Here is a 57,120-nt window from a genome sequence, read left to right on the forward strand (position 1 = left end):
TACGGCTACCAGGTCACCAACGTGGAAGCCTCCATGTCCTCCCCGTCCAGCCTCCTCCACTGGACACGCCGCATGATCGAGATCCGCAAGCAGAATCCTGCCTTCGGACTGGGGTCCTATACCGAGCTCCCGTCGTCGAACCCGGCGGTGCTCGCCTTCCTGCGGGAGTTCGAGGACGATCTCGTGCTCTGCGTCCACAACTTCTCCCGCTTCGCGCAACCCACGGAGCTGGACCTGAGCCGGTTCGAGGGACGGCACCCCGTCGAGCTGTTCGGCGGCGTGCGCTTCCCGGCGATCGGTGAACTGCCGTACCTGCTCACCCTCGCGGGGCACGGCTTCTACTGGTTCCGGCTGCGCCGGGACGCGGCGTAGTCCGGCCGGGTGGGGCGGTGGTCGGTTTCCACCGCCCCACCCGGGGCACGCAGAAGTAAACCCCCGACCATCCGGGGAAAGGACGCGACGCCCATGGCGGAAACGGTCACTCCCTCCGGCACCACCGGCACGCTGCTCGCCTCGCTCGACCCCTTGCTGCGCACATGGCTGCCCAGGCAGCGCTGGTTCGCCGGCAAGGGGCGCCCCGTCACCGGCTTCACCCCGGTGGCCGTCACCGAACTGCTGCGCCCCGACGGCCGACTGGGCCTGTACCACCTGCTGCTCCGCGTCCACCAGCCGCCCGCACTGGGCGCCCCGGCGCACCCCGGCGACTGCTACCAGCTCCTCATAGGCGTGCGCGAGGCGCTGCCGCCCCGGCTGGCGCCCGCGCTGATCGGTCACGTGGAGGACGGGCCGCTCGCCGGCCGCACGGTGTACGAAGCCCTCTACGACCCCCGGCCCGCCGAGGTCCTCATGGAGGCCCTGCGCACGCGGGCCCGCATCGGCGGGCTGCGTTTCGAGCGGGACCCGCACCTGGAGATACGCGAGGGCCTCGTGGCCCGCCTGATGACGGCCGAGCAGTCCAACTCGTCGGTCGTCTACGGAGATACGTTCATCCTCAAGCTGTTGCGCCGGGTCGTCCCCGGCATGAACCCCGATCTGGAGCTGCCCCTCGCCCTGGCCCGTGAGGGCTGCCCGCGCGTGCCCGCGCCGGCGGCCTGGCTCCATGCCGAGGCGGACGGCGAACCCGACGGGCCGTACGTCCTGGCGGTGCTCCAGCCCTACGTCAGCGGCGCCACCGACGGCTGGGAACTCGCGCTGCGCGAACTGGCCAAGGGCGAGGACTTCCTCGCCGAGGCACGGTCGCTGGGCCGGGCCACGGCGGAGGTGCACACCGCGCTGGCGCGCGCCCTGCCGACGGTCACTCTCGGCCACGCCCAGCTCCAGCCGCTGGCCGACGGCATGACCGAGCGGCTGGAGGCGGCCGTGCAGGCGGTGCCGGCGCTGCGGCCGTTCGAGCGGGGGCTGCGGTCGGCGTACACCGCGCTGGCCGATCTGGCCGCCGAGGGACGTACCTGGACGGCCCAGCGGGTCCACGGCGATCTGCACCTCGGGCAGTGCCTGCGCTCGCCGTCCGGTGAGTGGTCGCTGATCGACTTCGAGGGCGAGCCGGCCCGGCCGCTGGCGGAACGGCGCATGGCACAGCCCCCGGTGCGGGACATCGCGGGGATGCTCCGCTCCTTCGACTACGCCGCCCACTCGGCGACCCCGGCCGCCCCGGACTGGGCGCACGCCTGCCGGGCCGCGTACTGCTCCGGCTACGCGGAGGTGGCCGGCCGCGATCCGCGCACCGATCCGGTGATGCTGCGGGCCCACGAGACCGACAAGGCGGTCTACGAGGTCGTCTACGAGGCCCGGCACCGTCCCGACTGGCTGCCCGTGCCGCTGTCGGCGGTCCGCCGCCTCGCCACGTCCGAACCGATCTGATCCTCGCCCGGGAGACTCGCTCGTGACGTCCAAGAAACCAGTCCCCTCGAAGAACAAGTCCGCCAAGAGCAAGTCGGACAAGAAGGTCCCGCCGCAGAAGGCCGCGCAGGCGAAGGCACCGCGGGCGGAGGTACCGCGGACGGAGGTTCCGGAGGCTCCCGGGACGCGGGCCCCGCGGGTGCCCCCGCAGCCGGCGGCGCCCGCTCCGGAGGTCGCCGTGTCCCCCGCGGTGGACGCCGGTGACCGCGAGCGGCTCCTGCACGGCACCCACCACGACCCGCACTCGGTCCTCGGTGCCCATCCGGTGCCCGGCGGGATCGCCTTCCGGGTCTTCCGCCCGTACGCGCAGGCCGTCACGGTGGTCTCCGGCGAGCTGCGCGCGCGACTGCACGACGACGGCGACGGGTTCTTCTCCGGGCTCGTCCCGCTGAGCGAGGTCCCGGCGTACCGGTTGCTCGTGACGTACGACGGCACGGTCAACGAGACCGAGGACGCCTACCGCTTCCTGCCCACGCTGGGCGAGCTGGACCTGCACCTGCTCGGCGAGGGCCGGCACGAGCAGCTGTGGCAGGCGCTCGGCGCGCACGTCACCACCCATCAGGGAGTGACGGGGACCCGGTTCGCGGTGTGGGCGCCGAACGCGCGGGGCGTACGGGTCACGGGCACCTTCAGCTTCTGGGACGGCACCGGCCACCCGATGCGCTCGCTCGGCTCCACCGGGATCTGGGAGCTGTTCGTCCCGGGCGTCGGTGAGGGCGAGCTGTACAAGTTCGAGATCACCCGCCCGGACGGCTCGCGCACCCTGCGGGCCGACCCGCTGGCCCGCCGCACCGAGGTGCCGCCCGCCACGTCCTCGATCGTGCACGCCTCGCACCACGAGTGGGGCGACGCGGAGTGGATGGACCGGCGCGCGGGCACCCCGGTCAACGAGGCCCCGTTCTCGGTGTACGAGGTGCACCTGCCGTCCTGGCGGCCGGGCCTCACCTATCGCCAGCTCGCCGACCAACTCCCCGCGTACGTGACGGAGATGGGCTTCACCCATGTGGAGCTGATGCCGGTCGCCGAGCATCCCTTCGGCGGGTCCTGGGGCTACCAGGTCACCGGCTTCTACGCGCCGACGGCCCGCCTCGGCACCCCGGACGACTTCAAGTACCTGGTGGACCGGCTGCACCAGGCGGGCATCGGCGTGCTGATGGACTGGGTGCCGGCCCACTTCCCGCGGGACGCCTGGGCGCTGGCGGAGTTCGACGGGCGTCCGCTGTACGAGCACCACGACCCGCTGCGGGCCGCCCATCCCGACTGGGGCACGCTGGAGTTCGACTTCGGCCGCCGTGAGGTGCGCAACTTCCTGGTCGCCAACGCCGTGTACTGGTGCGAGGAGTTCCACATCGACGGGCTGCGCGTGGACGCGGTCGCCTCGATGCTCTACCTCGACTACTCGCGCGAGCCCGGCCAGTGGACCCCGAACGAGCACGGGGGCCGGGAGAACCTGGACGCGGTGGCCTTCCTCCAGGAGATGAACGCCACGGTGTACCGGCGCTGCCCGGGCGTGGTGACCGTCGCCGAGGAGTCCACCGCCTGGGACGGGGTCACCCGCCCCACCCACCACAAGGGCCCGAGCGGCTTCGGCGGGCTCGGTTTCGGCCTGAAGTGGAACATGGGCTGGATGCACGACTCGCTGGAGTACATGAGCCACGATCCCGTGCACCGCAAGTACCACCATCACGAGATGACGTTCTCGATGGTGTACGCGTACAGCGAGAACTACGTCCTGCCCATCTCCCACGACGAGGTCGTGCACGGCAAGCGGTCCCTGGTGTCGAAGATGCCGGGCGACTGGTGGCGGCAACGGGCGGGCCACCGTGCCTACCTCGGCTACATGTGGGCCCACCCCGGCAAACAACTCCTCTTCATGGGGCAGGAGTTCGCCCAGGGCGCCGAGTGGTCCGAGGCGCACGGCCCCGACTGGTGGCTGCTCGACCCGTCCTACGGCGCCGAGGCGGACCACCGGGGGGTGCGGGATCTCGTACGGGACCTGAACGCGGTGTACCGGACGACTCCGGCACTGTGGCAGCGGGACACCGACCCGGCGGGCTTCGAGTGGATCACGGGGGACGCGGCGGACGACAACGTGTTCGCGTTCCTGCGCCTGGACGCCGACGGCGCCCCGCTCCTCGCCGTCTCCCATCTGGCCCCGGTGATCCGGCACGACTACCGCCTCGGTGTGCCCGAGGACGTGCCGGCCTGGCAGGAGGTGCTGAACACCGACTCGGGCGCGTACGGCGGGAGCGACGTCACCAACCCGGACGCCGTCAAACCCGAGCCGCAGCCCTGGCACGGCCGCCCGGCGAGCATCCGCCTGACCCTGCCACCGCTGTCGACGGTGTGGCTGCGACCGGCGTGGTGACCGGCGGACGTGCCGTTCCCGCCGGGACGTCCCCGCGGGACGGGTGAGACCGGGGGCCTGGAGCGGCTGCTCCAGGCCCTCCGCCGTGCCTCCGCCGTGCCTCCGCCGTGCCTCCGCCGTCAGGCGGCCGCGGCCAGGCCCGGCGGCAGCGTGCCGGTGTGCAGGATCCCGAGCCGCTGGGTCGCGCGGGTCAGTGCCACGTACAGGTCGCTCGTGCCGTAGGCGCCCGGCTCCACCACCAGGACCGAGTCGAACTCCAGGCCCTTGGCCTGGCGCGGGTCGAGGAGGACGACCGTGTGCGTCAGGTCGGGCTCGGCGCCGGCCGTGACGCCGTCGAGGCGGGCGGCCAGCGAGCGGTGCAGTTCGCGCGGGGCGATCACCGCCAGGCGGCCCTCGGCGGGCGTGAGTTCGGCCACCGCCTCGGCGACCGCGCCGGGCAGGTCCCCGGCCGCGTGGCGCACCCAGGGCCGTGACCCGGTGGAGCGGACCGAGCTCGGCGGTTCGAAGTCCGGCTGCTCGGCGCGGACGACGGACGCGGCCAGGTCCATGATCTCGGCCGGGGTGCGGTAGTTGACGGCGAGACGGGTGTGCTCCCACCGGTCCTCGACGTAGGGGTCGAGGATGCCGGCCCAGGAGCCGACGCCGGCCGCCTCCGCGGTCTGAGCGGGATCGCCGACCAGGGTCATCGAACGGGTCGGGCTGCGCCGCATGAGCAGCCGCCAGGCCATCGGGGACAGCTCCTGCGCCTCGTCCACGATGATGTGCCCGAACGCCCAGGTGCGATCGGCGGCGGCCCGCTCGGCGGCGCTGCGGTGGTCCGCCTCCTCGTGCCGCTCGGCGAACCGCTCGGCGTCGATGATGTCGTGCGCGGACAGCACCTCGGAGGACTCCGGGTCGCTGTCCTCCTTGTCGTCGAACTCGAAGGTCCGGGAGGCGTAGGAGACGTCCAGCACGCCCTGCGCGTAGGCCACCTGGGTCTCCCGCTCGCGTTCCGCGCGGGCCCGGACCGTCCGGTCGTCCTCGCCGAGGAGTTCCGCCGCCTCGTCCAGCAGCGGCACGTCGGCGACGGTCCAGGCGCGGGTCACCGGGCGGCGTACCGCGTCGGCGTCCGCCGGGGACAGATGGCCGTCCGGCTCGGCGAGGAAGTCGGCGAGCAGCCGCTGCGGGGTGATCCGGGGCCACAACCGGTCGATGGCGGACCAGACGTCCCGGTTCTCGGCGAGTTCGTCGCGGATCTGGGTGATGTCGGAGGCGTCGAGCAGGCTGCTGCCGTCGTACGGGTCGGTGCCCACGCGCTCGGCGTACAACTCGGTGAGCGCGTTGAGGACATGGCCCTCGAAGTGCTCGCGGGCCGCGTTGTGCGGCAGCCCGGCCGCGCGGGTGCGTTCCCTCGCGACGCCCACCAGGCCGTCGTCGAGCATCAGCACCTCACGGTCGTGCTCGATCGCGACCACCGGGTCGGGCAGGGCCTGCCGGTCGCGTACGACGGCGGCCAGCACGTCGGCCATGTCGGCGCGGCCCTTCACCGCGGCCGCCTCGGGGGTGTCGGCGGCGGTGGCTCGCACGCCGGGGAACAGTTCGCCGACCGTGGCCAGCAGCACCCCGGTCTCGCCGAGGGAGGGCAGCACCTCCCCGATGTACCCGAGGAAGGCCGGGTTCGGGCCGACGATGAGCACGGCCCGGCGCGCGAGCAGTTCCCGGTGCTCGTACAGCAGGTAGGCGGCCCGGTGCAGGGCCACCGCGGTCTTGCCGGTGCCGGGGCCGCCCTCCACGACGAGCACGCCGCGGTGCGGTGCCCGGATGATCCGGTCCTGCTCGGCCTGGATGGTCTGCACGATGTCGCCCATCCGGCCGGTGCGCGCCGAGTTCAGCGCGGACAGCAGGACGGCGTCCCCGGTGGGGTCCTCGTAGCCGGTGCGCGTGGCGTCGCCGAGGTCGAGGATCTCGTCGTGCAGGGAGGTGACGGTCCGGCCCTCGGTGGCGATGTGCCGGCGCCGGCGCAGGCCCATCGGCGTGTGTCCGGTGGCCAGGTAGAAGGGGCGGGCGACGTCGGCCCGCCAGTCGATGAGGACCGGGGTGCGCTCGGCGTCGTCCCGGCGCAGTCCGATCCGGCCGATGTGGTGCTCGGTGCCGTCGGTCAGGTCGATCCGGCCGAAGCAGAGCGAGCCGTCCACGGCGTTCAGCGCGGCGAGCAGCCCGGAGCGCTCGGCGACCAGGATGTCCCGCTCCAGCCGGGCCTGCATGGGCTTGTCGCCCTGGGCGAGGGCGTCCGCGACCGACGTCTCGGTCTCACCGCGCAGGCCGTCCACGCGCGCGTACAGTCCGTCGATGAATTCCTGTTCGTGCCGCAATTCATCGTCCGGAAATTCGGTGTTTGACAATTCCGCTCCCGCCCGGATATACTCTGCTCAGTGAACTTCTCCGCGACCATTCTTAAATGAAGTCGCGAACCACTGAATATACGCACAGAAATCCCCCGAGCGCAATTGCCGGGGGATTTTTTGATGGGCCGCACCGGGGTCAGGGCGAGTCCGGCGGCAGCAGCGGCTTGCGGCGCACCGGTGACGACAGGACGATCGAGGTCGTCGTCCGGCCCAGGGCCGACGTCCGCTCCAGTATCTCCTCCAGGTGCACGGTGTCGGTGACGGCGACCTTGAGGATCCAGCAGTCCTCGCCGACCACGTGGTGCACCTCGGTGATCTCCGGACGCTCGATCAGCTCCAGGGTCCTCGGGTGCCCGAGGGTGTACCCGCCGTGCGGGTCGACGCGTACGAAGGCCTGGATGCCGTAGCCGAGCCGGGCGGGCACGACCTGGGCGCCGTACCCCTCGACCACGCCGGCCTCCTCCAGCCGGCGCACCCGCTCGGCCACGGCCGCGGGGCTGAGGCTGACCCGCCGGCCCAGTTCGCTGAGCTTGATCCGTCCGTCGGTCTGCAGCAGCCGCAGGATGTCCCGGTCCACGCCGTCGAAGGCCACCGGCGTTTCGCGGGCGACGACCCGAAGTCGCCGCGGTTCTTTCGGCGCGGCGGCCGTTTCTCCCATGTCTCCCCCTTCAGAGCGCCGTGTCCGGCCCGGAGAATTATGACCATGACAAAGGCACGAGAGGTACTGGTCATCGGCGGCAACCGCTATTTCGGCAAGCGGCTGATCGCCCGCCTGCTGGCGGCCGGTGACCGGGTCACCGTCCTCAACCGGGGCTCGTCGCCGGCGCCCGCGGGCGCGGTCGGGCTGACCGCCGACCGAGGCGACGAGCGGGCGCTCACCCGGGCGCTGGGCGACCGGACCTTCGACGTCGTCCTCGACCAGGTCTGCTACACCCCGCGCCAGGCGGAGCTCGCCCGGCGCGTCTTCACCGGCCGCACCCGGCGCTATGTGCTGACCTCCACGGTGGAGGTGTACGAGCACCAGCACTCCGGGGCGCCGGTGCCGGAGAGCGCGGTGGACCCGCTGACGGTCGCCGTGGACACCGGGCTGCCGTGGGACGACCCGGAGTTCCTGGACCGGAACTACGGCGAGGGCAAGCGGCAGGCGGAGGCGGTGTTCGCGGCCGGCCCGGACCTGCCGTACGCCTCGGTGCGGGTGGCCCATGTGCTGGGCGGTGACGACGACTTCACCGGACGTCTCGCCCATTACGCCGACCGTGTCCGCACCGGCGCCCCCATCGCCGTACCACCCGTGGCCCACCCGGCCACGTACATCCACGTCGAGGAGATCGCCGACTTCCTGTTCTGGACGGCGGGCGAGGACTTCACGGGCCCGGTCAACGCGGCCTCGCACGGCGAGCTCACGGTCGCGGAGCTGGCCGCCGAGGTGGCAGCCCAGGTCGGCGGGGGTGAGCCGCGCTTCGAGACGACCGACGCGGCCGAGGTGTCCCCGTTCGCCTTCCGCCGCCACTACGGCATGGACAACACGCGGGCCGTGCGGCTCGGTTTCGCCTTCGGGGACGTACGGCGGTGGCTGCCGCGCGCGGTCGCCGAGACGCTGGGCGGTACCGGCTGACGGGGCGGGATCGGCCGGCGGGCGGAGGGCACCGCGGTCACGCGGGTACCACGCCCGCCGACTCCTCCACCTCGAGCAGCGAGGCGCTGTGCCGCTCCTCGTCGAACTTCCGGCGTCCGCCGCGCAGTCCGAACAGGCGCTTGGCCAGGGCGATGTAGAGGACGGCGAGGATGTTGAGGACCAGCGTGGCGATCTTCAGCCAGCTGATGTGCTCGGTGAGCTCGTAGATCTCCAGCGGGAGGAAGGCGGCCGTCGCGACCACCGTCAGGTACTCGGCCCAGCGCTTGGCGTACCAGAGGCCGACCGCCTCGACCAGTTCGACCAGCGCGTAGGCCAGCAGCAGGGCGGCCACCAGCAGCAGCGTGGAGTGCCGGTAGCCGAAGGCCTTCTGGATGGAGCCGACGACCGGCGAGTGGTCGAGGTCGTAGTGGAAATGCCGGAACACCGGGCGCAGCACGCCCAGGTACTCGTTGAACAGCCGCCGCACCGCGTCCTGGCTGTTGCTGAACTTCCAGACCGCGACCGCGACGAGCACGATGAACACCCCGCGCACGGCCCGCTCGACGGCCAGGAAGCGCAGGATGAACAGGTCGCGCAGCACCTTGCCGCGCGGCACCAGCGGGGCGTCGGCGGCCGGTCCCGAACCGTGCGGCTCGCCGAGCACGAAGTCACCGCAGCGCAGGCAGCGCCAGACGTCACCGAGCGCGGTCGTCGCGTGCAGCCGCATCCGCAGCCGGGGGTCGTCCGGCGCGTAGGTCACATGCCCCTTGCGCGAGCAGGTCCGCCGGTCCCAGTCGATCTTCATCCCCCGTGCCTCCATACGTGTACAGACGCCACGCGCGAACGTGCCGTTCCGGTCGATCCGGAGCGGCACGCTAGCGGACGCGGACGCGCGGCGGTCAGCCGGCCGCGCTGTCCACGAGTTCCCTCTCCTCCTCCTTCACCTGAGGGGCGGGGCTCTCTCGACGCGGGAGCAGGACGGCCACCAGGACCGTGCCGATGCCCAGGATCACCGCGCCGACCAGGCTGGTGTGGGCGACCGCGTCGGAGAAGGCGGAGCCCACCGCGTCGGCCATCTGCCGTGCACCGCCCGCGAGTTCGCTGGCCTGCTGCTTGAGCTGTGCCGCCTGCTGCGGGTCCTTCGCGGCCGCGGCACGGGCCGCCACCCGGTGCGCCTTGTCACCGATGCCCTGCGCGACGGCGTACCCGGCGCCGACCGAGTCCCGCGCGGTGTCCAGGGCGCTCGCCGGGAGCTTCGAGCCGGCGGTGGCGTCGGTGAGGTGGTCGCCGTAGGAGGTCGCGAGCAGCGAGCCGAGGACGGCGATGCCCAGTGAGCCGCCCAGTTCGAGCGAGGTGTCGTTGACGGCGCCGCCGACGCCCAGCTCGGACTCCGGGAAGGCGCCCATGATGGCGTCGGTGCAGGGCGAGAGCGCGAGGCCGATGGCGAGGCCGAGGATGACCAGGGGCGCCACGAGGTCGCCGTAGGCGGAGGCCGCGTCCACGCGGGTGAGGAGGGCGAGGGCGGTGGTGCCGCCGACCATGCCCGCGCCGACGGTCCACTTCATGCCGACGCGGGGGGTGAGCCAGCCGGTCAGGGCCGAGCCGACGAAGACCGCACCGGCCAGCGGCAGCATGCGCACGCCGGTCTCCAGGGCGTCGTAGCCGAGGACGAACTGCAGGTGCTGGGTGAGGTAGTAGAAGGCGCCGAACACGGCGAGGAAGAACAGGGCGACGGCGAGGTTGGAGCCCGCGAACCGGCGGCCGGTGAAGCGGCGCACGTCCAGGATGGGGCGCGGGTGCCGCAGCTCCCACAGGACGAAGGCGGTCAGGGCGACGCCCGCGACCACCGCGGCCGTGACGGCCTTGGGGCCCCAGCCGAAGTGCGGACCCTCGATGATCGTGTAGATCAGCGCGCCGGCCCAGATCACCGACAGCAGGCCGCCGACGTAGTCGATGCGGTCGTGGTGACCCGCCCGGGACGGCGGGACCAGGACGAAGGTGCCGACGAGGGCGACGGCCGCGACGGGCACGTTGATCAGGAAGGTCGAGGCCCAGCCGTGGTCGCGCAGCAGGGCGCCGGCGACCACCGGTCCGGCGGCGATGGCGAGTCCGGCGGTGGCCGTCCACAGGGTGATGGCCCTGGCCCGCTCCGCGCGCGGGAAGGTCGCGGCGAGCAGCGAGAGCGTGGCCGGCATGATCAGGGCCGCGCCGACGCCCATCACGGCACGGGCCGCGATGACGGCGGTGGCACTGCCGGCGAGGTAGCCGAAGACCGCTCCCCCGCCGAAGACGACGAGGCCGAGCCCGAGGGCGCCGCGCCGGCTGTACTTGTCGCCGATCGCGCCGAGCAGCAGCATCAGTGCCGCGTAGGGGACGGTGTAGCCGTCGATCACCCACTGGAGGTCGGCGCCGGAGAGACCGAGGTCCTTCGTCATGTCGGGCGCCGCGACCGTGAGGGCGGTGTTCGCCATCACGATGATCAGCAGGCTCAGGCACAGCACCAGCAGTGCCCACCAGCGCCGGGCGTAGGGCCGGTTCATCCTCTCGACCGGTTCGGTCATGACGAGTCGCATGGCAGGGGTCGCCTTCCTCGGATGCGCGACGAGAACTTCAGGAGGTTGCGCGTCGTCGACTTGCACAGTGACGTGCAATTGCACAACCATGTGCAATGTACGTCGTTGCACAATGCTGTGCAAGTCGGCTCGGGGAGGCACAATGACCGCCATGACCACGGGTAGCACCAGCCGCGCCGACGCCAACCGGCGCCGCATCCTCGATGTCGCCCTCGCCGAGCTGCTGCGCGACCCCGACGCCTCCATGGACCAGATCGCCCGTGCCGCGGGCGTCGTACGACGAACGGTGTACGGCCATTTCCCGAGCCGGGAGGCGCTGATCAGCACGCTGGTCGACGGGGCCGTTCAGGCGCTGGCGGACGCCGACGACCACGCCCGGGAGACGGTGACCGACCCGGCCGAGGCGGTGGCCCGCTCGGTGCTGGCGATCTGGGCGGTCGCCGACCGCTACCGGCTGCTGGTCGCCCTGGCCCAGCGCACCGTCACCGTACAGGGCATCCGCGAGCGCCTCGCCCCGCTGCGCGAGACCAAGATCCGCGTGCTCCAGGAGGGGCTGGACACGGGCGTGTTCAGCTCCCCGCTGCCCGCTCCGGCGCTGGCGTACGTGCACGAGCAGATGCTCTTCGCGGTGATGGAGGCGGTGAACGACGGGCTGCTCACAGCAGAGGAGGCGGGCCGCTCCGCCACGGTCGCCGTGCTGACCGCGGCGGGCGTACCCGCCTCGCCGGCCACCTCGTTGGTGGCCAGGGTGAGTGAGGAACCCTGAGCCAGAAGTCCCTGGAGGAGTCCTGAGCGAGAAGTCCCCGGAGGAGTGCTGGCGGGCTCCCCGGGGCGCGAACGACCGGACGCCCGGCCCGGGTTCAGGCGGGGCCGGGCGTCCGGAACCTGGGGGGCGCCGAGATCTACGGGCGCCGGGACCGGTGGAGGCTAGGCCTTGGCCAGCTTCTCTTCCCTCGGCTCGGGGACCGGGGTGACCGTCGACCCGCCCTCGTCGAGCAGCGTCGTCTCGTCGAACGGCAGCTCGCCCGCGAGCACCCGCCGGACACGCGTGTGGTCGATCTCCTTGGTCCAGGTACCCACCAGGACGGTGGCGACCGCGTTCCCGGCGAAGTTGGTCAGGGCACGCGCCTCGCTCATGAACCGGTCGATGCCGACGATCAGGCCGACACCGTCGACCAGCGCGGGCTTGTGCGACTGCAGACCGCCCGCGAGGGTCGCGAGTCCCGCCCCGCTGACGCCCGCCGCGCCCTTGGAGGCCAGCAGCAGGAAGAGCAGCAGCGGGATCTGCTCGCCCACCGACATCGGCGTGCCCAGCGCGTCCGCGACGTACAGCGACGCCATGGTCATGTAGATCATCGTGCCGTCGAGGTTGAAGGAGTAGCCGGTCGGCACGGTGATGCCGACGACCGGCTTGCTCACGCCCAGGTGCTCCATCTTCGCGATCAGCCGCGGCAGCGCGGACTCGGAGGAGGAGGTGGACAGGATCAGCAGGAACTCACGGGCGAGGTACTTGAACAGCGAGAAGACGTTCAGGCCCGCGACGATCCGCAGCAGCGCGCCGAGCACGATGAAGACGAACAGGAAGCAGGTGACGTAGAAGCCGAGCATCAGCACCGCGAGGCTCTTGAGCGCGTCCAGGCCGGCCGAGCCGACCACCGCCGCGATGGCGCCGAAGGCACCGATCGGCGCGGCCCACATGACCATGGCCAGGATGCGGAAGACGAGGCGCTGGATGTGCTCGATGCCGCGCAGCACCGGCTGCCCGGCCGAGCCCATGGCCTGCAGCGCGAATCCGGCGAGCAGGGCCACCAGGAGCGTCTGGAGGACCTGCCCCTCGGTGAACGCGGAGACGAAGGTGAGCGGGATGATCGACAGCACGAAGTCGACGGGCGGCAGCGCGTCGCTGGAGACCTGGGCGTGCCCGGTCTGCTTGAGCGCGTCGGTCAGGTGCAGCCCCTCGCCCGGGTGCAGCACGTTGCCGACGACGAGGCCGATGGCGAGCGCGACGAGCGACATCACGAGGAAGTAGCCGAGGGCGATACCGCCGACGGCGCCGACCTTGGCGGCCTTCCGCACGGAACCGATGCCGAGCACGATGGTGCAGAAGATGATCGGCGAGATCATCATCTTGATCAGGTTCACGAAGCCGGTGCCCAGCGGCTTGAGCTCGACCGCGGCATCCGGCCAGATGAGGCCCACGGCGATGCCGAGCGCGACCGCCACGATGACGGCGATGTACAGGTAATGGGTCCGGTCCCGCTTCACGCGGGGTGCGGCAGGTGCCGTGTCGGGGGTGCTGGCGGCCACGACTGCCCTCCTTGACGTCTTCGTCGGCGAACAACCGGCGTGCGGCTCACGTCCGGGCGTTACGGGGGAATGCCGTGACTATCTCCCGCCCTGTGAGAGCGGTCACCCTTCCGTTCATTTAGTTCACGCTTAACCGGAGAGGCACACTGCTGACATGCGCCCACCCCTCCTCCGCCGACCCCGCAGCCTGGCGGGCCAGCTGTTCGCCATGCAGGCCGTGCTGATCGCGGTGGTCGTCGCCGGGTACGCGCTGTTCACCTACGTCAGCGACCGGCGGCAGGCCGAGGACGCGGCGGTCCGCCAGGTGACGGCGGTCGCCCGCTCGATCGCGGACGCCCCCTCGGTCCGCGAGGCCATCCGCACCCCGGACCCGACGGCCGAGCTGGAGCCCTACGCGCTCCAGGTCATGCGGGACGCGGACGTCGACTTCGTCACGATCATGGATCCGCGGGGCATCCGCTGGACCCATCCCGAGGAGAAGCAGATCGGCAGGCGCTTCCTCGGCCGCATCGACCCCGCCCGGCACGGCCACACCTTCACCGAGACGTACACCGGCACGCTCGGCCCGTCCGTGCGCGCGGTGACCCCGGTGGAGGAGAACGGCAGGGTCATCGGCCTGGTCAGCGCCGGGATCAAGGTGGAGGCGATCAGCGCGCGGGTGCAGGACCAGGTCACGGCCCTGCTCGCGGTGGCCGGCACGACCCTGCTGCTGGGGGCGGTCGGCACCTATGTGATCAACGCCCGGCTGCGCCGGCACACCCACGGCATGAACGCGGCCGAGCTGAGCCGGATGCACGACTACCACCAGGCGGCCCTGCACGCGGTGCGCGAGGGGCTGCTGATGCTGGACGGGCAGTACCGGGTGGCGCTGATCAACGACGGCGGCCGGGAGCTGCTCGGCGTGGACGGGGCGGAGGAGGTGATCGGCCGCTCGGTGGCGGACCTCGGCCTGCCGGCCCCGCTGACGGGCGCCCTGCTGGCCTCCGAGCCGCGCGTGGACGAGGTCCATCTGACGGCGTCCCGGGTCCTGGTCGTGAACACCTCCCCGGTGACCGGCGGCGAGCGGCGCGGCACCGTCGTCACCCTGCGGGACGTCACCGAGCTCCAGTCCCTCATGGGTGAGCTGGACTCCGAGCGGGGGTTCACCCAGGCGCTGCGCTCCCAGGCGCACGAGGCGGCGAACCGGCTGCACACGGTCGTGTCCTTGATCGAGCTGGGCCGCGCCGAGGCGGCCGTGGAGTTCGCGACGGCCGAGCTCGAACTGGCCCAGGCCCTGACCGACCAGGTGGTCGCGGCGGTGAGCGAGCCGGTGCTGGCCGCCCTGCTGCTGGGCAAGACGGCGCAGGCCAACGAGCGGGGCGTGGAGCTGGTGGTGTCGCAGGACAGCCGCCTGGACGACGGTCTGCTCCCGGACAGCGTGTCCGCGCGGGACCTGGTGACCATCCTCGGCAACCTGATCGACAACGCCGTGGACGCGGCGCAGGGCAGTGCCGGCGCGCGGGTGACGGTGACGGCGTACGCTACGGCCGCCGAGCTCGTCCTCAGGGTGACGGACTCGGGTCCCGGTCTCGATCCCGCCCATGCCGACCTGGTGTTCCAGCGGGGGTTCTCGACGAAGCCGGCCGGGCCCGGCGGCCGGGGTCTCGGGCTGGCCCTGGTCCGGCAGGCGGTGTCCCGCCACGAGGGCACACTGACGGTGGCGGAGTCCGACCGGGAGGGTGAGGGCGGAGCGGTGTTCGAGGTGCGGCTGCCGTTGCGCACGGCCGGAGCCGGTGCCTCCCCGGCGCGGGAAGGCGGCGCGGCATGAGCGACGGGCAGCCGATCAGAGTGCTGGTGGTGGAGGACGACCCGGTCGCTGCCGACGCGCACGTGATGTACGTGGGCCGGGTGCCGGGCTTCGTCGCCGTCGGCAAGGCGCACACGGGCGCGGAGGCCCGCCGGGTCCTGGACCGCACCCCGGTGGACCTGCTGCTGCTGGACCTGCACCTGCCGGACGCGCACGGCCTGCAGTTCGCCCGCTCCCTGCGCGCGGCCGGGCATCACGCGGACGTCATAGCGGTGACCTCGGCCCGGGACCTGGCGGTGGTCCGCGAGGGTGTCTCCCTGGGTGTCGTCCAGTACGTTCTCAAGCCCTTCACCTTCGCCACGCTCCGCGACCGGCTGGTCCGCTACGCCGAGTTCCGCGCGTCCGTCGGCGAGGCGAGCGGCCAGGACGAGGTCGACCGCGCCCTGGCGGTGCTCCGCTCCCCCGCCCCGGCGGCCCTGCCGAAGGGGCTGAGCGGGCCGACGCTGGAGCGGGTGACGGGCACCCTGCGGGAGGCGGCCGAGGGACTCACGGCGGCGGCCGCGGCCGAGGCCGTCGGGATCTCCCGGATCACGGCCCGCCGCTACCTGGAGCACCTGGTCGACACGGGCCGGGCCGGCCGGAGCCCGCTGTACGGGCAGGTGGGCCGGCCCGAGCTGGTGTACCGGTGGGTGCCCCAGGGTCGGTGAGACACAGGACCGGCCGGACACTGACGCACCGTCACCAGCCAATGCGTGCAGGCTCATTGACCTGACCGGACCACCGCTCTTACCTTCACACGGCAGCAATCTCCGCGCCACCCCCACGTGTGCTCAGGAGGTCATGCCCGTGCGCCCCACCGCCGCTTACTCCGCCCTCCTCACCGCCGCCCTCACCGCGACCGCCCTCACCGCGTGCAGCCCGGGATCCGGCAGCAGCCCCGACACCGTGAAGGTGTCGTACAAGCAGTCGACCGACAACTCCGTCAAGGTGATGGACACCTACCTCGCCGGCATCAAGAAGCAGTTCGAGAGCAAGTACCCCGGCAAGAAGGTGGAGTTCGTCCCCATCAAGGCCCCCGACTCGGAGTACTACACCAAGCTCCAGCAGATGCTGAGGTCACCGCGGACGGCACCGGACCTCGTCTACGAGGACACCTTCCTCATCAACTCCGACATCACCAGCGGCTATCTGAAGCCGCTCGACGTGTACCTCGCCAAGTGGCCGGACTGGAACCGGTTCATCGGCACGGCGAAGGCGGCGGCCAAGGGCGAGGACGGGAAGACGTACGGCGTCCCCGACGGCACCGACACCCGCGGGCTCTGGTTCGACAAGCGCGTCTTCGCGAAGGCCGGCCTGCCCGCCGACTGGCAGCCGAAGAACTGGGACGAGGTGCTCACCGCCGCCCGGACCATCAAGAGGAAGGTCCCCGGCGTCACCCCGATCAACGTCTACACCGGCAAGCCCGCCGGCGAGGCCGCCACCATGCAGGGCTTCGAGATGCTGCTCTACGGCACGGGCGACGGGAGGACGGACCCGCTGTACGACGCCGGGAGCAAGAAGTGGATCGCGGGCGGCCGGGGTTTCAGGGACGCGCTCGGATTCGTCGAGACGGTGTACAAGGAGAAGCTCGGCCCGGACGTCTCCGACGCCCTCGACCCCAACTTCGCCACCGCCGTGCGCGGTGAGCTGCTGCCCGAGGGCAAGCTCGGCATCGACCTCGACGGCTCCTGGCTGCCGCAGGACTGGCTGCCGGGCAGCGGGCACGAGTGGCCGGACTGGTCGAAGCGGCTCGGACTGGCCGCCATGCCGACCCAGGCCGGCCAGGCGCCCGGCAGGGTGAGCATGTCCGGCGGCTGGACCTGGGCCATTCCCGCCAAGGCCGGCAACCCCGACCTCGCCTTCGACTTCATCCGGACGATGCAGACCAAGGACAACGCCCGGAAGTGGTACATCGCCAACTCCGGCATCGCCGTCCGCGAGGACGTCGCCGACGACCCGGCGTACGCCACCGCGCAGCCCGGTATCGCGTTCTTCACCGAACTGGTGGCGAGCACCCACTACCGGCCGGCGTTCCCCGCGTACCCGAAGGTGTCGACGGCCGTCCAGGAGGCCATGGAGGGCGTGACGACCGGCGACCGGTCGGTGGAGCAGGCGGCCGACGACTACGACGCCACACTGAAGGACGTCACCGGCGGCCGCGTGGTCCGCAGGTGACGGCGCGGCGCCGGGCCGCCCGGGCCCTTCCGCTCACCCCCGCCCTCGTCCTGCTGCTGCTCTTCCTCGCCGGACCGATCGCCTACTGCGCCTACATCGCCTTCACCGACCTCCAGCTGACCGGCCAGGCCCACTCCTCCTTCGTCGGCCTCGCCAACTTCCGCCGGGCGTTCCGGGACGACGCGTTCCTGAACGCCGTGTGGCTGACCCTGGTGTTCACCGTGCTGTCCTCGCTCGTCGGACAGAACACCCTGGGGCTCGCCCTGGCCGCGCTGATGAAGCGTGCCTCGAAGCCCGTCCGCACCCTCACCGGCGGGGTCGTCGTCACGGCCTGGGTGCTGCCCGAGGTGGTCGCGGGGTTCCTGCTCTACGCGTTCTTCCGGCGCGAGGGCACGCTCAACGCCATCCTGGACCAGCTCCATCTCCCGCGGCAGAACTGGCTGTTCACGCTGCCCGTCCTCGCCGTGTCGTTCGCCAACGTGTGGCGCGGCACGGCCTTCTCCATGCTCGTGTACTCCGCCGCCCTCGACGGGATACCCGCCGAGATCACGGAGGCGGCCGAGGTGGACGGGGCCGGCGGATGGCGCCGGATGTGGCACGTCACGCTGCCGATGATCCGCCGGTCCATCGGCACCAACCTCATGCTCAACACGCTGCAGACGCTGTCCGTCTTCGGCCTGATCTGGGTGATGACCCGGGGCGGCCCCGGAGACCGCAGCCAGACCCTGCCGCTGTACATGTACGAACAGGCCTTCCAGAACAGCATGATCGGCTACGGCACCGCCGTGGCCCTGCTCCTGCTGCTCGTCGGCTCCCTGTTCTCCGTCGTCTACCTGCGGCTGCTGCGGACGGAGGTCTGATGCCCCGCAAGCGCGCCTCCCGGCGGCTCGCCGCCGACGTCTCGCTCCTCGCCGCGGCCGTCGCCTTCGCGCTGCCCCTCGCCTGGGTGCTGCTGTCGTCCGTGGACCCGCACGCCGGCCTGCGGGTCAGGGTCCCGGACGGGCTCACCCTGGCGAACTTCGACGCGATCCTCACCCCGGACATCACGTACACCCCGCTGCTGAACAGCCTGCTCCTGTGCGGGGGCGCCACCGCGCTGACCGTCGCCTGTGCCGCGCTCGCGGCCTACCCGCTCTCCCGGTTCCGGTCCCGGCTGAACCGGCCGTTCCTGCTGACGATCCTGTTCGCGACGAGCCTGCCGATCACGGCGATCATGGTGCCGGTGTACGCGCTGTTCGTCCGGGTGAACCTGATCGACACCCTCCAGGGCACGATCCTCTTCTTCGCCGCCTCCCAGCTGCCCTTCGCCATCTGGCTGATGAAGAACTTCATGGACGGAGTGCCGAGGGAACTGGAGGAGGCGGCGTGGACGGACGGCGCGTCCTCGCTCCAGTCCCTGGTCCGGATCGTGCTGCCGCTGATGGGACCGGGCGTCGCCGTGGTCACCGTCTTCTCGTTCGTGATGATGTGGGGGAACTTCTTCGTCCCGTTCATGCTGCTGCTCACCCCGGACCGGATGCCGGCCTCGGTCAGCATCAACGACTTTTTCGGCAACCGGGGCATGGTGGCCTACGGACAGCTCGCCGCGTTCTCCGTCATCTACTCCGCCCCCGTGATCCTGCTCTACGTGCTGGTGGCCCGCAGACTGGGCGGTGGATTCGCCCTGGGCGGCGCGGTGAAGGGGTGACGCCCGGTAACCGCAGGTGACGGCGGTGACACCGGGTGCCACCGGTCCGGAACCGATCTAGACGTACGAATCCACCAAGGGTGATGTTGGCGGAACAGCCCGTAGTCACGGCCCGGGTGCGCCCCTACCTTGTGCGGAGTGCGCCCACCCTCACCCCGATCCAGCCGGCCCGCTCCTCCGTTCAACGCCCCGGCCGCCCGCAGGCTCCGCGCCGCGCTCGGCATGGGGCCCGAGCACGTCGCCTACGGACTGCGCGTCTCCTACGGACTGCCCTACGTCACCCCCGACCTCGTGACCGCCTGGGAACGCGGAACCGCCGCCCCCGAGAACCCGGAACTCACCGCGCTGGCGGGCGTGTTGTGGTGCTCGCCGGGTGAGCTCCTCGGCCGCCCCCGCACCCTGCGCGAGCACCGCCTCGCCCGGGCCGTCGCCGCGGAGGACGTCGCCCACGCCGTAGGCATGGACCTGCGCGGCTACCTGCGGATGGAGGAGCGCGAGGACTGGCGGGGCAACGAGCGCCAGTCGGCCGCGCTCGCGCGGGTGCTGGACCTCGCCCTGCCGGACTTCGTGTCCGTCACGGGCCGCGAGGCGAAACTCGCCGATCTGCTGCACAGCGCGGTGACCACCCGCTGGCAGGCCTACGTCCGGCCGGTGACGAAGCTGGCCCCGGTCGACCGCAACGTCCTGGAGGAGGTCCTCCAGGAACTGCACCAGGACTACCAGGGCCACATGGCCGCCACCCTCAGCTGGGGCGGCGGTACGCGCGGTGCCAGCGAGTCCGGACGGGACTTCCTCGACCGGATCGTCGACAACTTCTGGGCGGGCGTCGAGAGCAGAACGCCGTAGGGACCGCGCCGCAGGGACATCGCCGTCACCCGGACGGGTGAGCCAGTGCGCGCGTCAGCGCGGCCGCCGGGACGCTGGGCACCAGGAGACGGGTGTCCCGATCCCGTCCGGGAGCAGGGAACGGCGGGCGGCGCATGGCGGGAAGCGGACGAGGCCGTGGGGCGTGGCGGCGGGGCCTGGCCGCGGGGCTGTGCCTGTGCCTGCCCCTCCTGCTGACGGGTGCCTGCACCGGCACCCTCGGGACCCAGGCACGCGCGGACGGCACCCCGATCGATCCACGCATCCAGCAGATCATGGACAAACCGGTCTACCGGCACGGGCAGTTCGGCCTGCTGGTCGTCGACCCGGCGACCGGCCGCACGGTCACCTCGCTCAACCCTGAGCGGCTGTTCGTCCCCGGGTCGACGACGAAGCTGTTCACCGTGTCGAGCGCCTGGGACACCTTCGGCGGTGGCCACCGCACCACCACCCCGGTGTACGCGCGGGGCCGGGTCACCGACGGCGCCCTCGACGGGAACCTCGTGCTGGTCGCCTCGGGCGATCTGACGATGGGCGGCCGGACCAAGCCGAACGGCACCCTCGACTACCGGCCCGTGGACCACACCTACGCCGACGCCCTGCCCGGCCTCGCCCAGCTCACCCCGGAGAACCCGCTCGCCGGCCTGGACGAGATGGCCAGGCAGGTACGCGCCCACGGGATCACGCACGTCCGGGGCGACGTGGTGGTCGACAACCGGCTGTTCGCCCCGGACCCGGCGCTCACCACCGATCCGGACCCGATGATCGTCAACGACAACCTGATCGACATCCTGAGCACCCCGACGACTCCCGGTGAGCGGGCCTCCTTCACCTGGCGTCCGCGGACCGCGCGGAACTCGGTGAGGTACCGGGTCACCACCGTCGCCGAGGGCAAGCCCACCGCCATCACGGCGACGACGGGGACGGACGGCGTCATCACGGTGTCCGGGACCCTGGCGGCCGACGCCAAGCCATGGCTGGTCACCACGCCGATCGCGGATCCGGCGGCGTTCGCGCGCACCGCGTTCATCGAGGCCCTGGAGCGCGCCGGGGTCACCGTGGACGCCACCGCGACCGGACCCGACCCGGCGCCCCCGGCCGGAACCCCGGGCGGCGATCCGGTGGCCAGGCTGGTCTCCGTGCCGTTCGAGCAGGAGGCCACGCTCATCCTCAAGGTCAGCCACAACCTGGGCGCCGATCTGATGGTCTGCCTGCTCGCCGTCCGGCGGGGCAGCCGGAACTGCCAGGACGGCTTCGCCTCGATCAAGGCGTTCAACGACAAGGTGGGGGTCGATCCGGCCCAGGCCTCGCAGGCCGACGGGGAGGGCGGGGTGCCCGGCGACGCGTTCACCCCGCGCGCCTACATGCCGCTGCTGACGTACTGGCTGAAGGGGCCCGACGCCACGCGGTTCCGCGAGGCGCTGCCGGTCCTGGGCGTCAGCGGCGACCTGGCCCTGTTCGGCGCGGACAACCCGGCCAGGGGCAAGGTGTTCGCGAAGACCGGGACCCGCGCCGACGGGAACGACCTCACCGGGCAGGTGCTGGTCGCCTCCCGGGCGATGGCCGGCTACCTGGACGCCGGCGGCGGCCGGTACCGCCTGTTCGCCGTGGTCTTCAACGACTCCATGGCCGCGACGGCGGACGACGTCCTCTCCGTGGCCGAGGACATCGCCCGGATCTCCGCGCTGCTCCAGCAGGACGCGGCCGGCGCGGGCAGCAGCCCCTGAGCCGTGCGGAGGGCATGGCGGCCCGAGCCGGGGTGACGCCCGTACGGCCCGGCGGGGTCCGGGACGGGGAACGGTCTAGAAGACCGACTCCGCCTCGTCCATGCGGTCCTTCGGCACCGTCTTCAGCTCGGTGACGGCCTCGGCGAGCGGCACCATCACGATGTCGGTGCCGCGCAGCGCGGTCATCCGGCCGAACTGGCCGCGGTGCGCGGCCTCGACGGCGTGCCAGCCGAAACGGGTGGCGAGGACGCGGTCGTAGGCGGTGGGTACGCCGCCGCGCTGGACGTGACCGAGGATGACCGGCTTGGCCTCCGTGCCGAGGCGCCGCTCCAGCTCGTACGCCAGCGCGGTGCCGATGCCCTGGAAGCGCTCGTGGCCGTACTGGTCGATCTCGCCCTTGCCGTAGTCCATGGAGCCCTCTGCGGGGTGCGCGCCCTCGGCGACGCAGACCACGGCGAACTTCTTGCCGCGGGCGAAGCGTTCCTCGACCATCTTGACCAGGTCGGCGGGGTCGAAGGGGCGCTCGGGCAGGCAGATGCCGTGGGCGCCGGCGGCCATGCCGGACTCCAGGGCGATCCAGCCGGCGTGCCGGCCCATGACCTCGACGACCATCACCCGCTGGTGGGACTCGGCGGTGGTCTTCAGGCGGTCCATCGCCTCGGTGGCCACGCCGACGGCGGTGTCGAAGCCGAAGGTGCGGTCGGTGGAGGAGATGTCGTTGTCGATGGTCTTCGGGACGCCGACGACCGGGAGACCGGCGTCGGAGAGCATGCGGGCCGCGGTCAGCGTGCCCTCGCCGCCGATCGGGATCAGCGCGTCGATGCCGAACTCCTCGACCATGTCGGTGGCCCGCTCGCAGGCCTCGCGCAGCCGGTCGCGCTCCAGGCGGGAGGAGCCGAGGATGGTGCCGCCGCGGGCGAGGATGCCGCTGACCGCGTCCAGGTCGAGGGCACGGTAGTGGCGGTCGAGCAGACCCCGGTAGCCGTCCTCGAAGCCGATGACCTCGTCGCCGTACTGCGCGACCGCCCGGTGCACGACGGACCGGATCACGGCGTTCAGGCCGGGGCAGTCGCCGCCTGCGGTGAGAACTCCGATGCGCATCGTGCTGTGTCTCCTGCTCGCTGTGGGTACCGGTGAGCCGGATTCGATTCTTTCACGTCCGTCGGGGCGGTGAAGTCCTGACGGGCGCCTTAACCGGCACCAGGGGTATTGTCAAGAGGGATCTGCTCACCTCGGTGGGCAGTTTTTGTGCCGAGGACGCGACCCACCAGACATGAGGAACGGAGTGGACACGTGACGCGCAGCGTGTACGTGACCGGGATCGACCGCGGTGACGGCCGCCAGGTAGTGGAACTGGGGGTCATGGAACTCCTCACCCGGCAGGTCGACCGGGTGGGCGTCTTCCGTCCGCTCGTCCACGACGGTCCCGATCGGCTGTTCGAGTTGCTGCGGTCCCGGTACCGCCTCTCGCAGGACCCCGCGACCGTCTACGGCATGGACTACCAGGAGGCGTCCGCGCTCCAGGCCGAGCAGGGCAGCGACGAGCTGGTGTCCACGCTGGTGGACCGCTTCCACCGGGTCGCCCGCGACTACGACGTCGTCCTCGTCCTCGGCACCGACTACGCCGACACCCAGTTCCCCGACGAACTGTCCCTCAACGCCCGCCTCGCCAACGAGTTCGGCGCCTCCGTCATCCCGGTGGTGGGCGGCCGCGGGCAGAGCACCGAGTCGGTCCTCGCCGAGACCCGCAACGCCTTCCGCGCCTACGACGGCCTCGGCTGCGACGTCCTCGCCATGGTCACCAACCGGGTCGCCCGCGAGGACCGCGACGAGATCGCCCAGCGGCTCGCGAACCGGCTCCCGGTGCCCTGCTGGGTCGTCCCCGACGAGCCCGCGCTGTCCGCGCCGACGGTCGCGCAGATCGGCCAGGCCCTCGGCGCGAAGGTGCTGCTCGGCGACGAGTCGGGCCTGGCGCGGGACGCCCTCGGCTTCGTCTTCGGCGGCGCGATGCTGCCGAACTTCCTGGGCGCCCTGACCCCCGGCTGCCTGGTCGTCACCCCCGGCGACCGCGCCGACCTGGTCGTCGGCTCGCTGGCCGCCCACAGCGCCGGCACCCCGCCGATAGCCGGCGTGCTCCTCACCCTGAACGAGGTGCCGAGCGACGAGATCCTCACCCTCGCCGCCCGCCTCGCCCCCGGCACCCCCGTGCTCTCGGTGGCCGGCAACTCGTTCCCCACCGCCGAGCAGCTGTTCTCCCTGGAGGGCAAGCTGAACGCGGCCACCCCGCGCAAGGCCGAGACCGCGCTCGGTCTGTTCGAGCGGTACGCCGACACCGCCGACCTGGCCCGCCGGGTCTCGGCGCCGAGCAGCGACCGCGTCACGCCGATGATGTTCGAGCACAAGCTGCTGGAGCAGGCCCGCGCCGACCGGCGGCGGGTCGTCCTGCCGGAGGGCACCGAGGAGCGGGTGCTGCACGCGGCCGAGGTGCTGCTGCGCCGGGGCGTGTGCGACCTGACCCTGCTCGGGCCGGTCGACCAGATCCGCAAGAAGGCCGCCGACCTCGGCATCGACCTGGGCGACACCCAGCTGATCGACCCGGCCGCCTCCGAACTGCGTGACACCTTCGCCGGGAAGTACGCGGCACTGCGCGCCCACAAGGGCGTCACGGTCGAACTCGCCTACGACGTCGTCTCCGACGTCAACTACTTCGGCACCCTGATGGTCGAGGAGGGGCTGGCCGACGGCATGGTGTCCGGCTCGGTGCACTCCACGGCGGCGACCATCCGCCCGGCCTTCGAGATCATCAAGACGAAGCCGGAGTCGTCCATCGTCTCGTCCGTCTTCTTCATGTGCCTGGCCGACAAGGTGCTCGTGTACGGCGACTGCGCGGTCAACCCGGACCCCGACGCCGAGCAACTGGCGGACATCGCCGTCCAGTCGGCCGGTACGGCGGCGCGGTTCGGCGTCGAGCCGCGGATCGCGATGCTGTCGTACTCCACCGGCACGTCCGGCTCGGGCGCCGACGTCGAGAAGGTGCGCGACGCCACCGAGCTGGCCCGTTCGCGGCGCCCGGACCTGAAGATCGAGGGGCCGATCCAGTACGACGCGGCCGTGGAGCCGTCCGTCGCCGCCACCAAGCTGCCGGGCTCCGAGGTCGCCGGCCAGGCCAGCGTGCTGATCTTCCCGGACCTCAACACCGGCAACAACACCTACAAGGCCGTGCAGCGCTCGGCCGGCGCGATCGCGGTCGGCCCCGTCCTGCAGGGTCTGCGCAAGCCGGTCAACGACCTGTCCCGCGGCGCGCTCGTGCAGGACATCGTCAACACCGTCGCCATCACGGCGATCCAGGCCCAGACGCCCGCCACCTGAGCACAGAAAGCACCCCGACACCGTGACCGCGACCCGTGTCCTCGTCCTCAACTCCGGCTCCTCGTCGGTGAAGTACCAGTTGCTCGACATGCGCGACCGGAGCCGGCTGGCCGCCGGTCTGGTGGAGCGGATCGGCGAGCAGACCTCCCGGCTCAAGCACACCTGCCTGGCCACGGGCGACACCCGTGAGCAGACCGGACCGATCGCCGACCACGACGCCGCCCTCAAGGCGGTCGCCGAGGAGCTGGGCCGTGACGGGCTCGGCCTGGACTCGCCGGACCTGGCCGCGATCGGCCACCGGGTGGTGCACGGCGGGATGTTCTTCACCGAGCCCACCGTCGTCGACGACCAGGTGCTCACCGAGATCGAGCGGCTGATCCCGGTCGCCCCGCTGCACAACCCGGCGAACCTCACCGGCATCCGCACCGCGCGGGCGCTGCGCCCCGACCTGCCCCAGGTCGCCGTCTTCGACACCGCGTTCCACACGACGATGCCGGAGTCCGCGGCGCGCTACGCGATCGACCCGAAGATCGCCGACCGGCACCGCATCCGCCGCTACGGCTTCCACGGCACCTCGCACGCCTACGTCTCCCGGGAGACCGCGCGGCTGCTGGGCAAGGAGCCGTCCGAGGTGAACGTCATCGTGCTGCACCTGGGCAACGGCGCCTCGGCGTCCGCGGTACAGGGGGGCCGGTGCGTGGACACCTCGATGGGGCTGACGCCCTTGGAGGGGCTGGTGATGGGTACGCGATCCGGTGATCTGGATCCGGCCGTCATCTTCCATTTGGCACGTGTTGGCGGAATGTCCATGGACGAGATCGACACTCTCCTCAACAAGAGGAGCGGTCTGTTCGGTCTCTGCGGGGACAACGACATGCGGGAGATCCGCCGGCGGATCGACGAGGGCGACGAAGAGGCCCGGCTCGCCTTCGACATTTACATTCACCGGCTCAAGAAGTACATCGGCGCCTATTTCGCCGTACTCGGGAACGTGGACGCGGTGGCCTTCACGGCGGGCGTCGGCGAGAACGCGGCGCCGGTGCGGGAGGCCGCGATCACGGGCCTGGAGGGGCTCGGAGCGGCGGTCGACCCGGAACTGAACGCCGTGCGCGGCGACGGACCGCGGCTGATTTCCCCGGCGTCCGCGCGGGTGGCCGTGGCCGTGGTGCCGACGGACGAGGAACTGGAGATCGCGACCCAGACCTACGCACTGGTCGGAAAGAACAACTGAATAGCACCTGAGCGGTGTGGCACTCATTTGTATCTTCCGCCAGACGGAATATTCCGTAGCGAAACAAACCGATAGGATCGCCCCATGCGCCGTTCGAAAATCGTCTGTACTCTCGGCCCCGCGGTCGACACCCACGAGATGCTCGTCGCCATGATCGAGGCGGGCATGAATGTAGCCCGGTTCAATTTCAGCCACGGCACCCACGCCGAGCACCAGGCGCGGTACGACCGCGTCCGTGCCGCCTCCAAGGAGACCGGCCGGGCCATCGGTGTCCTCGCCGACCTCCAGGGCCCGAAGATCCGCCTGGAGACCTTCGCGGAGGGTCCGGTCGAGCTCGAGCGCGGTGACGAGTTCGTCATCACGACCGAGGACGTGCCCGGCGACAAGCACATCTGCGGTACGACGTACAAGGGGCTGCCGGGCGACGTCTCGCGCGGCGACCAGGTCCTCATCAACGACGGCAACGTCGAGCTGAAGGTCCTGGACGTCGAGGGCCCCCGGGTGAAGACGATCGTCATCGAGGGCGGTGTCGTCTCCGACCACAAGGGCATCAACCTGCCCGGCGCGGCCGTCAACGTGCCCGCGCTGAGCGAGAAGGACATCGAGGACCTGCGCTTCGCCCTCCGGATGGGCTGCGACCTGGTCGCGCTGTCCTTCGTCCGGGACGCCAAGGACGTCCAGGACGTGCACCGCGTCATGGACGAGGAGGGCCGGCGGGTCCCCGTCATCGCCAAGGTGGAGAAGCCGCAGGCGGTGGAGAACATGGAGGACGTCGTGATGGCGTTCGACGGCGTGATGGTCGCGCGTGGCGACCTCGCCGTCGAGTACCCGCTCGAGAAGGTCCCCATGGTGCAGAAGCGCCTGATCGAGCTGTGCCGGCGCAATGCCAAGCCGGTGATCGTGGCGACCCAGATGATGGAGTCGATGATCACCAACTCCCGTCCGACCCGCGCCGAGGCCTCCGACGTGGCCAACGCGATCCTGGACGGCGCCGACGCGGTCATGCTCTCGGCCGAGTCGAGCGTGGGCGCGTACCCGATCGAGACGGTCCGGACGATGTCGAAGATCGTCCGTGCGGCCGAGCAGGAGCTCCTCTCCAAGGGCCTGCAGCCGCTGGTCCCGGGCAAGAAGCCGCGGACGCAGGGCGGTTCGGTGGCCCGTGCGGCCGCCGAGATCGCCGACTTCCTCGGCGGCAAGGGCCTGATCGCCTTCACCCAGTCCGGTGACACCGCGCGCCGCCTCTCCCGCTACCGCGCGTGCCAGCCGATCATCGCCTTCACCACGGACGAGTCCACCCGCAACCAGCTCACCCTGAGCTGGGGCGTCGAGTCGCACGTCGTGCCGTTCGTGAACACCACCGACGAGATGGTCGACCTGGTGGACCAGGAGATCGCCAAGCTGAGCCGGTTCGACTCGGGCGACACGGTCATCATCACCGCCGGCTCGCCCCCCGGCGTCCCCGGCACCACCAACATGCTCCGCGTGCACCACATCGGCGGCAGCAACTGACGAGCCCCGCAAGGGCTTTGAACGGCACTGAGGGCGCCCCCCGCGCAGGGGGGCGCCCTCAGTCGTCCGCGGCTCCCGGACGGGCTTGCGTGACCGCTCAGTCGGTCGTGTACACGTGCATGCCGGGCACGTGGAGGCTGCCGCCGAACTGGGCCGCCTGGACCACCTTCACGTTGGTGAAGTAGATCAGCGGGATGTTCAGCGGGGGCGGGCTGTCGGGGCTGAAGGTCACCGGGATCAGGCCGAACAGGTTGCCGGAGATGCTCTCGGTGTACATGACCGTGTCGCCGTTGCGGATGGTCGACGTCGAGCCCTTGGCGGCCTGCACGTGGTACGTCTTGTTCGCCTGCTTGTCGTTGACCGTCTGGTGCAGGTCACCGATGTCCGTGCCGCCCGAGATGACGTACTTCAGCACCTTCTTCTTGGTGCCGTTGGCCGTCTTCACCTCGACGACGCCCTGATAGTCGGCGCCCTTGAGGAGCAGGGAGCTGGCGTTCAGGTACCACGGGTCGTCCGCCACCGGCGTCTTGTTGTCGACGCCGCTCTCGTCGTCCGTGGCCACCGGGCAGTCGTCCGCCGCGTCGGAGGCGCTCGCGGACGGGGCCGGCGTCGCCGACCCGGCCGCGTCCTGCGCCGCCTTCACGGTGTCCTCGGCCGTCTTCGAGACCTTGTCGGTGGTGTTCTTCACCGTGTCCGAGACCGTCTTGCCCGCCTTGGAGGCGGTGTCCTTGACGGTGTCGGAGACCTTCGTGCCGGCCGAGTCCGACGTCGACGTACCGGAGCCGGACGCCGACGCCGAGGGCGCGGCGGACGACGGGGACGCGGACGGTGTGGGGCTCGCGGACGAGGTGCCGGAGTCCTTGCCGCCGGTCAGGACGTCGCCGAGCGTGTCGCCGATGGTGTCCAGCAGGTTGCCGCTGCTCTGGGACGCGGACGGGGTGGGCGTGGCCGTGTCGCCGCCGGAGCCCTTGTCGGACGTGCCGGAGCCGGGGTCGGAGGAACCGGTGGTCGCGCTCGGCTCGGGCGTGCCCTGGTCGCCGGAACCTGAATCCGGCGAAGAGGTCTTGCCCGTGTCCTTGGCACCGCCGGCGTCCTTGCCGTCCTCGGCGTCGGTGCCCGGCGTGGCCGTGTCCGTCGGCTTCGTGCTCTCCGAGGCGGACGGCGACGGCGAGGCCGAGGCGTCACCGGAGTCGTCCAGCGCCTTGACGCAGTCCTTGTACTCGTCGGCCGTCAGGCTCTTGGCCGACGTCGAGGGGGACGGACTGCCGTTGTCGGCCAGCGCGAGCGTGGAGGTGAACCCCATGCCCACGATCACCGCGGTCGGCATCGCCACGGAGGCTATCGCCTTGCCGGCCGGCATGTGGAACCTGGTGAACAGCGGCTTCCTGGGTGCCGCGTGGCGGGGACCGGTTCTCGCGCGGGACCCGTCCACATCGGTCCCGCGGATCGCCTCGTCAGCCGGCACTGTGCCTCCCGTTCGCCCCGTTGGCCGGGCTCGTTCCTGACAGGTCGTTCGTGCTCACCGGGTCCGTGCCCTGGTGGGGCAGCGGAGCGAATCCGGCGGTGTCGCCCTTGTCCGGAGCGGTCCCGGGGGCCTCACCTGCGGCCTCGGCGGCCGGTTCCGGCTGCTCGGTGGCGCCCGGCGCCCAGGCCACGGCCATCGCTCCACCGATGAGGGAGAGCAGGAAGCCCAGGACGAAGCCACCGAAGTTGGACACGGGGATGGACACCAGTGCGAGGAGGATCGCGGCGACTCCCGCGAAGGTCCGCACGTGCTTCTGGAACCAGAGACTGACGCCCAGGACGATCAGCAGCACACCGATGATCAGGGATCCGGCTCCCGCAGTGGTCGCCATCGCCAGCGTCAGATGGCCGAACTGCAGGTGGGCGTACGGGAAGTACATGATCGGAACGCCGCCGAGCAGGACGAACAGACCGGCCCAGAACGGACGCGTGCCCCGCCAGGCGCGGAACTGCTGCCTCCGGTGGGTGAACTGGCCGGGTGCGGCGGCAGGGGTCTCGGCGCTCATGGAAAACAGCTCCCTGGTGCGGTGTTGCTGTGGTGGTGATGTGTGCCGCGTGCGCGGACGCGGCCGGAGTGTGGGACGGGCGGGGGCGCCACCGGCTCCCCCGCCCGTCATCGAGTGCTTAGTAGCACTCCTTGACACCCGTCGCCAGCGACATGTGGAGACCGCTGAGCTTGAAGGTTCCGGCGGTGGTCGCCCACGCCGTCTGCTTCACGCCGACCAGCGTGGCCTTGTCGGCCTGCTGCGCGAAGCCGAAGGGGTTGGCCTGCTCGCCGCCACCCTTCATGCCCGGACCCTTGGAGGCGTCCTTCGCGGCCACACCGATGTCGATGTTGTCGAACGTCGCGTCGGCGTTGAGGTCGGCAACGTCGATGTAGATGTTGTCGGCCTGGACCTTGTCGTGGCCCTCGCCGCCGGCGCGCAGGATCAGGCTGACGTTGCCGAAGACCGGCACGTCGGGCGTGACCACGGACTGGCACAGGTTGGTGATCTCGGCGTGCTTGAACGCCGAGACGGCAACCGGGTGGGCCGTCTTCTTGCCGTCCATCGTGTAGCCGCTGTCGATGGCTCCGTACTGCTCGAAGCCGGTGCCGACGAGCGAGTCGGCGGACACCTTGAACGACTGGCCGGACACGCTGAACGAAGCGGCGAGAGCGCCCTGTGCGAGGGCCACACCTATACACGCCGTGGCGGCGACGCTGGGCACCATGACCACAGCGAACCGCTTCCATCTGGTCCCGCCACGCACCTGGGACTCCATATTTCCTCCTTCTCGGACGTACATCTCCTGGCCCGGACTCGCCCCGGTCGGCGGCTCAGCCAGGCAGGGATGGGAGAAGTGCTACGTCCTCGGGAAGGAGAGCGCCTGCACTCGGTGGCGCGAACCGCGCCCGAATCACCGGCGATCACCCCCGAGCGACAACCACTGGTCGCGCCTGACACGCATCACGCACAACCTTGCTGGACAGGCTTCGCCGGACGGCGAAGACCCCCCTGCCCAAGAGCCGGCGCCACTGCCGCCGGATCTGCTCGGTGGGGACCCAGAGTCTCCTGCGACCCGACCGGTTGCCGGGGTGCGGGAATGGACCGAGCGTCGCCGATCGTGGTGCATTCTCGGCCCGGGCACAAGGGGGTTCGTTACTGGCTAGTAACGGGCGGATAACCGGAGGACGACCGGCCGATCTCGGAGTGCGACGCTCGGTTGCATCGAGGGCCAGAGCAAAGCCGTTGATCCCTGGATGAAACCAGACAGATCAACGGCCTCGATTTACTCCGAGTAACAGCGGCCGCGATTACCAAGATTTGGTAAAGCGCGGCCGCCCTGACAGCTCGTCGGCGAATCTTTCACCCCGGCATCACAAGCCGGGGCGTTTAGCGACTGGTCAGAACAGGGCGCGCGCCAGCGCGCGGCGGGCCCCGATCACCCGCGGATCGTCGAGGCCCACGACCTCGAACAGCTCCAGCAGCCGGCGCCGTACGGTGTCCCGGTCGTCACCCGCGGTGCGCTGCACGGTCTCGATCAACCGCCCGAAGGCGTCGTCGACATGACCGCCCACCAGGTCCAGGTCGGCGGCGGCGATCTGCGCGTCCACGTCGGCCGGCTTCTCGGCGGCCTCCCGGCGCACCTTCTGCGGGTCGAAGTCCTGCACGCGCTGGAGCAGTTCGGCCTGCGCCAGGCCCAGCTGGGCCTCCGGGTGGGCCGGGTCGTCGGCCAGCACGTTCTTGTACGCCTGGATCGCACCGCCCAGGTCGCCCGCGTCGAGGGCCTGCGCGGCGGCGTTCAGCGTCGCCTCGTACGGGCCCACGGGCACCCCGGTCTCGGCGGCACCGCCGGCCTCGGCGTCCGGGTCGACGGTCAGGCCGGTCAGCCCGAACCGCTGCTCGGCGACCTGCACCAGCTGGTCCAGGGTCTCCCGGATCTGCTGCTCGGGGGTCACCCCCTGGAAGAGCGGCAGCGCCTGGCCCGCGACGACCGCGAACACGGCCGGGATGCCCTGCACCCCGAACTGCTGCATCAGCATCTGGTTGGCGTCGACGTCGATCTTGGCGAGGAGGAAGCGACCGGCGTACTCGACGGCCAGTCGCTCCAGGACCGGGCTGAGCTGCTTGCAGGGCTCACACCACTCGGCCCAGAAGTCGATGACGACGGGTACTTCGGCGGAGCGCTGCAGTACGTCGCGCTCGAAGCCGGCTTCGTCGACGTCGATGACGAGGTCGGCCGGCGAGACGGCCCCCGTCCCACCCTGCCGGGCGGCTTCGGCGCGCGCCTGCTCGGCCTTGGCCTTGGCCTCCTGGGCCGCCTTCACCGCGGCGAGGTCGACGACACCGCTCATGGACATGTTCCGTGGCTGCATGCGTCTATCCTCCCCGTTCCGGCGCCGGAATGAAAAAAGCGAGGTGCCGGCGCCGGGTCCCCACCCCACGCCGTGGTCGTCGCCCGTGTACGTCCCTCACGAGCTTTCGCTACGACCCGTAGCGTAATGGCATCGGGGCACCTCGCGACACCACACCCCGGTGATCTCCCTCACGACGCCACGGGAACCGCCGGTTTATGGTCAGTGGATGCAGAGCCGCACCCCAGCGGGCCGTACCGGCCGCCCGCGCAGCGCCGCCGCGGACACCGCGATCCTGGCCGCGACGCGGGAGGCGCTGGTCGAGCTGGGATGGTCCAAGCTCACCCTCGGGGACGTGGCGACCCGCGCCGGGGTCGCCAAGACCACGCTGTACCGCCGCTGGGCCGGCAAGAACGAACTGGTCGTGGACGCGGTGGCGGAGCTGTTCGACGAGCTCGAACTGCCCGACCGCGGCAGTCTCGCCGCCGACATCGAGGGCGTGGTCCTGCAGTTCGCGGCCATCCTGGCCCGGCCGGAGGCCAAGAGCGGTCTGATGGCGGTGGTCGCGGAGTCGACCCGGGACGACGCGCTGCGCGAGCGCATCCGCGCGTCGATCGTCGAGCGTCAGATACGGCTGGTTCTGGAGGGTCGGGAGCGGGCCCAGCGGCGCGGCGAACTCCCCCCGGAGCCGGACCCCGCCGAGGCGGCCCGCACGGTGGACCTCATCTTCGACGTGGTGGCGGGCGCGGTGGTGCACCGCACCCTGGTGAGCGGAAAGCCGGCGGACGAGGACTGGGTGCACGACTTCACCCGGGTCCTGCTGCTCGGCCTGACGGCGGCGGAACCGACTGCGGCCGAGTAGCCCGCCCGGCCCCGGCCGGCCGTGTGGCCGGGCCGGGTGGCGGGCGCCGGGCTAGAAGCCTGCCGGTTCCGTGTACACGCCCCACTCGTCGCGCAGCACCCCGCAGATCTCGCCCAGCGTGGCCTCGGCGCGCACCGCGTCCAGCATCGGCTCGATCATGTTGGCGCCGGAGCGGGCCGCGTCCAGCATCGCCGCCAGCGCGGAGCGCACCGCGGCGTCGTCGCGCGCCGCCTTCCGCTCGGCGAGCACCCGCACCTGCTCGCGCTCCACCTCGTGGCTGACCCGCAGGATCTCCAGGTCCCCGGTGACGGAGCCGGTGCCCACGTTGACGCCGACGACCCGCTTCTCGCCCTTCTCCAGGGCCTGCTGGTAGCGGAACGCCGACTCGGCGATCTCGCCGGTGAACCAGCCGTCCTCGATCCCGCGCAGGATGCCGGAGGTGATCGGGCCGATCGGGTGCCGCCCGTCGGGGTGCGCCCTCAGGCCCCGCTCCCTGATCTGCTCGAAGATCTTCTCCGCGTCCGCCTCGATCCGGTCCGTCAGCTGCTCGACGTACCACGAACCGCCCAGCGGGTCGGCCACGTTGCCGACCCCGGTCTCCTCCATCAGCACCTGCTGGGTGCGCAGCGCGATCTCGGCGGCCTGCTCGCTGGGCAGCGCGAGGGTCTCGTCCAGCGCGTTGGTGTGCAGGGAGTTGGTGCCGCCGAGGACGGCGGCCAGCGCCTCCACGGCGGTACGCACCACGTTGTTGTACGGCTGCTGCGCGGTCAGCGAGACCCCGGCGGTCTGCGTGTGGAAGCGCAGCCACTGGGCCTTGTCGCTCTTCGCGCCGTACACCTCCCGCATCCAGCGCGCCCAGATCCGCCGCGCGGCCCGGAACTTGGCGATCTCCTCGAAGAAGTCGACGTGCGCGTCGAAGAAGAAGGACAGACCCGGCGCGAAGACGTCCACGTCGAGGCCGCGCGAGAGGCCCAGCTCCACGTACCCGAAGCCGTCGGCGAGCGTGTACGCCAGCTCCTGCGCGGCCGTGGCCCCGGCCTCGCGGATGTGGTAGCCGGAGACGGAGAGCGGCTTGTAGGCGGGGATGCCGGCCGCGCAGTGCTCCATCAGGTCGCCGATGAGGCGCAGGTGCGGCTCGGGCTGGAAGAGCCACTCCTTCTGCGCGATGTACTCCTTGAAGATGTCGGTCTGCAGGGTGCCGTTGAGCACCCCGGGGTCGACCCCCTGCCGCTCGGCGGCGACCAGGTACATGCAGAAGACGGGCACGGCGGGCCCGCTGATCGTCATGGAGGTCGTGACGTCACCGAGCGGGATGTCCTTGAACAGGACCTCCATGTCGGCGGCGGAGTCGATGGCGACGCCGCAGTGCCCGACCTCGCCGAGCGAGCGCGGTTCGTCGGAGTCGCGGCCCATGAGGGTCGGCATGTCGAAGGCCACGGACAGACCCCCGCCGCCCGCGGCGAGGATCATCTTGTACCGCTCGTTGGTCTGCTCGGCGTTGCCGAAGCCGGCGAACTGGCGGATGGTCCAGGTGCGCCCGCGGTAGCCGGTCGGATGGAGCCCGCGCGTGAACGGGTACTCCCCGGGCCAGCCGATCCGCTCGAATCCCTCGTAGGTGTCGCCCGGTCGGGGCCCGTACACCGGCTCCACGGGGTCGCCGGAGAGCGTGGTGAAGTCAGCGTCGCGCTTGCGTGCGGCGTCGTAGCGGGCCTGCCAGCGGCGGCGGCCCTCGTCGATGGCGTGAGCGTCCATACCCTCGAATTTACTTGGACGTCCTAGTAAATGTCGATGGCTGACCGCCGTACGGAACTCGTACGGCGGTAAAACCTAGGCCTTGGCGACGGCCGGCTCCCGGCCGGCGGTACCGGCCTCCAGCTCGCGGCTGATCCTGCGCTCGACGAAGAACGCGGCCGTGGGGATGGTGCCCGCGAGCAGCACCCACAGCTGCTTGCCGACCGGCCACTTCGCCTTGGACCCCAGGTCGAAGGCGAACACCAGGTAGACGACGTACAGCCAGCCGTGGGCGATGGCGACGACCCGCGTGAAGTCGGCGGCACCGCTCATGTCGAACCCGTACTTCGCGATCATGCTCAGGCACAGCAGCACCAGCAGGACACCGGTGGTGTAGGCCAGGACGCGGTAGCGGGTCAGCACGCTCTTCTTCATGCCCACGAGCGTAACCACCCGTTCCGGGAGATCTTGCCCCGGGTCACTCCTCGTCGAAGTCGTGTGCCGAGATCCGCAGCGGACGGAGCATCGCGAAGATCTCCTGGCACTCCTCCGCGTCGTACGCGCCCAGGCCGAAGTCCATGGACATGAGGTCGCGGGTGGCCGCGTCGACCACCTCGCGGCCCTTGTCGGTGATGACGGCGAGGGTGCCGCGGCCGTCGTTGGGGTTGGGTCGCTTGGCGACCAGCCCGGACCTGACCAGCCGGTCCACGGTGTTCGTGACGGACGTGGGATGCACCATCAGCCGCTCGCCGATCTTGGACATCGGCAGCTCACCGGCCTTGGAGAAGGTGAGCAGCACCAGCGCCTCGTACCGGGCGAACGTCAGCCCGTACGGCTTGACCACCGCGTCCACCTCGGCGAGCAGGATCTGGTGGGCCCGCATGATCGAGGTGATGGCGGCCATGGACGGCACGTTTCCCCAGCGCTGCTTCCAGAGCTCGTCGGCACGCGCGATGGGGTCGAACGGAAGGCTGAGTGGCTTCGGCACGTCATCAGACCCTACCGGCCGGTCATATGCCGGGCAGCCCCGTCTCGGCTTTCGGTCGCCCGGGCCGCCAGGGCCAGCCCGCAGCAGCACAGGACGCCCACCGCGCCGGCCCCCACCACGGCCGCCCCGACCCCCGCCACCTCGGCCGCCACACCGGCGAGCGCCATGCCGGCGCCCTGGACCGTCATCAGGCCCGCGCTCAGCAGGGTCATGGCCCGCCCGCGCAGCTCCTCGGGCACGGCCCGCACGAACCACTGGTCCAGGCCGAGGGTGTACGCGGATCCGGCCCCGGACAGCAGCAGGAGCAGCAGCGAGCCGGTGAGCCCCGGGTGGAGGGCGTAGCCGAGGTAGGGCAGCAGGGTCAGGCAGAGCAGGGGCAGCGCGACGCGTTCCCGGGCCGCGGGGCGCAGCCGGGCCCCGGCGAACAGCTCGCCGGCCACCGTGCCGACGGGCAGGGCGCACATCAGCAGGCCGAGGCCGGTGGAACCGCTGCCGAGGGCGTCGGCGTACGGCGCGGCCAGCGCCTCGGGGACGACGGAGAACGCCGCCGGCACCCAGAACAGCAGGAGCAGCACCCGGACGCGGGGGCGGGCGAGCAGCTGCCGCAGGCCCGGCGGGGCGTCGCCGCCCGGCCGGGTGCGGGCGGGCCGGTGCCGGGTGCCGAGGCGCAGCAGCGCCGCGGAGGCGAGGAAGGTCCCGACGGTGATCAGCAGGGCGTGGCGCGGGGTGACCACGGTGAGCAGCAGACCGCCGAGGCCGAATCCGACGAGCAGGGCGCTCTGGGCGACGATCCGCAGCAGGGAGCGGCCGAGCACGAACAGGTCGCCGTCGCCGAGGACGTCGGCGAGGGTGGCCATGCGGGTGCCGGAGAACACCGGGGCGACGACGGCGAGGCAGCAGCGCAGCACGAGGAGCGGGCCGATGCCCGGGCCCGGTGCCGCCATCAGGGCGACACAGCCCGCGCACACCAGGTCGCAGACCACGAGCACGCGCCGGGCCGGGAACCGGTCGGCGACCGGGGCGAGCAGGGTGCCGCCGACGGCGTAGGGCAGGAAGCCCAGGGCGAAGGTGAGCGCGCTCCACAGGGGGGAGCGGGTCAGGTCGTAGACGAGGACGGACAGCGCGACCTCACTGACGATCATGCCGAGCATGGACAGGACGTGCGCGGCGAAGACGGCCCGGAACTCGGGCACGGCGAGGACACGGCCGTATCCGGCGGGCGCCGGGGCCTGGGCAGGTGCGGACATGCCGGGCAGCGTGCCCCGCCGGGGACGGTCACCCGTAGAGTTTCGGCTCAGGCCGAATGTCCCGCGAGCCGGCGATCAGGTGGTGCCCGTGCCCTCACGTCTTCACTTCGGCGACGACGACTTCCTGCGCTGCCGGTTCGCCCTCTCGCCCGTCTGGGAGACGCAGGAGGCGGTGCGGACGCTCAAGCGGCCGGACCGGCACGGGTACCACGCGCCCTGGCTGCGCCGGATCCGGGACGCGGCGGCCGGGCTCGATCTCGCGCCGCTGTGGCTGCTGATGCCGAGACGCGGGCACAGCCCCGACTGGCTGGTCCCGCCGCTGCTCGGCCCGGCGGTGTCCTTCGCGGAGGAGATCTCGGCGATCCGGGCGGCCGATCCGGAGGCGGCCCGGGCGGACACCGCCGCGTCGCTGGCGTGCACACCGGGCGCGCTGGACTCGCCGCGGGGCCGGGCCTGGCTGGCGGATCCCGGGCGGATGGTGCGGGAGCTGGCGGACGCGCTGGAGGAGGCGTGGCGGGTGCTGGTCGAGCCGGACTGGCCCCGGTTGCGGGCCTTGCTGGAGGCGGACGTCGCCTTCCACTCGCGGCGGCTGGCCGAGGTGGGCCTCGGCGGGCTGCTGCCGGAGATCCACGCGCGCTGCGGCTGGCAGGAGACGACGCTGACCGTGCAGTCGCGCGGCGAGCACGAACGGCACCTGGGCGGCCGGGGGCTGGTGCTGATGCCGAGCGTCTTCACCTGGCCGGACGTGATCAGCAGCTTCCCGCCGCCCTGGCAGCCGGCCGTGATCTACCCGGCGCGGGGCGTCGGCGGGCTGTGGGCGGAACCGGCCGAGCGGACGCCCGAGGCGCTGGTACGGCTGCTGGGCCGCAACCGGGCGGCCGTGCTGACCGCGCTCGACGAACCGGCCGGTACCACCGCCCTCGCCCACCGTCTGCGGCTCGCGCCCTCGTCGGTCTCCGCCCATCTGACCGTGCTGCGCGACGCGGGCCTGCTGACCGCCCGCCGCTACGGCCATCAGGTGCTGTACGAGCGGACACCTCTGGGGATGGCGCTGACGTCGGCGGGCTGACGCCTCCTGGGTCAGCGGCTCTGCCGGCGCAGACGGTGGCGTACCGCTCGCTGCGCGACGGGGCCGAGTTCCTCCAGCGCGGTGACGAGGGCGCCCAGCCCCTCCAGGGCGTCGAGGGCCGCGTGGGCGCCCCGCTCGTCGACGCCCTCGTACAGTTCGATGCCGACGAAGGAGGCGGCGACGGCCCGGGCCAGGCCGGCGGGGTCGGTGAACTCGCCGAGGGGGGTCGCCGCGAGGACGCGGCGCAGCGCGCCCTCGATCTCGGCGATCCACAGGTCGAGTCCGGCCGCGGTGGCGGGGCCGAGTCCGGCGTGGGTCTGGGCACCGGCGAGCAGCTGGCCGAGGAGTGCCACGTGCCCCTCGGCGCGCTCCTGGTCGTGCATCTCGCGGCCGACGGTGAGGAGTTCGGACAGGGAGGTGACGGCGGCGAGCCGGTCCCGGTACGTGGCCACGGACTTCTCCGCGCCGTACCGGCAGGCCGCCGCCAGCAGTTCGTCCACCGAGCCGAAGTGGTAGAAGACCAGCGCCTGGTTGACGCCGGCCGCCGAGGCCACCGTACGGGCCGAGGTCTTGGCGATGCCCTGCTCGGTGAGGGTGCGCAGGGCGCCCTCCAGCAGCTTGGTCTTGGTCTCCTGGGACTTCGCCGTCTCCGGGCTCATGCGCGCGCCTCCTCCCGCACGGGGCGCAGCCCCGGCCGTACCCCGAGGGTGCGGACGTCCGTGTACGCGGCCGTGAAGGAACCCTCGTAGCCGAAGAGCGGTCCGAAGAAGCGGTTGACCACCCGGACCCGGATGCGGAAGCGGCCGGCGTCCTCGTCGTAGGACTCGCGCACCTCGGCCGTGGCGCCGAGGAGTTCGGGCACCCGGACGTCCACCGGCCCTTCCCGGAAGCGGTGTTCGCCGGAGCGGATGAGCAGGGAGCCGTCGGGCTCGGCGCGCAGGTGCAGTTCGCTCGCGAGGTGCTGGTGGGTGCCGAGGTAGTCGAGGATGCGGTCGCCCCGGGGGCCGAGCACCATCTGGGCGTCGAAGCGGCGGCTGCGGCCGGGCAGTTCGAAGGTGCGCACGAAGCTCACCGTCTCACGCCCCAGGCCGTCGGTGTACGGCACGTTCTCGATCACGAAGGGGATGTCGCGGCCGGCCTCGGGGACCAGGATGTTGCGGGTGGCGCCCAGCGCCAGGAAGGGCTTCACGAACGCGGGTCCGTGCCAGACGCGGTCCATCACGCCCCGGCCGGTGCAGGCCTCGCCGCTCGCGAGGCCCACGGAGAAGCGGCGCCGCAGCCGTGGGTGCAGCCGGTCGAAGCCGGCGCCCATGACGGTCTCGAACATCGAGGTCACGAGGGCTTCTCCAGGGTGCGCAGCAGGCGGGGCGCCCGGGTCCGCGTGACGGGGGCCCGCAGGCAGCGCCGGGCCGCCGGGGTGCAGGGGAGCGGTTCCTTGAACAGGACGAGGGAGATGCCGACCACGAGCAGCAGCGGGCAGAGGAAGGCCGCGGTGTCGGCGAAGGGCCCGAACAGGCGCAGGAACGGGTCGGTGCCGAGCGCGCTCAGGCAGAGTCCGAGGACGAGCGCGCGGACCGCGAGTTCGGCGAGCCAGTTGAGCAGGGCGCGTTCGGGGGTGATGCCCCGCTCCAGCCAGAGTCTGAGCCGGTCGAAGGACCACGCGGTCGCCCAGCCCATGAGCGGGCGGAACAGCGCCCGGTCGCCGAGGGCGCCGAGGGCGCCCCAGCGGGGGCGGTAGTCGTAGCCGGTGAGGAAGCGGACGCCGTGCGCCTCCGGTACGTAGCGCCAGTAGCCGCTTCCCTCGGCGATCAGGGAGAGGGGGTGCGGGGAGGAGAAGCGCAGGGCGGAGGTGCGGGTGCCGTCGGGGCGCTCCTTCTCGCCGGCCGCGACGCCGGTGCCGGAGACGGTGAGGAACGGCAGCAGGCGCGTGGAGTAGCTGAAGCGCTGCGGCTCCCCCTCCACGCGCGGGAGGTACGCGATCTCGGTGAAGCGCAGGTCCCAGCGCTGGTGCCGGGCGGGGTCCTGGGTACGGGCCCACAGCTCGTCGAGGTCGGCGCGTATGTGCGTCTCTATGTAGAGACCCATGTGTTCCCCCACGTCAGGCCATTGTTTTGAGCGACCGCTCAAACATTCGTGGAAAAAAAATACACCCCCTTGAGCGATCGCTCAAAGAGCGGGTACGAGAGAACCCCGGTCCTGGGGACCGGGGTTCGGGGGCCGAGGGCCCGCGGGATCACTGCGCCAGGTACCGCTCCACGGTCTCCACCTTGGAGGTGAGGCCGTCGGTCACACCGGGCCGGATGTCCGCCTTGAGGACCAGCGAGACACGCGGGGCACGGGCCTCGACGGCGGCCACGGCACGCCGTACGACGGCCATGACCTCGTCCCACTCGCCCTCGATCGAGGTGAACATCGCGTCGGTGCGGTGGGGCAGTCCCGACTCGCGGACCACGCGGACGGCGTCGGCGACGTACTCCCCCACGTCCTCACCGACCCCGAGGGGCGTCACGGAGAAGGCGACGATCATACGTTCACGACCCCTTCCTTGCGGGCGCGGGCCGCGATGACCGCGTCCTCGGCCTCACGGCGCAGCCTGCGCTCGGCGAAGAAGCCGCCGGTGGGCAGCACCGAGAGGACGAAGTAGAGGGCCGCGGTGCCCAGGGGCCACTTGGTGCGGTTCCAGGCGTCCGCCCAGAAGATCACGTAGAAGACGAACAGCACACCGTGGATCGCGCCCATCACGGGGACCGCGTTGAAGTCCGTGGTCCGCTTCAGCACCGAGCACAGGAGCAGGATCAGGAAGGACACGGCCTCGGGGGCGGAGACCAGGCGGAGGCGGCGGAGGGCGGTGGCGGTCTTGATGTCCACGGGTCACCTTCGGTGGGAGTGTCGAACGACGGTCTGCCGATTACGGACTGCCGGTTTGTGAACGCACGCACAAGCGTTCTCCCATTGTGGCAAACCGCGGCCCTAGGGGTCCGCTCAGGGTCGCTCTCCACCCCCGGGCCCTGTTCGCCCCACCCGTCCGGCCGCTACTTTCCCAGCGTGGCGATGTTCCGACTCCAAGGCAGCAAGGTGCTGGCCGTCGACATGACCGGGGACGCCGTGAAGGCGAAGAACGGCTCGATGGTCGCGTACGACGGTCAGATGGCCTTCAGGAAGCTGAGCGGCGGCGGCGAGGGGCTGCGCGGGATGGTGACCCGGCGGCTCACCGGCGAACAGATGACGGTGATGGAGGTGAAGGGGCACGGGACCTGCTGGTTCGCGGACCGTGCGTCCGAGATCAACCTGGTCGCCCTGAGGGGGGACAAGCTCTACGTCGAGTCGAGCAATCTGCTGGCGACGGACGCGGGACTGAGGACGGGCACGACGTTCACGGGGCTGCGCGGCGCCTCGCAGGGCAACGGGCTCTTCACGACGACCGTCGAGGGGCACGGCCAGGCGGCGATCATGTCCGACGGCCCGGCGGTCGTGCTGCGGGTCAGCCCGCAGTACCCGCTGGCCGTCGACCCGGGCGCCTACATCGCCCACCAGGGCGAGGTGCGGCAGTCCTTCCAGTCCGGTGTGACGTTCCGCACGTTCCTCGGGGAGGGCGGCGGCGAGGCGTTCCAGATCCGCTTCGAGGGCGACGGCCTGGTGTACGTGCAGCCGAGCGAGCGGAACACGATCGCGGGGGACCTGTGACATGACCTTCCGAGAGATCAACTCCAAGATGGTCGAGGCGACGGTGCTGCCGGGGCAGCGGCTGTACAGCCAGCGCGGGGCCATGCTCGCCTACAAGGGGGAGGTGTCCTTCACCCCCGACATCCAGGGCGGTCAGGGCGGGCTGATGTCGATGCTCGGGCGACGGGTGGCCGGCGAGGCGACGCCGCTCATGTCGGTCGAGGGCAGCGGCACGGTCTTCTTCGGGCACGGCGGCCACCACGTCCATGTCATCAGCCTTTCCGGCGACACCCTCTACGTGGAGGCGGACCGCCTGCTCGCCTTCGAGGGCACCCTCCAGCAGGGCACGATGTTCCTGGGCTCGCAGGGCGGCGTCATGGGCCTGGTCCGGGGCCAGGTCACCGGGCAGGGACTGTTCACCACCACCCTGCGGGGCAACGGCTCGGTGGCCGTGATGGCGCACGGCGGCGTCTTCGAGCTCCCGGTCACCCCGCAGCGCCCGGTCCACGTCGACCCGCAGGCCTACGTCGCCCATCACGGGGACGTGCGCAACAAGCTGTCCACCGCGCTCGGGTGGCGCGACATGGTGGGCCGCGGCTCCGGCGAGGCCTTCCAGCTGGAGCTGAGCGGCAACGGCACGGTGTTCGTCCAGGCGTCGGAGGAAAAGCTGTGAGCGCGTACGGAGTGCCCGGCGGCCCGGTGGTCCACGACCCCATGACGCTGCCCGCCGACGACAACGTGAACACCTACACGTTCTGCGTCGAGCTCAAGGGCGGCCAGTGGTTCCTGCAGAAGGGGAAGATGATCGCCTACTACGGGGCGATCGAGTTCAACGGCATCGGGCACGGCCGACTCGACCGACTTGTCCGTACCTCGTTCCATTCGCCACTGCACGCGAGCGACTGGGTCGTGGCGCAGGGCTCGGGCAAGATGCTGCTGGCCGACCGGGCTTTCGACGTCAACTCCTACGACCTGGACGACGGGAACTTGACCATTCGCGCGGGCAACCTGCTCGCTTTTCAGCCAAGTCTCGCGCTCAAGCAATCGATCGTGCCGGGTTTTCTGACCCTGATCGGAACCGGAAAGTTCGTCGCCGCATCTAACGGTCCGGTGGTGTTCATGGAACCTCCGATCCGGGTCGACCCGCAGGCCCTCGTCGGGTGGGCCGACTGCCCGTCCCCGTGCCATCACTACGACCACGGATACTTGGCGGGTGTACTGGGCGGCCTACGTGCGATGACCGGCCTCGGCGGGGCCTCCGGCGAGGAGCACCAGTTCGAGTTCGTGGGGGCCGGGACGGTCCTGCTGCAGTCGACGGAGACCCTCATGACCGAGGCGGCCACGGGGGTGGTTCCGCCGGAGGCCGGGGTCCCCGGCGGTGGCGTAACGGCATCGGGTGGACACGGTCCGCAATCGTCGGGGGTACCGCGCCTTCCCGGACAGCTGGGAGACCTCCAGCGTCGCTTCGGGCTGTGAGCGGTAGTCTGCGGAGTGTGACATCGAACGCGTGCGCACAGTCACACCACCCGAAGTAGTTCGTCATTCAACTTCTTAGGTAGACTTCATTCATGGAGACCGAGACGGCCACGCGCTGGCTGACCGATGCGGAGCAGTGCGCCTGGCGCACCCACCTGGAGGTCAACAGGCTGTTGACGTACCAGCTCGAAAAGGACTTGCAGCCGTTCGGCCTGACTATGAACGACTACGAGATCCTGGTGAACCTGTCCGAGTCGGAGGACGTACGGATGCGGATGAGCGACCTCGCCTCCGCGACCCTGCAGTCCAAGAGCCGGCTCTCGCACCAGATCACGCGGATGGAGAACGCGAACCTGGTGCGCCGTGAGAACTGCGAGTCCGACCGGCGCGGACTGTTCGCCGTGCTGACCGAGCACGGCATGGAGACGATGCGGAAGGTGGCGCCGCACCACGTGGCGTCGGTGCGGCGGCACTTCATCGACCTTCTGTCGCCGGAGACACTGATAGAGCTGGACAAGGCGCTCAAGCCGATCGCCGAGCACCTGCGGGGACAGCGAGGGCGTCCCTAGCTCCGTTCGCCTGCCGGACAGGCCTCGGCCGGGCGGCCGGTCGCTCCGGCCCGCCCGGGCGGGGTGTCCCCGGCCGAAGAGGCCTGGTCAGCCGCCCGGCCGGCCCGCCACCGCACGGCCGACAGCGCGGGCAGCAGGGCCGCGCCGCCCGCGAGGGCGAAGCACGCCCACAGCGGCAGGCGGCCGATCAGCAGCCCCGCCACCAGCGCTCCCCCGGAACTTCCCGCGTTGACGCCCATGTTGACCCAGGCCCCGGCCCGGGTGCGGGCATCGGCCGACACCGTCTCGTCGGCCAGGAGATAGGCCGTCGTCAGCGCCGGGGCGAGGAACGCCCCGGCGACGGCCATCGCCACCGTGAGCGTCCACAGGTTCGGTGCCAGGCCGGCCGCCGCCACCGTCAGGCCCAGGGCGAGGGCGAACAGGAGCAGCCGCTCGCGGGCCGCCGACCGCCAGGGCACCGCCCCGTTCACCAGCCCGCCGACCGCGCTGCCCGCCGAGAGCGCGCCCAGCACCCACGGGACCGTGCCGGGATCGTAGGCGTGCGCCGAGGCGAAGGCCATCGCCAGCAGGTCCACCCCGCTGAGGGCCAGCCCCACGCCGAGGGCCACGGCCACGGGCGTCCCGAGCCCCCGTACTCCCCCGCGCCGCTGGGCGCGCGAGGCCGGCCGCGGACCCGGCATCACCGGGGACATGACGAAGGCGCAGGTGCCGGCCACGATCAGGAACGCGCTCAGCAGGAGGCCGGACGCCGGGTGCGCGAAGGCGGTCAGCGCGCCGATCAGTACGGGTCCGCAGACGTAGAGCAGTTCCTCCGCGACCCCGTCGAGGCTGTACGCACGGCGCAGCAGGTCCCGGTCCGGGAGCAGTTCGGCCCACAGGGCACGCATGGTCGGCCCGAGGGGCGGCGCGCACGCTCCGGCGAGCGCCGCGGCGGCCGCGAGGGCCGTCGGCGGTACCGCCGGACGCCAGGTCAGGGCCGCCAGGACGCACAGCAGGGTGCCGTAGAGCACCGACATCGGCAGCAGTGCGCGGCGGGGGCCGTGACGGTCGATCAAGGACGCCCTGACCGGCATCAGGAAGACCGACGTCGCGCCGAACAGGGACATCACCACGCCGGACACCGCGTAGGAGTCGGTGGCACGGGTGACGGAGAGCAGCACGGCGAGGGAGACCGTGCCGTAGGACAGCCGGGCGGTCAGGGCGGAGACGAAGGTGCGGCGCGCGTGCGGGACGCGCAGGACGGCGGCGTACGAAGGCCGCGCGGAGGCATGCGTGGACATGCTGACGTTCCTCTGTGTGAGGCGGAAGAGGGGACACCGAGGGACGCGGTGGCCACGGTCGGGCCCCGCGATCCGGTGCGCGCTCTACGCCAAGGAGAGGAACATGGCGGCCAACCTAGCAGCAGGCGGGCCGCGCGGGGGAGGTTCAGCCCTGCGTCAGGCTCGCGACCAGTTCGTCGGCCGCGCGGTACGGGTCCAGTTCACCGGCGACGATGCGCTCGGAGAGGGCGCTGAGCCGGCGGTCCCCGTGCAGGTCGCCGATGCGTTCGCGCAGGGCGGTGACCGCGATGGTCTCCACCTCGCGGGCCGCGCGGGCCCGGCGGCGCTCGGCGAGGACCCCGCGCTCCTCCATCCAGGCACGGTGCTTCTCCAGGGCCTCGACGACCTCGTCGACCCCCTCCGCGCGCGCGGCGACCGTCTTCACGATCGGCGGACGCCAGTCGCCGGCGGCGCGGGCCTCGCCCAGGCTCAGCATGTGGTTCAGCTCGCGGGCCGTGGCGTCGGCGCCGTCCCGGTCCGCCTTGTTGACGACGTACACGTCGCCGATCTCGAGGATGCCGGCCTTGGCCGCCTGGATGCCGTCGCCCATGCCGGGGGCCAGCAGGACGACCGAGGTGTCCGCCTGGGAGGCGATCTCCACCTCCGACTGGCCGACACCGACCGTCTCGACCAGGACCACGTCGCAGCCCGCCGCGTCCAGCACGCGGATCGCCTGCGGTGCCGACCAGGCCAGGCCGCCCAGATGACCGCGGGTGGCCATCGAGCGGATGTAGACGCCCGGGTCGGAGGCGTGCTCCGACATCCGGACCCGGTCACCGAGCAGGGCGCCCCCGGAGAACGGGGACGACGGGTCGACGGCCAGGACGCCGACCCGTTTGCCCTGTTTGCGATACGCCGTGACGAGCGCGGAGGTGGAGGTCGACTTGCCGACACCGGGCGAGCCCGTCAGACCGACGACGTACGCGTTGCCGGTCAGCGGGGCCAGTGCCGCCATGACCTCCCTGAGCTGCGGGGACGCCCCCTCCACCAGGGAGATGAGCCGGGCCACGGCCCGCGGCCGGCCTTCCCTGGCCTGGGCCACCAGAGAGGAGACGTCCTGCATCAAACAGCTCCGTTCACTTCACAGACGTTAAGGGGAACTCAGGCCTTCGGAACCCGGACGATCAGCGCGTCGCCCTGGCCGCCGCCACCGCACAGCGCGGCAGCGCCGACACCGCCGCCACGCCGCTTGAGCTCCAGCGCCAAGTGCAGCACGAGACGGGCGCCGGACATGCCGATCGGGTGGCCCAGCGCGATCGCGCCGCCGTTGACGTTCACCTTTTCCGTGGACACGCCGAGGTCCTTCATTGACTGCACGGCGACCGCGGCGAAGGCCTCGTTGATCTCGATGAGGTCGAGGTCGCCGACCTCCAGGCCGTCCTTCTTCAGGGCGTGCTGGATGGCGTTCGACGGCTGGGACTGCAGGGAGTTGTCCGGGCCGGCCACGTTGCCGTGGGCGCCGATCTCCGCGAGCCACTCCAGGCCCAGCTCCTCGGCCTTGGCCTTGCTCATGACGACCACGGCCGCCGCGCCGTCGGAGATCTGCGAGGCGGAGCCCGCGGTGATCGTGCCGTCCTTGGCGAAGGCCGGGCGCAGCTTGCCGAGCGACTCCGCGGTGGTGTCGCCGCGGATGCCCTCGTCCTTGCTGAAGACGACCGGCTCGCCCTTGCGCTGCGGGATCTCCACGGGGGTGATCTCGGCCTCGAAGACGCCGTTCTTCTGCGCGGCGGCGGCCCGCTGGTGGGACAGGGCGGCGATCTCGTCCTGCTCGGGGCGCGCGATACCGAGGCGCGTGTTGTGCTTCTCCGTGGACTCGCCCATGGCGATGCCCTCGAAGGAGTCGGTCAGACCGTCGTAGGCCATCGCGTCGAGCATCTCGATCGCGCCGTACTTGAAGCCCTCGCGGGACTTCGGCAGCAGGTGCGGGGCGTTGGTCATGGACTCCTGTCCGCCCGCCACGACGATGTCGAACTCGCCGGCGCGGATCAGCTGGTCCGCCAGCGCGATGGCGTCCAGGCCGGACAGACAGACCTTGTTGATGGTGAGCGCCGGGACGCTCATCGGGATACCGGCCTTGACGGCGGCCTGGCGGGCCGGGATCTGACCCGCCCCGGCCTGGAGCACCTGGCCCATGATCACGTACTGCACCTGGTCGCCGCCGATCCCCGCACGGTCGAGGGCGGCCTTGATCGCGAAGCCGCCGAGGTCGGCTCCGGAGAAGGACTTGAGCGAGCCGAGCAGTCGTCCCATGGGCGTACGCGCGCCCGCGACGATCACCGAGCTGTTCGTTCCAGAAGGCATGAGCTGCGATCCCCTTACCGGCCAGGCCGAGGAGTGAACGAGGGTTTACTTCGAATGTACTGAGTGGCACTCCGTGCCGTCATCGGCCCGTCGGTGTGATCGCGCGCACGTTGCGTAACCATCTGATGAGCGCTGCACTGAATCCATGCTGACGCGAATCGACCACATCGGGATCGCCTGTCACGACCTCGACGCGACCGTCGAGTTCTACCGGGCCACGTACGGCTTCGAGGTGTTCCACACCGAGGTCAACGAGGAACAGGGCGTGCGCGAGGCCATGCTCAAGATCAACGAGACCTCGGACGGCGGTGCCTCCTACCTCCAGCTGCTGGAACCGACCCGCGAGGACTCCACCGTCGCCAAGTGGCTCGCGAAGAACGGCGAGGGTGTCCACCACATCGCTTTCGGTACGGCGGATGTGGACACCGACGCCGCGGACATCCGCGAGAAGGGCGTACGCGTTCTGTACGACCAGCCACGGATCGGTTCCATGGGGTCGCGGATCACCTTCCTGCACCCCAAGGATTGCCACGGTGTGCTCACGGAACTGGTCACTTCGGCGCCGGTTGAGTCGCCCGAGCACTGACCGCCGTACATATGGGCCGGTAGGGTTGGGGGCGGTCGTCCCTTCAACCGGGGCGACCGCATGCCGGGGTCCGGGTTTCGGGGGACGAGCGTCGGGGCGGCAGCCCGTGCTCCGCCGTTGATCTGACACCATTCCCCGGGGGCCCCGTCCGGCGGATGGACGGAGCTCGTTGGAGAAGCTGACCAGGGGACGGATGGGACCGCGCAGTGCGGGGCTACGAGAGCCAGGAGCGAGAGCCGGCGGCTGACGTCGACCACCTCTCTCGGTTCGAGGCCGAGATGAAGCGGCTGAAGACCGAGCGGGAAAAGGCGATCCAGCACGCCGAGGACCTCGGCTACCAGGTCGAGGTGCTGCGCGCCAAGCTGCACGAGGCGCGGCGCACCCTCATGACCCGGCCCGCCTACGACGGCGGTGACATCGGCTATCAGGCCGAGCAGTTGCTCCGCAACGCCCAGATGCAGGCGGAGCAGCTGCGCCAGGACGCCGAGCGGGAGCTGAGCCAGGCCCGCGCGCAGACGCAGCGCATCCTTCAGGAGCACGCCGAACAAGCGGCCCGGCTCCAGTCGGAGCTGCACCAGGAGGCGGTGACCCGGCGCCAGCAGCTCGACCAGGAGCTGGCCGAGCGCCGCTCCACCGTCGAGTCCCACGTCAACGAGAACGTGGCCTGGGCGGAGCAGCTGCGCGCCCGCACCGAGCAGCAGGCCAGGCGCCTGCTGGAGGAGTCCCGCGCGGAGGCCGAGCAGGCGATGGCCGCCGCCCGCGCGGAGGCCGAGCGGCTGACCCGGGAGGCCCGGGAGCGGCTGCAGAGCGACGCCGAGTCGGCGCGCGGCGAGGCCGAGCAGATCCTGCGCCGTGCCCGCACGGACGCCGAGCGGCTGCTGAACGCGGCCTCCACGCAGGCCCAGGAGGCCACCGACCACGCCGAGCAGCTGCGCAGCAGCACGGTCACCGAGTCGGACGCCGCCCGCCGGCAGTCCGCCGAGCTGAGCCGGGCCGCCGAGGAGCGGATGACCCAGGCCGAGGAGGCGCTGCGCAAGGCGCAGGCCGAGGCGGAGAAGGTCGTCACGGAGGCCGAGCAGGCCGCCGCCAAGACGCTGTCGAGCGCCGAGGCCGCGAACGAGACGCGGACGCGCACGGCGAAGGAGCAGGTCGCCCGGCTGGTCGAGGAGGCCACCAAGGAGGCCGAGCAGACCCGGACCGAGGCCGAGCAGCTGGTCGCGGACGCCCGCGCCGAGGCCGAGAAGATCGTCGCCGAGGCGTCCGAGAAGGCCCGTACGCTCACCGCCGAGGAGAGCGCCACGCAGCTGTCCAAGGCGGCCAAGACCGCCGAGGACGTGCTCAACAAGGCGTCCGAGGAGGCCAAGCGGACCACGAAGGCCGCCGCCGAGGAGGCCGAGCGGATCCGCTCCGAGGCCGAGACCGAGGCGGACCGGCTGCGCGCCGAGGCGCACGACATCGCCGAGCAGCTCAAGGGCGCCGCCAAGGACGACACCAAGGAGTACCGCGCCAAGACGGTCGAGCTCCAGGAGGAGGCCCGCCGGCTGCGCGGGGAGGCCGAGCAGCTGCGGGCCGACGCGGTCGCCGAGGGCGAGTCGATCCGTGCCGAGGCCCGCCGCGAGGCCGTCGCGCAGATCGAGGAGGCGGCCAGGTCCGCCGAGGAGCTGCTGGCCAAGGCCAAGGTGGACGCCGACGAACTGCGGCAGAAGGCCACCGCGGACAGCGAGAAGGTGCGCACCGAGGCCATCGAGCGCGCCACCTCCCTGCGCCGGCAGGCCGAGGAGACCCTGGAGCGCACCCGCAAGGAGGCCGAGCGGCTACGCGCCGAGGCCGACGAGCGGGCCGAGGCCGTCCGGGCGGACGCCGAGCGGGCCGCGCTGGAGCTGCGCGAGGAGACCGAGCGCGCCGTCGAGGCCCGCCGCGGCGAGGCCGCCGAGGAACTGACCCGGCTCCAGACCGAGACCCAGGAACGGCTGGAGAACGCCGAGCAGGCGCTCACCGACGCCCGCGAGGAGGCCGCCCGGATCCGCCGGGAGGCCGGCGAGGAGACGGAGCGGCTGCGCGCGGAGTCCGCCGAGCGGATCCGTACGCTCCAGCAGCAGGCCGAGAGGGAGGCCGAGCGGCTGCGTGACGAGGCCGCGTCGGACGCGTCCGCGTCCCGTGCCGAGGGCGAGGCCGTCGCCGTACGGCTGCGTTCCGAGGCCGCCGCCGAGGCCGAGCGGCTGAAGGCGGAGGCGCAGGACACCGCCGACCGGGTGCGCGCGGAGGCGCAGGCCGCGGCCGAGCGGCTGGGCGCGGAGGCGTCCGAGACGCTGGCCGCCGCCCAGGAGGAGGCCGCCCGGCGCCGCCGCGAGGCCGAGGAACTCCTCGGTGCCGCCCGCGAGGAGGCCGACCAGGAGCGCGAGCGGGCCCGCGAGCAGAGCGAGGAACTGCTGGCCTCCGCGCGCAAGCGCGTCGACGAGGCGCAGGCCGAGGCGACCCGGCTGGTCGAGGAGGCCGACCGGCGCGCCACGGAGATGGTCGCCGCCGCCGAGCAGCACGCCCAGCAGGTACGGGACTCCGTCAGCGGACTGCACGAGCAGGCGCAGGAGGAGATCACCGGACTGCGCTCGGCCGCCGAGCACGCGGCGGACCGCACCAGGCGGGAGGCCGAGGAGGAGGCGGACCGGGTCCGCACCGACGCCTACGCCGAGCGGGAGCGGGCCGGCGAGGACGCGAGCCGTCTGCGGCGCGAGGCGAACGAGGAGTCCGAGGCCGCGAAGGCGCTGGCCGAGCGGACGATGGCGGAGGCGATCTCGGAGGCCGAGCGGCTGCGCTCGGACGCCTCCGAGTACGCCCAGCGGGTGCGCACCGAGGCGTCGGACTCACTGGCCGAGGCCGACCAGGCCGCGTCCCGCACCCGGGCGGACGCCCGCGAGGACGCCAACCGCATCCGCTCGGACGCGGCGACCCAGGCGGACACCCTCATCACCGAGGCCCGCAGCGAGGCCGAGCGGCTCCAGACCGAGACGGTCGCGGAGGCCGACCGGGTGCGCACGGAGGCGCTCGCCGAGGCCGAGCGGCTCCGGACGGAGACGGTCGCGGAGGCCGAGCGGGTACGCGCGGAGGCCGTCGCGAACGCCGATCAGCTCCTCGGGGACGCCACCGGCGACGCCGAGCGGCTGCGTGCCGAGGCCGCCGAGACGGTCGGTTCCGCGCAGGCGCACGCGGAGCGGCTGCGGTCCGAGGCCGGGCGGGTCAAGGCGGACGCGGAGGCGGAGGCCGAACGGCTCGTCAACTCCGCGCGCGAGGAGTCCGAGCGGACCCTGGACGAGGCCCGCAAGGACGCCAACAAGCGGCGTTCGGAGGCGGCCGAGCAGGTCGACACGCTGATCACGGAGACCGCGGCCGAGGCCGACAAGCTGCTCGCCGAGGCCCAGCAGCAGGCGCTGAAGACCACCGCGGACGCCGAGTCGCAGGCCGACACGATGGTCGGCGCGGCCCGCAGCGAGGCCGACCGGATCGTCTCCGAGGCGACCGTCGACGGCAACACCCTGGTGGAGAAGGCCCGGACGGACGCCGACGAACTGCTGGTCGGCGCCCGCCGGGACGCCACCGCCATAAGGGAGCGCGCGGAGGAGCTGCGCGACCGGATCACCAGCGAGATCGAGGAGCTGCACGAGCGGGCCCGCCGCGAGGCCGCCGAGACGATGAAGTCCACCGGCGACCGCTGCGACGCGCTCATCGCGGCCGCCGAGGAGCAGCTGACCAAGGCGCAGGCGAAGGCCAAGGAGACGCTGTCCGAGGCGAACTCCGAGGCGGGCAAGGTACGCATCGCCGCCGTCAAGAAGGCGGAGGGGCTGCTCAAGGAGGCCGAGCTGAAGAAGGCCTCCTTGGTGAAGGAGGCCGAGGAGTTGAAGGCCGAGGCGATCCGGGAGGCCCGGCGCACGGTCGAGGAGGGCAAGCGGGAGCTGGAGATCCTGGTGCGCCGGCGCGAGGACATCAACACCGAGATCTCCCGGGTGCAGGACGTCCTGGAGGCGCTGGAGTCCTTCGAGGCCCCAGGGGGCGCCAAGGACGGCGGGGTCAAGGCGGGTGCGAGCGTGGGAGCCCCCCGTTCGGGTGGCAAGTCGTCGGACGGCTAGCCCACGGGGCACCTTCCGTTGTCTTCTGGGGGCTTTGCCCGGGTACTTGGCAAGCCGTCCGGCGGTCAGCCACCCAAAAGAGGTGCCATTCTCCAGATCAAAACCGTATCCGCTCGATGACACACCGCTTCGGCCCCTAGGATTCCCCTTATCACCTCACCGGTCTCATTGACAGGAACCCCATGAGCGACACTTCCCCCTACGGCTTCGAGCTTGTGCGGCGTGGGTACGACCGCGCTCAGGTGGACGAACGTATCTCCAAGCTCGTCTCCGACCGTGACAGCGCTCTAGCCCGCATCACCGCCCTGGAGAAGCGCATCGAGGAGCTGCACCTCGAGACGCAGAACGCCCAGGCACAGGTCACCGACGCCGAGCCGTCGTACGCGGGTCTCGGCGCGCGGGTCGAGAAGATCCTGCGCCTGGCCGAGGAAGAGGCGAAGGAACTGCGTGAGGAGGCCCGGCGCGCGGCCGAGCAGCACCGCGACCTCGCCGAGTCGGCGGCCCAGCAGGTCCGCAACGACGCCGAGTCCTACGCCACCGAGCGCAAGGGCAAGGCCGAGGACGAGGGCGTCCGGATCGTCGAGAAGGCCAAGGCCGACGCCTCCCAGCTGCGTGCCGAGGCGCAGAAGGACGCGCAGTCCAAGCGTGAGGAGGCGGACGCCCTCTTCGAGGAGACGCGTGCCAAGGCCGCGCAGGCCGCCGCCGACTTCGAGACCAACCTGGCCAAGCGCCGTGAGCAGTCCGAGCGCGACCTGGCGTCCCGTCAGGCCAAGGCCGAGAAGCGCCTCGCCGAGATCGAGCACCGCGCCGAGCAGCTGCGTCTGGAGGCGGAGAAGCTGCGCACGGACGCCGAGCGCCGCGCCCGCCAGACGGTGGAGACGGCCCAGCGCCAGGCCGAGGACATCGTGGCCGACGCGAACGCCAAGGCCGACCGGATCCGTTCGGAGTCCGAGCGCGAGCTGGCCGCTCTCACCAACCGCCGCGACTCCATCAACGCCCAGCTGACGAACGTCCGCGAGATGCTCGCCACGCTGACGGGTGCCGCGGTGGCCGCGGCCGGCACGTCGACCGACGACGAGCCGATCTCCCGCGGGGTGCCGGCGCAGCAGTCCCGGTAGTTCCGGGCAGTCGTACGACGCCGTGAGGGGGCGGCGGGACCGGGTCCCGCCGCCCCTTCCGCGTGCCCGGCGGCCGTCCCGGGCGCCGCGCGCCGTGGCCGGACCGCGGGGGTCGCGCGCACGCGGCTGCCGGGTCCGTCGCCGTAGCCTGGCCGTAGGAGCGCGGGACGTGGCCCGCCGCGGCGGGCCGGGCCGGGAAGGAGGGCCTGTCATGCCGGACGGCGGGCGGTCCCTGGAGGACGCCATTCTCGATCTGCTCGACCGGCGGGCGCCGGGTGCCTCCGTCTGCCCCTCGGACGTGGCCCGCGCGGTGCACCGGGGCGAGGACGAGGGCTGGCGGGAGCTGATGGAACCGGTCCGCCGGGCGGCGGCGCGGCTCGCGGCCGACGGGCGGGTGGAGGTCACCCAGCACGGCTCCCCCGTCGATCCGGCCGCGGCCCGGGGGCCCGTCCGGATCCGCCGGCCGGCCCGGTGAGCCCGTACGGCGGTGCCCCGGGCCGCCCCCTCCGAGTGGCAGGGCCCCGGACCCCGTCCTAGCGTGGCCGCATGATCGAGCTGGAGGGGCTGACCAAGCGGTACGGCGACAAGGTGGCGGTGGACCGTCTCACCTTCGCGGTCGCACCCGGCATGGTGACCGGGTTCCTCGGGCCCAACGGGGCCGGGAAGTCCACGACCATGCGGATGATCCTCGGGCTCGACCACCCCACCGCAGGCGACGTCCGCATCGACGGCAGGCACTACGACCGGCTCAAGGATCCGCTGACGTCCATCGGTGCCCTGCTGGACGCCAAGGCCGTGCACGGCGGCCGCAGCGCCTACAACCACCTGCTGTGCCTCGCGCAGAGCAACGGGATCCCCACGCGCCGGGTGGCGGAGGTGCTGGACACCGTCGGACTCACCGCGGTGGCGCGCAAGAAGGCCAAGGGCTTCTCGCTGGGCATGGGGCAGCGGCTCGGCATCGCCGCGGCGCTGCTCGGCGATCCGCGGATCCTGATGTTCGACGAACCGGTCAACGGTCTCGACCCCGAGGGCATCCACTGGATCCGCACCCTGATGAAGTCGCTGGCCGCGCAGGGGCGGACGGTGTTCGTCTCCAGCCACCTGATGAGCGAGATGGCGCTGACGGCGGAGCACCTGGTCGTCATCGGGCAGGGCAGGCTGCTCGCGGACACCTCCATGGCCGACTTCATCCGGCAGAACTCACGGTCGTACGTCCGCATCCGCACCCCGCAGCGCGAGCGGCTGCTCGATGTGCTGCACCAGGCCGGGATCACGGTCGTGGAGTCGGGCGGCGGGGCGCTGGAGGTGGAGGGCGGCAAGGCCGAGCAGATCGGCGAGCTGGCGGCCCGGAACGGGCTCGTGCTGCACGAGCTGAGCCCGCAGCAGGCTTCGTTGGAGGAGGCGTTCATGCAGCTGACCGCGGAGGCGGTGGAGTACCACGCGCACGCCGACCCGGGTACCGGCGCGCAGGACTGGGGCGCCGGCTGGAAGGAGGCCTGACGTCATGGCGGCCGCGCAGGTGCTCCGGTCCGAATGGACCAAGATCCGTTCGGTGGCGTCCACGGTCTGGACACTGTCGCTGGCGGTGGTCGTGACCATCGCCCTCGGGATGCTGATCTCCGCGCTGACGAAGAGCCAGTTCGAGCAGATGCCGCTGCGCGAGCGGCTCTCCTTCGACCCCACGGTCATCAGTTTCGCCGGGATGACCCTCGGCCAGCTCGCCATGATCGTGTTCGGGGTGCTGGTCGTCTCCAACGAGTACAGCACCGGCATGATCCGGGTCTCGCTGGCGGCCGTACCGCAGCGGGGCACCTTCCTGTTCGGCAAGATCGCGGTGGCCGGCGTGCTCGCGCTGGCCGTCGGCATGGTGACGAGCTTCGCCGCGTTCTTCCTGGGGCAGGCGATGCTGGGCTCGCTGGGCACCGGGATCGGCGAACCGGGCGTGCTGCGCGCGGTGCTCGGCGGCGGGCTCTACATGGCGCTGATCGCGATGTTCTCCATGGGCGTCGCCGCGATGCTGCGCTCGCCGCTGCTGTCGCTCGGCATCCTGATGCCGTTCTTCTTCCTGATCTCCAACATCCTCGGCAATGTCGACGCCACGAAGAAGGTCGGCCGCTTCCTGCCCGACCAGGCCGGCAGCCGGATCATGCAGGTTGTGCCGGTCCTCGACGACGACACACCGTACGGGCCCTGGGGCGGCCTGGGAATCATGGCGCTGTGGGTGATCGCCGCACTGCTCGGTGGTTACGCCCTCCTCAAGCGCCGGGACGCCCAGTAGACCGCGGAATCACGGATCGTGATGTTCTGGCTTTACCTTCCCTTGGGCGGAACCGTCAGCGCCTCGATATCCTCCTAACCCTTACGGGGGCGTGTGCCCCGCTGTCCTGAACCTTTCGATGGGTGCGGAGCATGATCGAGGCTGTCGGCCTGACCAAGCGCTACGGCGACAAGACCGCCGTGTACAACCTTTCCTTCCAGGTGCGGCCGGGAGCCGTCACCGGCTTCCTCGGGCCGAACGGCTCGGGCAAGTCGACGACGATGCGGATGATCCTCGGGCTGGACAACCCCACGTCCGGCTCGGTGACCATCGGCGGCTACCCCTACCGCCGGCTGCCGAACGCCCCCCGGCAGGTCGGCGCGCTGCTGGACGCCAAGGCCGTGCACGGCGGCCGCAGCGCCCGCAGCCATCTGCTGAGCCTCGCCCAGCTGTCGGGCATCCCGGCCCGCCGGGTGGACGAGGTGCTCGGCGTCGTCGGTCTGCAGGAGGTGGCGAAGAAGCGGTCCAAGGGCTTCTCGCTCGGCATGGGCCAGCGCCTCGGCATCGCCGCCGCGCTGCTCGGCGACCCCCAGGTGCTGCTCTTCGACGAGCCGGTCAACGGTCTCGACCCCGAGGGCATCCTCTGGGTCCGCAACCTGATGCGGGCCCTCGCGGCCGAGGGGCGTACGGTCTTCGTCTCCTCGCACCTGATGAGCGAGATGGCGCTGACCGCCGACCACCTCATCGTCATCGGCCGCGGCCAGCTCCTCGCCGACATGAGCGTGAAGGACTTCATCTCGGCCAACTCCGCCGACTTCGCGCGCGTGCGCACCCCGGAGACCGAGCCGCAGCTGCGCGAGAAGCTGTCCTCCGCGCTCACCGAGGCCGGCGGCCACGTGCTGCCGGAGCAGGACGGCGCGCTGCGGGTGACCGGGCTGCCGCTGCCCCGGATCAGCGACCTCGCGCACGACGCGGGCGTCCGGCTGTGGGAGCTGTCGCCGCACCAGGCCTCGCTGGAGGAGGCGTACATGCGGATGACGCAGGGCGCCGTCGACTACCGCTCCACGATCGACCAGAAGGCGGGCCTGCAGCAGCCGCTGCCGCCCGGCGCCCAGCCGCCCATGCCGGTGCCCGGCCAGGGCCAGCCCGGCTGGTACGCCCCGCCGCCGCCCCAGCAGGGCGGGCAGCCGTTCACGATGCCGCCGGCGCCCACGGGTCCGTACGACGGTGCCGCGGCGGGCGCGTACGGCGCCCCCGGCGCACCGGCCGCCAACCCGTACGCCCAGCCGGCCGCACCGGTCCCGGGTGCCCCGGCCGCCCCCGCACCGCAGGCGCAGCCGGCCGTCCAGGCCCCGGCCGCACCGGTCGCCGCGCCCGCGGCGCCGCAGCAGGCGCCCGCCGCTCCCCCGGTGCCCGGAGCGGCGCCCGCCTCCGCCCCCGCCGACCAGACCCAGCCCGAGGACGCCCGATGAGCACCCACCAGCCCCCGATGCCGCAGGCCCCGCATGCCGCGCAGGCGGCGCCCGGCGGGCCGTACCCCGGCTACACCTCGCCGATCCCCGTCGTGCGCACCCACCTCGGGCACGCGGTGGCCTCCGAGTGGACGAAGATCAAGTCGGTGCGCTCCACGATCTGGACGCTCGGCGTGTTCGTGCTGCTCGTCCTCGGCATCGGCCTGCTGTCCGGCTCGCTGGTCTCCGCCAACTCCGGCGAGGCCAGCCTGAGCGGCGAGAACCCGCTGTCCTTCGGCTTCTTCGGGCTGCTCCTCGGCAGCATCTGCATCATCACGCTCGGCGTGCTGACCACGGCCTCCGAGTACGGCACCGGCATGATCCGCACGACGATGACCGCCTGCCCCAGCCGGGCCCGGGTGCTCGCCGCGAAGTCGATCGTGTTCTTCGTCCTGGCCTTCGTCGTCAC

Annotated in this window: 51 protein-coding genes (1 of these 51 only partly in view); 29 read left to right on the top strand and 22 right to left on the bottom strand. The window is 71.7% G+C overall.

The features are described from left to right. The 3 genes from ACF08B_RS33300 to glgB all read left to right on the top strand — a co-directional run. A partial coding sequence (locus ACF08B_RS33300; protein ID WP_392320797.1) for an alpha-glucosidase C-terminal domain-containing protein occupies nt 1-372 on the top strand: 372 nt, incomplete at its 5' end. Nucleotides 373-465: 93 nt separating this feature from the next. Continuing rightward, nucleotides 466-1,860 (top strand): maltokinase, encoded by a 1,395-nt coding sequence (locus ACF08B_RS33305; protein ID WP_392320798.1) that lies wholly within the window; start codon nt 466-468, stop codon nt 1,858-1,860. 22 nt (nt 1,861-1,882) lie between these two features. After that, the gene (gene glgB, locus ACF08B_RS33310) at nt 1,883-4,267 is read left to right on the top strand and encodes a 1,4-alpha-glucan branching enzyme (RefSeq protein WP_392320799.1); all 2,385 of its coding nucleotides are present in this window, start codon (nt 1,883-1,885) and stop codon (nt 4,265-4,267) included. A 119-nt stretch (nt 4,268-4,386) separates the two neighbouring features. Here the strand turns inward: glgB and ACF08B_RS33315 are convergent, their stop codons facing one another. Together ACF08B_RS33315 and ACF08B_RS33320 are read right to left on the bottom strand one after the other, a co-directional pair. Further along, nucleotides 4,387-6,618, bottom strand: coding sequence for a HelD family protein (locus tag ACF08B_RS33315; protein ID WP_392320893.1), 2,232 nt, complete (start codon nt 6,616-6,618; stop codon nt 4,387-4,389). Nucleotides 6,619-6,787: 169 nt separating this feature from the next. Continuing rightward, the gene (locus ACF08B_RS33320) at nt 6,788-7,309 is read right to left on the bottom strand and encodes an Lrp/AsnC family transcriptional regulator (RefSeq protein ID WP_176985568.1); all 522 of its coding nucleotides are present in this window, start codon (nt 7,307-7,309) and stop codon (nt 6,788-6,790) included. Nucleotides 7,310-7,354: 45 nt separating this feature from the next. Here ACF08B_RS33320 and ACF08B_RS33325 point away from each other — a divergent pair, with 45 nt between their 5' ends. Next, nucleotides 7,355-8,266, top strand: a complete 912-nt coding sequence (locus ACF08B_RS33325) for an NAD-dependent epimerase/dehydratase family protein (RefSeq protein WP_392320800.1) — start codon at nt 7,355-7,357, stop codon at nt 8,264-8,266. 37 nt (nt 8,267-8,303) lie between these two features. On the opposite strand, the gene ACF08B_RS33330 is transcribed toward ACF08B_RS33325, so the two are convergent. After that, the gene (locus ACF08B_RS33330; protein WP_392320801.1) at nt 8,304-9,071 is read right to left on the bottom strand and encodes a DUF2127 domain-containing protein; all 768 of its coding nucleotides are present in this window, start codon (nt 9,069-9,071) and stop codon (nt 8,304-8,306) included. A 94-nt stretch (nt 9,072-9,165) separates the two neighbouring features. Further along, nucleotides 9,166-10,839, bottom strand: a complete 1,674-nt coding sequence (locus ACF08B_RS33335; protein ID WP_392320802.1) for an MFS transporter — start codon at nt 10,837-10,839, stop codon at nt 9,166-9,168. Between the two features lie 142 nt (nt 10,840-10,981). Between ACF08B_RS33335 and ACF08B_RS33340 the strand changes: the two genes are divergently transcribed. After that, the gene (locus tag ACF08B_RS33340; protein WP_392320803.1) at nt 10,982-11,605 is read left to right on the top strand and encodes a TetR/AcrR family transcriptional regulator; all 624 of its coding nucleotides are present in this window, start codon (nt 10,982-10,984) and stop codon (nt 11,603-11,605) included. Between the two features lie 161 nt (nt 11,606-11,766). On the opposite strand, the gene ACF08B_RS33345 is transcribed toward ACF08B_RS33340, so the two are convergent. After that, nucleotides 11,767-13,146: a cation:dicarboxylate symporter family transporter gene (locus tag ACF08B_RS33345; RefSeq protein WP_392320804.1), complete on the bottom strand. Its 1,380-nt coding sequence runs from the start codon at nt 13,144-13,146 to the stop codon at nt 11,767-11,769. 154 nt (nt 13,147-13,300) lie between these two features. On the opposite strand from ACF08B_RS33345, the gene ACF08B_RS33350 reads away from it, so the two are divergent. From ACF08B_RS33350 to dacB, 7 genes are all read left to right on the top strand, one after another. Beyond that, a complete protein-coding gene (locus tag ACF08B_RS33350) occupies nt 13,301-14,953 on the top strand; it encodes an ATP-binding protein (protein ID WP_392320805.1) in 1,653 nt (550 codons plus the stop codon). Continuing rightward, nucleotides 14,950-15,639: a response regulator gene (locus ACF08B_RS33355; RefSeq protein WP_392320806.1), complete on the top strand. Its 690-nt coding sequence runs from the start codon at nt 14,950-14,952 to the stop codon at nt 15,637-15,639. Before ACF08B_RS33350 ends, ACF08B_RS33355 begins: the two co-directional genes overlap by 4 nt. A 133-nt stretch (nt 15,640-15,772) precedes the next feature. Beyond that, nucleotides 15,773-17,146: an extracellular solute-binding protein gene (locus ACF08B_RS33360; protein WP_392320807.1), complete on the top strand. Its 1,374-nt coding sequence runs from the start codon at nt 15,773-15,775 to the stop codon at nt 17,144-17,146. Next, complete coding sequence (locus ACF08B_RS33365) at nt 17,143-18,006, top strand: carbohydrate ABC transporter permease (RefSeq protein ID WP_392320808.1); 864 nt, start codon at nt 17,143-17,145, stop codon at nt 18,004-18,006. The genes ACF08B_RS33360 and ACF08B_RS33365 overlap by 4 nt, the downstream gene beginning before the upstream one ends. Further along, nucleotides 18,006-18,833 carry a carbohydrate ABC transporter permease gene (locus ACF08B_RS33370; RefSeq protein WP_392320809.1) on the top strand — a complete coding sequence of 276 codons (828 nt, stop codon included), beginning with the start codon at nt 18,006-18,008 and terminating at the stop codon, nt 18,831-18,833. Before ACF08B_RS33365 ends, ACF08B_RS33370 begins: the two co-directional genes overlap by 1 nt. 138 nt (nt 18,834-18,971) lie before the next feature. Further along, nucleotides 18,972-19,679 carry an XRE family transcriptional regulator gene (locus tag ACF08B_RS33375; protein WP_392320810.1) on the top strand — a complete coding sequence of 236 codons (708 nt, stop codon included), beginning with the start codon at nt 18,972-18,974 and terminating at the stop codon, nt 19,677-19,679. A 134-nt stretch (nt 19,680-19,813) separates the two neighbouring features. Continuing rightward, nucleotides 19,814-21,424, top strand: coding sequence for a D-alanyl-D-alanine carboxypeptidase/D-alanyl-D-alanine-endopeptidase (dacB, locus tag ACF08B_RS33380; protein ID WP_392320811.1), 1,611 nt, complete (start codon nt 19,814-19,816; stop codon nt 21,422-21,424). Nucleotides 21,425-21,499: 75 nt separating this feature from the next. On the opposite strand, the gene ACF08B_RS33385 is transcribed toward dacB, so the two are convergent. Beyond that, nucleotides 21,500-22,525: an ATP-dependent 6-phosphofructokinase gene (locus ACF08B_RS33385; protein WP_392164644.1), complete on the bottom strand. Its 1,026-nt coding sequence runs from the start codon at nt 22,523-22,525 to the stop codon at nt 21,500-21,502. 192 nt (nt 22,526-22,717) lie between these two features. On the opposite strand from ACF08B_RS33385, the gene pta reads away from it, so the two are divergent. The 3 genes from pta (at nt 22,718) to pyk (ending at nt 27,533) form a co-directional block, all read left to right on the top strand. Further along, complete coding sequence (gene pta, locus ACF08B_RS33390) at nt 22,718-24,793, top strand: phosphate acetyltransferase (RefSeq protein ID WP_392320812.1); 2,076 nt, start codon at nt 22,718-22,720, stop codon at nt 24,791-24,793. A 22-nt stretch (nt 24,794-24,815) separates the two neighbouring features. Continuing rightward, on the top strand, nt 24,816-26,024 hold the full coding sequence (locus ACF08B_RS33395) for an acetate kinase (RefSeq protein WP_392320813.1): 1,209 nt from the start codon (nt 24,816-24,818) through the stop codon (nt 26,022-26,024). Between the two features lie 84 nt (nt 26,025-26,108). Beyond that, nucleotides 26,109-27,533: a pyruvate kinase gene (pyk, locus tag ACF08B_RS33400; RefSeq protein ID WP_392320814.1), complete on the top strand. Its 1,425-nt coding sequence runs from the start codon at nt 26,109-26,111 to the stop codon at nt 27,531-27,533. A 97-nt stretch (nt 27,534-27,630) separates the two neighbouring features. On the opposite strand, the gene ACF08B_RS33405 is transcribed toward pyk, so the two are convergent. The 4 genes from ACF08B_RS33405 to ACF08B_RS33420 all read right to left on the bottom strand — a co-directional run bounded on the left by ACF08B_RS33405 (nt 27,631) and on the right by ACF08B_RS33420 (nt 31,914). After that, nucleotides 27,631-28,998, bottom strand: coding sequence for a hypothetical protein (locus ACF08B_RS33405; protein ID WP_392320815.1), 1,368 nt, complete (start codon nt 28,996-28,998; stop codon nt 27,631-27,633). Next, complete coding sequence (locus ACF08B_RS33410) at nt 28,988-29,563, bottom strand: DUF6114 domain-containing protein (protein WP_392320816.1); 576 nt, start codon at nt 29,561-29,563, stop codon at nt 28,988-28,990. Before ACF08B_RS33410 ends, ACF08B_RS33405 begins: the two co-directional genes overlap by 11 nt. Before the next feature lie 118 nt (nt 29,564-29,681). Further along, on the bottom strand, nt 29,682-30,320 hold the full coding sequence (locus ACF08B_RS33415; RefSeq protein ID WP_073889650.1) for a DUF6230 family protein: 639 nt from the start codon (nt 30,318-30,320) through the stop codon (nt 29,682-29,684). Nucleotides 30,321-30,942: 622 nt separating this feature from the next. Further along, nucleotides 30,943-31,914, bottom strand: coding sequence for a tetratricopeptide repeat protein (locus ACF08B_RS33420; RefSeq protein WP_392320817.1), 972 nt, complete (start codon nt 31,912-31,914; stop codon nt 30,943-30,945). A gap of 208 nt (nt 31,915-32,122) precedes the next feature. Between ACF08B_RS33420 and ACF08B_RS33425 the strand changes: the two genes are divergently transcribed. Next, nucleotides 32,123-32,755 (top strand): TetR/AcrR family transcriptional regulator, encoded by a 633-nt coding sequence (locus ACF08B_RS33425; RefSeq protein WP_392320818.1) that lies wholly within the window; start codon nt 32,123-32,125, stop codon nt 32,753-32,755. A gap of 51 nt (nt 32,756-32,806) precedes the next feature. Here the strand turns inward: ACF08B_RS33425 and ACF08B_RS33430 are convergent, their stop codons facing one another. The 4 genes from ACF08B_RS33430 to ACF08B_RS33445 form a co-directional block, all read right to left on the bottom strand. Then, the gene (locus ACF08B_RS33430; protein WP_392320819.1) at nt 32,807-34,507 is read right to left on the bottom strand and encodes a methylmalonyl-CoA mutase; all 1,701 of its coding nucleotides are present in this window, start codon (nt 34,505-34,507) and stop codon (nt 32,807-32,809) included. Between the two features lie 75 nt (nt 34,508-34,582). Then, on the bottom strand, nt 34,583-34,921 hold the full coding sequence (locus tag ACF08B_RS33435; RefSeq protein ID WP_392320820.1) for a DUF3817 domain-containing protein: 339 nt from the start codon (nt 34,919-34,921) through the stop codon (nt 34,583-34,585). 43 nt (nt 34,922-34,964) lie between these two features. Then, nucleotides 34,965-35,474 carry a MarR family winged helix-turn-helix transcriptional regulator gene (locus ACF08B_RS33440; protein WP_073889642.1) on the bottom strand — a complete coding sequence of 170 codons (510 nt, stop codon included), beginning with the start codon at nt 35,472-35,474 and terminating at the stop codon, nt 34,965-34,967. A gap of 11 nt (nt 35,475-35,485) precedes the next feature. Continuing rightward, entirely contained in the window at nt 35,486-36,721 is a 1,236-nt protein-coding gene (locus ACF08B_RS33445; protein WP_392320821.1) for an MFS transporter, read from the bottom strand. An 88-nt stretch (nt 36,722-36,809) separates the two neighbouring features. Here ACF08B_RS33445 and ACF08B_RS33450 point away from each other — a divergent pair, with 88 nt between their 5' ends. Next, a complete protein-coding gene (locus tag ACF08B_RS33450; protein ID WP_392320822.1) occupies nt 36,810-37,790 on the top strand; it encodes a DUF5937 family protein in 981 nt (326 codons plus the stop codon). A gap of 11 nt (nt 37,791-37,801) precedes the next feature. Here ACF08B_RS33450 and ACF08B_RS33455 read toward each other — a convergent pair whose 3' ends face one another. From ACF08B_RS33455 to ACF08B_RS33475, 5 genes are all read right to left on the bottom strand, one after another. Next, nucleotides 37,802-38,449 carry a TetR/AcrR family transcriptional regulator gene (locus ACF08B_RS33455; protein WP_392320823.1) on the bottom strand — a complete coding sequence of 216 codons (648 nt, stop codon included), beginning with the start codon at nt 38,447-38,449 and terminating at the stop codon, nt 37,802-37,804. Further along, nucleotides 38,446-39,126 carry a DUF4166 domain-containing protein gene (locus ACF08B_RS33460; RefSeq protein WP_392320824.1) on the bottom strand — a complete coding sequence of 227 codons (681 nt, stop codon included), beginning with the start codon at nt 39,124-39,126 and terminating at the stop codon, nt 38,446-38,448. The genes ACF08B_RS33455 and ACF08B_RS33460 overlap by 4 nt, the downstream gene beginning before the upstream one ends. Then, nucleotides 39,123-39,875 (bottom strand): hypothetical protein, encoded by a 753-nt coding sequence (locus ACF08B_RS33465; RefSeq protein WP_392320825.1) that lies wholly within the window; start codon nt 39,873-39,875, stop codon nt 39,123-39,125. The genes ACF08B_RS33460 and ACF08B_RS33465 overlap by 4 nt, the downstream gene beginning before the upstream one ends. 148 nt (nt 39,876-40,023) lie before the next feature. Further along, nucleotides 40,024-40,317, bottom strand: coding sequence for an MTH1187 family thiamine-binding protein (locus ACF08B_RS33470; protein WP_093474624.1), 294 nt, complete (start codon nt 40,315-40,317; stop codon nt 40,024-40,026). Beyond that, nucleotides 40,314-40,658, bottom strand: a complete 345-nt coding sequence (locus ACF08B_RS33475) for a DUF3817 domain-containing protein (protein ID WP_392320826.1) — start codon at nt 40,656-40,658, stop codon at nt 40,314-40,316. Before ACF08B_RS33475 ends, ACF08B_RS33470 begins: the two co-directional genes overlap by 4 nt. Before the next feature lie 183 nt (nt 40,659-40,841). Here ACF08B_RS33475 and ACF08B_RS33480 point away from each other — a divergent pair, with 183 nt between their 5' ends. The 4 genes from ACF08B_RS33480 (at nt 40,842) to ACF08B_RS33495 (ending at nt 43,498) form a co-directional block, all read left to right on the top strand. Further along, nucleotides 40,842-41,474 carry an AIM24 family protein gene (locus ACF08B_RS33480; RefSeq protein ID WP_392320894.1) on the top strand — a complete coding sequence of 211 codons (633 nt, stop codon included), beginning with the start codon at nt 40,842-40,844 and terminating at the stop codon, nt 41,472-41,474. A gap of 1 nt (nt 41,475) precedes the next feature. Continuing rightward, a complete protein-coding gene (locus ACF08B_RS33485) occupies nt 41,476-42,126 on the top strand; it encodes an AIM24 family protein (RefSeq protein WP_392320827.1) in 651 nt (216 codons plus the stop codon). 41 nt (nt 42,127-42,167) lie between these two features. After that, nucleotides 42,168-42,929: an AIM24 family protein gene (locus tag ACF08B_RS33490; RefSeq protein WP_392320828.1), complete on the top strand. Its 762-nt coding sequence runs from the start codon at nt 42,168-42,170 to the stop codon at nt 42,927-42,929. 92 nt (nt 42,930-43,021) lie between these two features. After that, complete coding sequence (locus ACF08B_RS33495; protein WP_093474630.1) at nt 43,022-43,498, top strand: MarR family winged helix-turn-helix transcriptional regulator; 477 nt, start codon at nt 43,022-43,024, stop codon at nt 43,496-43,498. Here ACF08B_RS33495 and ACF08B_RS33500 read toward each other — a convergent pair. The 3 genes from ACF08B_RS33500 to ACF08B_RS33510 all read right to left on the bottom strand — a co-directional run bounded on the left by ACF08B_RS33500 (nt 43,495) and on the right by ACF08B_RS33510 (nt 47,118). Further along, nucleotides 43,495-44,778, bottom strand: coding sequence for an MFS transporter (locus ACF08B_RS33500; protein WP_392320829.1), 1,284 nt, complete (start codon nt 44,776-44,778; stop codon nt 43,495-43,497). The genes ACF08B_RS33495 and ACF08B_RS33500 overlap by 4 nt on opposite strands. 145 nt (nt 44,779-44,923) lie before the next feature. After that, nucleotides 44,924-45,880, bottom strand: coding sequence for a methylmalonyl Co-A mutase-associated GTPase MeaB (gene meaB / locus ACF08B_RS33505; RefSeq protein WP_392320830.1), 957 nt, complete (start codon nt 45,878-45,880; stop codon nt 44,924-44,926). A 38-nt stretch (nt 45,881-45,918) separates the two neighbouring features. Then, on the bottom strand, nt 45,919-47,118 hold the full coding sequence (locus ACF08B_RS33510) for an acetyl-CoA C-acetyltransferase (protein ID WP_392320831.1): 1,200 nt from the start codon (nt 47,116-47,118) through the stop codon (nt 45,919-45,921). Nucleotides 47,119-47,263: 145 nt separating this feature from the next. Between ACF08B_RS33510 and mce the strand changes: the two genes are divergently transcribed. From mce to ACF08B_RS33550, 8 genes are all read left to right on the top strand, one after another. Further along, complete coding sequence (gene mce / locus ACF08B_RS33515; protein WP_073889621.1) at nt 47,264-47,704, top strand: methylmalonyl-CoA epimerase; 441 nt, start codon at nt 47,264-47,266, stop codon at nt 47,702-47,704. A 206-nt stretch (nt 47,705-47,910) separates the two neighbouring features. Beyond that, complete coding sequence (gene scy, locus ACF08B_RS33520) at nt 47,911-51,825, top strand: polarized growth protein Scy (RefSeq protein WP_392320832.1); 3,915 nt, start codon at nt 47,911-47,913, stop codon at nt 51,823-51,825. A 182-nt stretch (nt 51,826-52,007) separates the two neighbouring features. Beyond that, entirely contained in the window at nt 52,008-52,943 is a 936-nt protein-coding gene (locus ACF08B_RS33525; RefSeq protein ID WP_093474638.1) for a cellulose-binding protein, read from the top strand. A gap of 211 nt (nt 52,944-53,154) precedes the next feature. Further along, entirely contained in the window at nt 53,155-53,418 is a 264-nt protein-coding gene (locus ACF08B_RS33530) for a DUF3253 domain-containing protein (protein WP_093474640.1), read from the top strand. A gap of 71 nt (nt 53,419-53,489) precedes the next feature. Beyond that, nucleotides 53,490-54,443, top strand: a complete 954-nt coding sequence (locus tag ACF08B_RS33535) for an ABC transporter ATP-binding protein (protein WP_392320833.1) — start codon at nt 53,490-53,492, stop codon at nt 54,441-54,443. Nucleotides 54,444-54,447: 4 nt separating this feature from the next. Beyond that, complete coding sequence (locus tag ACF08B_RS33540; RefSeq protein ID WP_392320834.1) at nt 54,448-55,221, top strand: ABC transporter permease; 774 nt, start codon at nt 54,448-54,450, stop codon at nt 55,219-55,221. 131 nt (nt 55,222-55,352) lie between these two features. Further along, complete coding sequence (locus ACF08B_RS33545) at nt 55,353-56,672, top strand: ABC transporter ATP-binding protein (RefSeq protein WP_392320835.1); 1,320 nt, start codon at nt 55,353-55,355, stop codon at nt 56,670-56,672. After that, nucleotides 56,669-57,120, top strand: the 5' portion of a protein-coding gene (locus ACF08B_RS33550) for an ABC transporter permease (protein ID WP_392320836.1). Its footprint extends 424 nt past the window's final position; the window shows 452 of its 876 coding nt (coding positions 1-452); it begins with the start codon at nt 56,669-56,671; its stop codon lies beyond the right edge, outside the window. The genes ACF08B_RS33545 and ACF08B_RS33550 overlap by 4 nt, the downstream gene beginning before the upstream one ends.

The organism is Streptomyces sp. NPDC015139 (genome assembly GCF_043079785.1).
Classification (GTDB): domain Bacteria; phylum Actinomycetota; class Actinomycetes; order Streptomycetales; family Streptomycetaceae; genus Streptomyces; species Streptomyces albidocamelliae.

Coding starts and splice junctions, on each gene's coding strand:
- mce (WP_073889621.1), top strand. CDS start 47,264: ATGCTGACGCGAATCGACCACATCGGGATCGCCTGTCACGACCTCGAC.
- pyk (WP_392320814.1), top strand. CDS start 26,109: ATGCGCCGTTCGAAAATCGTCTGTACTCTCGGCCCCGCGGTCGACACC.
- ACF08B_RS33495 (WP_093474630.1), top strand. CDS start 43,022: ATGGAGACCGAGACGGCCACGCGCTGGCTGACCGATGCGGAGCAGTGC.
- ACF08B_RS33445 (WP_392320821.1), bottom strand. CDS start 36,721: ATGTCCGCACCTGCCCAGGCCCCGGCGCCCGCCGGATACGGCCGTGTC.
- ACF08B_RS33385 (WP_392164644.1), bottom strand. CDS start 22,525: ATGCGCATCGGAGTTCTCACCGCAGGCGGCGACTGCCCCGGCCTGAAC.
- ACF08B_RS33335 (WP_392320802.1), bottom strand. CDS start 10,839: ATGCGACTCGTCATGACCGAACCGGTCGAGAGGATGAACCGGCCCTAC.
- ACF08B_RS33430 (WP_392320819.1), bottom strand. CDS start 34,507: ATGGACGCTCACGCCATCGACGAGGGCCGCCGCCGCTGGCAGGCCCGC.
- meaB (WP_392320830.1), bottom strand. CDS start 45,880: ATGCAGGACGTCTCCTCTCTGGTGGCCCAGGCCAGGGAAGGCCGGCCG.
- ACF08B_RS33480 (WP_392320894.1), top strand. CDS start 40,842: ATGTTCCGACTCCAAGGCAGCAAGGTGCTGGCCGTCGACATGACCGGG.
- ACF08B_RS33320 (WP_176985568.1), bottom strand. CDS start 7,309: ATGGGAGAAACGGCCGCCGCGCCGAAAGAACCGCGGCGACTTCGGGTC.
- ACF08B_RS33355 (WP_392320806.1), top strand. CDS start 14,950: ATGAGCGACGGGCAGCCGATCAGAGTGCTGGTGGTGGAGGACGACCCG.
- ACF08B_RS33435 (WP_392320820.1), bottom strand. CDS start 34,921: ATGAAGAAGAGCGTGCTGACCCGCTACCGCGTCCTGGCCTACACCACC.
- ACF08B_RS33340 (WP_392320803.1), top strand. CDS start 10,982: ATGACCGCCATGACCACGGGTAGCACCAGCCGCGCCGACGCCAACCGG.
- ACF08B_RS33470 (WP_093474624.1), bottom strand. CDS start 40,317: ATGATCGTCGCCTTCTCCGTGACGCCCCTCGGGGTCGGTGAGGACGTG.
- ACF08B_RS33500 (WP_392320829.1), bottom strand. CDS start 44,778: ATGTCCACGCATGCCTCCGCGCGGCCTTCGTACGCCGCCGTCCTGCGC.
- ACF08B_RS33465 (WP_392320825.1), bottom strand. CDS start 39,875: ATGGGTCTCTACATAGAGACGCACATACGCGCCGACCTCGACGAGCTG.
- ACF08B_RS33545 (WP_392320835.1), top strand. CDS start 55,353: ATGATCGAGGCTGTCGGCCTGACCAAGCGCTACGGCGACAAGACCGCC.
- ACF08B_RS33530 (WP_093474640.1), top strand. CDS start 53,155: ATGCCGGACGGCGGGCGGTCCCTGGAGGACGCCATTCTCGATCTGCTC.
- ACF08B_RS33485 (WP_392320827.1), top strand. CDS start 41,476: ATGACCTTCCGAGAGATCAACTCCAAGATGGTCGAGGCGACGGTGCTG.
- ACF08B_RS33420 (WP_392320817.1), bottom strand. CDS start 31,914: ATGCAGCCACGGAACATGTCCATGAGCGGTGTCGTCGACCTCGCCGCG.
- dacB (WP_392320811.1), top strand. CDS start 19,814: ATGGCGGGAAGCGGACGAGGCCGTGGGGCGTGGCGGCGGGGCCTGGCC.
- ACF08B_RS33540 (WP_392320834.1), top strand. CDS start 54,448: ATGGCGGCCGCGCAGGTGCTCCGGTCCGAATGGACCAAGATCCGTTCG.
- ACF08B_RS33305 (WP_392320798.1), top strand. CDS start 466: ATGGCGGAAACGGTCACTCCCTCCGGCACCACCGGCACGCTGCTCGCC.
- ACF08B_RS33370 (WP_392320809.1), top strand. CDS start 18,006: ATGCCCCGCAAGCGCGCCTCCCGGCGGCTCGCCGCCGACGTCTCGCTC.
- ACF08B_RS33535 (WP_392320833.1), top strand. CDS start 53,490: ATGATCGAGCTGGAGGGGCTGACCAAGCGGTACGGCGACAAGGTGGCG.
- ACF08B_RS33330 (WP_392320801.1), bottom strand. CDS start 9,071: ATGAAGATCGACTGGGACCGGCGGACCTGCTCGCGCAAGGGGCATGTG.
- ACF08B_RS33455 (WP_392320823.1), bottom strand. CDS start 38,449: ATGAGCCCGGAGACGGCGAAGTCCCAGGAGACCAAGACCAAGCTGCTG.
- ACF08B_RS33360 (WP_392320807.1), top strand. CDS start 15,773: ATGCCCGTGCGCCCCACCGCCGCTTACTCCGCCCTCCTCACCGCCGCC.
- ACF08B_RS33425 (WP_392320818.1), top strand. CDS start 32,123: ATGCAGAGCCGCACCCCAGCGGGCCGTACCGGCCGCCCGCGCAGCGCC.
- ACF08B_RS33325 (WP_392320800.1), top strand. CDS start 7,355: ATGACAAAGGCACGAGAGGTACTGGTCATCGGCGGCAACCGCTATTTC.
- ACF08B_RS33490 (WP_392320828.1), top strand. CDS start 42,168: ATGACGCTGCCCGCCGACGACAACGTGAACACCTACACGTTCTGCGTC.
- ACF08B_RS33350 (WP_392320805.1), top strand. CDS start 13,301: ATGCGCCCACCCCTCCTCCGCCGACCCCGCAGCCTGGCGGGCCAGCTG.
- ACF08B_RS33510 (WP_392320831.1), bottom strand. CDS start 47,118: ATGCCTTCTGGAACGAACAGCTCGGTGATCGTCGCGGGCGCGCGTACG.
- ACF08B_RS33410 (WP_392320816.1), bottom strand. CDS start 29,563: ATGAGCGCCGAGACCCCTGCCGCCGCACCCGGCCAGTTCACCCACCGG.
- ACF08B_RS33525 (WP_093474638.1), top strand. CDS start 52,008: ATGAGCGACACTTCCCCCTACGGCTTCGAGCTTGTGCGGCGTGGGTAC.
- ACF08B_RS33415 (WP_073889650.1), bottom strand. CDS start 30,320: ATGGAGTCCCAGGTGCGTGGCGGGACCAGATGGAAGCGGTTCGCTGTG.